Origin of the sequence: Serratia sp. JSRIV006, assembly GCF_019968685.1 — a bacterium.
GTDB lineage: Bacteria > Pseudomonadota > Gammaproteobacteria > Enterobacterales > Enterobacteriaceae > Chania > Chania fonticola_B.
Genome location: NZ_CP074137.1, coordinates 749,382 through 806,569, shown reverse-complemented (window position 1 = coordinate 806,569; position 57,188 = coordinate 749,382). Strand labels below are relative to the sequence as shown.

57 protein-coding genes, 3 tRNA genes and 1 pseudogene (1 of these 61 only partly in view) are annotated in these 57,188 nt (G+C 55.4%); 19 read left to right on the top strand and 42 right to left on the bottom strand.

The annotated features are described in order from the left end of the window. Positions 1-98: 98 nt before the first annotated feature. Positions 99-236, bottom strand: a pseudogene (locus tag KGP16_RS27640) (hypothetical protein); the annotation flags it as partial. Between the two features lie 108 nt (positions 237-344). On the opposite strand from KGP16_RS27640, the gene arcA reads away from it, so the two are divergent. Continuing rightward, entirely contained in the window at positions 345-1,061 is a 717-nt protein-coding gene (gene arcA / locus KGP16_RS03715) for a two-component system response regulator ArcA (RefSeq protein ID WP_024483588.1), read from the top strand. A 123-nt stretch (positions 1,062-1,184) separates the two neighbouring features. Here arcA and creA read toward each other — a convergent pair whose 3' ends face one another. Beyond that, on the bottom strand, positions 1,185-1,664 hold the full coding sequence (creA, locus tag KGP16_RS03710; RefSeq protein WP_094982171.1) for a protein CreA: 480 nt from the start codon (positions 1,662-1,664) through the stop codon (positions 1,185-1,187). Positions 1,665-2,006: 342 nt separating this feature from the next. Between creA and robA the strand changes: the two genes are divergently transcribed. Beyond that, on the top strand, positions 2,007-2,876 hold the full coding sequence (robA, locus tag KGP16_RS03705; RefSeq protein WP_223500839.1) for an MDR efflux pump AcrAB transcriptional activator RobA: 870 nt from the start codon (positions 2,007-2,009) through the stop codon (positions 2,874-2,876). Here robA and gpmB read toward each other — a convergent pair. Then, positions 2,873-3,520, bottom strand: a complete 648-nt coding sequence (gpmB, locus tag KGP16_RS03700; protein ID WP_021179239.1) for a 2,3-diphosphoglycerate-dependent phosphoglycerate mutase GpmB — start codon at positions 3,518-3,520, stop codon at positions 2,873-2,875. The two genes, robA and gpmB, sit on opposite strands and share 4 nt — an antisense overlap. 127 nt (positions 3,521-3,647) lie before the next feature. On the opposite strand from gpmB, the gene yjjX reads away from it, so the two are divergent. Further along, a complete protein-coding gene (gene yjjX / locus KGP16_RS03695; protein ID WP_021179238.1) occupies positions 3,648-4,193 on the top strand; it encodes an inosine/xanthosine triphosphatase in 546 nt (181 codons plus the stop codon). Between the two features lie 18 nt (positions 4,194-4,211). On the opposite strand, the gene trpR is transcribed toward yjjX, so the two are convergent. The 3 genes from trpR to KGP16_RS03680 form a co-directional block, all read right to left on the bottom strand. Further along, a complete protein-coding gene (gene trpR, locus KGP16_RS03690) occupies positions 4,212-4,532 on the bottom strand; it encodes a trp operon repressor (RefSeq protein ID WP_021179237.1) in 321 nt (106 codons plus the stop codon). A 101-nt stretch (positions 4,533-4,633) separates the two neighbouring features. Beyond that, entirely contained in the window at positions 4,634-6,553 is a 1,920-nt protein-coding gene (gene sltY / locus KGP16_RS03685; RefSeq protein WP_223501490.1) for a murein transglycosylase, read from the bottom strand. Positions 6,554-6,564: 11 nt separating this feature from the next. Further along, positions 6,565-6,726: a hypothetical protein gene (locus KGP16_RS03680; protein ID WP_218519895.1), complete on the bottom strand. Its 162-nt coding sequence runs from the start codon at positions 6,724-6,726 to the stop codon at positions 6,565-6,567. Positions 6,727-7,203: 477 nt separating this feature from the next. On the opposite strand from KGP16_RS03680, the gene KGP16_RS03675 reads away from it, so the two are divergent. From KGP16_RS03675 to ettA, 5 genes are all read left to right on the top strand, one after another. Further along, complete coding sequence (locus KGP16_RS03675; RefSeq protein WP_094982174.1) at positions 7,204-9,933, top strand: cation-transporting P-type ATPase; 2,730 nt, start codon at positions 7,204-7,206, stop codon at positions 9,931-9,933. Positions 9,934-10,207: 274 nt separating this feature from the next. Continuing rightward, positions 10,208-10,810, top strand: coding sequence for a YfiR family protein (locus tag KGP16_RS03670; protein WP_059199699.1), 603 nt, complete (start codon positions 10,208-10,210; stop codon positions 10,808-10,810). Beyond that, positions 10,807-12,054 (top strand): diguanylate cyclase domain-containing protein, encoded by a 1,248-nt coding sequence (locus KGP16_RS03665; protein ID WP_209528876.1) that lies wholly within the window; start codon positions 10,807-10,809, stop codon positions 12,052-12,054. The genes KGP16_RS03670 and KGP16_RS03665 overlap by 4 nt, the downstream gene beginning before the upstream one ends. 41 nt (positions 12,055-12,095) lie before the next feature. Next, the gene (locus KGP16_RS03660; RefSeq protein ID WP_059199697.1) at positions 12,096-12,593 is read left to right on the top strand and encodes an OmpA family protein; all 498 of its coding nucleotides are present in this window, start codon (positions 12,096-12,098) and stop codon (positions 12,591-12,593) included. Between the two features lie 142 nt (positions 12,594-12,735). Beyond that, positions 12,736-14,403 carry an energy-dependent translational throttle protein EttA gene (ettA, locus tag KGP16_RS03655; RefSeq protein ID WP_021179229.1) on the top strand — a complete coding sequence of 556 codons (1,668 nt, stop codon included), beginning with the start codon at positions 12,736-12,738 and terminating at the stop codon, positions 14,401-14,403. Between the two features lie 50 nt (positions 14,404-14,453). Here ettA and KGP16_RS03650 read toward each other — a convergent pair whose 3' ends face one another. After that, a complete protein-coding gene (locus KGP16_RS03650) occupies positions 14,454-15,362 on the bottom strand; it encodes a LysR family transcriptional regulator (protein ID WP_059199652.1) in 909 nt (302 codons plus the stop codon). Between the two features lie 100 nt (positions 15,363-15,462). Between KGP16_RS03650 and KGP16_RS03645 the strand changes: the two genes are divergently transcribed. Further along, a complete protein-coding gene (locus KGP16_RS03645) occupies positions 15,463-16,464 on the top strand; it encodes a zinc-binding alcohol dehydrogenase family protein (RefSeq protein ID WP_094982175.1) in 1,002 nt (333 codons plus the stop codon). 117 nt (positions 16,465-16,581) lie between these two features. Here KGP16_RS03645 and KGP16_RS03640 read toward each other — a convergent pair whose 3' ends face one another. From KGP16_RS03640 to serB, 5 genes are all read right to left on the bottom strand, one after another. Next, a complete protein-coding gene (locus KGP16_RS03640) occupies positions 16,582-17,172 on the bottom strand; it encodes a GNAT family N-acetyltransferase (protein WP_059199650.1) in 591 nt (196 codons plus the stop codon). Next, entirely contained in the window at positions 17,159-17,479 is a 321-nt protein-coding gene (locus KGP16_RS03635) for a DUF1778 domain-containing protein (protein WP_059199649.1), read from the bottom strand. Before KGP16_RS03635 ends, KGP16_RS03640 begins: the two co-directional genes overlap by 14 nt. A 199-nt stretch (positions 17,480-17,678) precedes the next feature. Continuing rightward, positions 17,679-18,923, bottom strand: a complete 1,245-nt coding sequence (gene nadR, locus KGP16_RS03630; protein ID WP_059199648.1) for a multifunctional transcriptional regulator/nicotinamide-nucleotide adenylyltransferase/ribosylnicotinamide kinase NadR — start codon at positions 18,921-18,923, stop codon at positions 17,679-17,681. Between the two features lie 57 nt (positions 18,924-18,980). Beyond that, a complete protein-coding gene (radA, locus tag KGP16_RS03625; protein WP_021808023.1) occupies positions 18,981-20,369 on the bottom strand; it encodes a DNA repair protein RadA in 1,389 nt (462 codons plus the stop codon). A 3-nt stretch (positions 20,370-20,372) separates the two neighbouring features. Beyond that, the gene (gene serB, locus KGP16_RS03620) at positions 20,373-21,350 is read right to left on the bottom strand and encodes a phosphoserine phosphatase (RefSeq protein WP_021808022.1); all 978 of its coding nucleotides are present in this window, start codon (positions 21,348-21,350) and stop codon (positions 20,373-20,375) included. A 200-nt stretch (positions 21,351-21,550) separates the two neighbouring features. Between serB and KGP16_RS03615 the strand changes: the two genes are divergently transcribed. Beyond that, positions 21,551-22,237 (top strand): YtjB family periplasmic protein, encoded by a 687-nt coding sequence (locus KGP16_RS03615; RefSeq protein ID WP_021179224.1) that lies wholly within the window; start codon positions 21,551-21,553, stop codon positions 22,235-22,237. Here the strand turns inward: KGP16_RS03615 and yjjJ are convergent. From yjjJ to KGP16_RS03545, 14 genes are all read right to left on the bottom strand, one after another. Beyond that, on the bottom strand, positions 22,234-23,577 hold the full coding sequence (gene yjjJ / locus KGP16_RS03610) for a type II toxin-antitoxin system HipA family toxin YjjJ (RefSeq protein ID WP_223498864.1): 1,344 nt from the start codon (positions 23,575-23,577) through the stop codon (positions 22,234-22,236). The two genes, KGP16_RS03615 and yjjJ, sit on opposite strands and share 4 nt — an antisense overlap. Before the next feature lie 136 nt (positions 23,578-23,713). Next, positions 23,714-24,445, bottom strand: a complete 732-nt coding sequence (deoD, locus tag KGP16_RS03605) for a purine-nucleoside phosphorylase (RefSeq protein ID WP_021179222.1) — start codon at positions 24,443-24,445, stop codon at positions 23,714-23,716. Positions 24,446-24,510: 65 nt separating this feature from the next. After that, positions 24,511-25,734 (bottom strand): phosphopentomutase, encoded by a 1,224-nt coding sequence (gene deoB / locus KGP16_RS03600; RefSeq protein ID WP_021179221.1) that lies wholly within the window; start codon positions 25,732-25,734, stop codon positions 24,511-24,513. 74 nt (positions 25,735-25,808) lie between these two features. Then, a complete protein-coding gene (gene deoA, locus KGP16_RS03595; RefSeq protein WP_223500838.1) occupies positions 25,809-27,131 on the bottom strand; it encodes a thymidine phosphorylase in 1,323 nt (440 codons plus the stop codon). A 101-nt stretch (positions 27,132-27,232) separates the two neighbouring features. Then, positions 27,233-28,012, bottom strand: a complete 780-nt coding sequence (gene deoC, locus KGP16_RS03590) for a deoxyribose-phosphate aldolase (protein ID WP_037376682.1) — start codon at positions 28,010-28,012, stop codon at positions 27,233-27,235. Positions 28,013-28,365: 353 nt separating this feature from the next. Then, the gene (locus tag KGP16_RS03585; protein ID WP_059199644.1) at positions 28,366-29,643 is read right to left on the bottom strand and encodes a NupC/NupG family nucleoside CNT transporter; all 1,278 of its coding nucleotides are present in this window, start codon (positions 29,641-29,643) and stop codon (positions 28,366-28,368) included. A 177-nt stretch (positions 29,644-29,820) separates the two neighbouring features. Then, the gene (locus tag KGP16_RS03580) at positions 29,821-30,615 is read right to left on the bottom strand and encodes a TatD family hydrolase (protein ID WP_021808018.1); all 795 of its coding nucleotides are present in this window, start codon (positions 30,613-30,615) and stop codon (positions 29,821-29,823) included. Beyond that, complete coding sequence (locus KGP16_RS03575; protein ID WP_037376677.1) at positions 30,612-31,709, bottom strand: patatin family protein; 1,098 nt, start codon at positions 31,707-31,709, stop codon at positions 30,612-30,614. Before KGP16_RS03575 ends, KGP16_RS03580 begins: the two co-directional genes overlap by 4 nt. A gap of 10 nt (positions 31,710-31,719) precedes the next feature. Beyond that, on the bottom strand, positions 31,720-31,905 hold the full coding sequence (locus KGP16_RS03570) for a CsbD family protein (protein ID WP_021179216.1): 186 nt from the start codon (positions 31,903-31,905) through the stop codon (positions 31,720-31,722). A gap of 57 nt (positions 31,906-31,962) precedes the next feature. Then, on the bottom strand, positions 31,963-32,124 hold the full coding sequence (locus KGP16_RS03565; protein WP_004933089.1) for a DUF1328 domain-containing protein: 162 nt from the start codon (positions 32,122-32,124) through the stop codon (positions 31,963-31,965). Between the two features lie 140 nt (positions 32,125-32,264). Beyond that, on the bottom strand, positions 32,265-32,879 hold the full coding sequence (gene osmY, locus KGP16_RS03560) for a molecular chaperone OsmY (RefSeq protein ID WP_021808016.1): 615 nt from the start codon (positions 32,877-32,879) through the stop codon (positions 32,265-32,267). Between the two features lie 536 nt (positions 32,880-33,415). Continuing rightward, complete coding sequence (prfC, locus tag KGP16_RS03555; protein WP_021808015.1) at positions 33,416-35,005, bottom strand: peptide chain release factor 3; 1,590 nt, start codon at positions 35,003-35,005, stop codon at positions 33,416-33,418. A gap of 192 nt (positions 35,006-35,197) precedes the next feature. Next, the gene (rimI, locus tag KGP16_RS03550) at positions 35,198-35,641 is read right to left on the bottom strand and encodes a ribosomal protein S18-alanine N-acetyltransferase (protein ID WP_223500837.1); all 444 of its coding nucleotides are present in this window, start codon (positions 35,639-35,641) and stop codon (positions 35,198-35,200) included. Beyond that, positions 35,586-36,023 (bottom strand): DNA polymerase III subunit psi, encoded by a 438-nt coding sequence (locus tag KGP16_RS03545; protein ID WP_021179210.1) that lies wholly within the window; start codon positions 36,021-36,023, stop codon positions 35,586-35,588. Before KGP16_RS03545 ends, rimI begins: the two co-directional genes overlap by 56 nt. Positions 36,024-36,166: 143 nt before the next feature. Here KGP16_RS03545 and rsmC point away from each other — a divergent pair, with 143 nt between their 5' ends. Beyond that, positions 36,167-37,210: a 16S rRNA (guanine(1207)-N(2))-methyltransferase RsmC gene (rsmC, locus tag KGP16_RS03540; RefSeq protein WP_024527242.1), complete on the top strand. Its 1,044-nt coding sequence runs from the start codon at positions 36,167-36,169 to the stop codon at positions 37,208-37,210. A gap of 64 nt (positions 37,211-37,274) precedes the next feature. Here rsmC and KGP16_RS03535 read toward each other — a convergent pair whose 3' ends face one another. Next, positions 37,275-38,267, bottom strand: coding sequence for an aldo/keto reductase (locus tag KGP16_RS03535; protein WP_209528884.1), 993 nt, complete (start codon positions 38,265-38,267; stop codon positions 37,275-37,277). Between the two features lie 117 nt (positions 38,268-38,384). Between KGP16_RS03535 and KGP16_RS03530 the strand changes: the two genes are divergently transcribed. From KGP16_RS03530 to KGP16_RS03515, 4 genes are all read left to right on the top strand, one after another. Then, entirely contained in the window at positions 38,385-39,335 is a 951-nt protein-coding gene (locus tag KGP16_RS03530; protein WP_223500836.1) for a LysR family transcriptional regulator, read from the top strand. A 65-nt stretch (positions 39,336-39,400) separates the two neighbouring features. Next, positions 39,401-39,487, top strand: a tRNA-Leu gene (locus tag KGP16_RS03525). A gap of 35 nt (positions 39,488-39,522) precedes the next feature. Then, positions 39,523-39,609: transfer RNA gene (locus KGP16_RS03520), tRNA-Leu, on the top strand. A 43-nt stretch (positions 39,610-39,652) separates the two neighbouring features. Further along, positions 39,653-39,739: transfer RNA gene (locus KGP16_RS03515), tRNA-Leu, on the top strand. Between the two features lie 79 nt (positions 39,740-39,818). Here KGP16_RS03515 and KGP16_RS03510 read toward each other — a convergent pair. Continuing rightward, entirely contained in the window at positions 39,819-40,103 is a 285-nt protein-coding gene (locus tag KGP16_RS03510; protein WP_021808011.1) for a DUF1435 domain-containing protein, read from the bottom strand. A 238-nt stretch (positions 40,104-40,341) separates the two neighbouring features. Between KGP16_RS03510 and KGP16_RS03505 the strand changes: the two genes are divergently transcribed. After that, positions 40,342-41,412, top strand: coding sequence for a GGDEF domain-containing protein (locus KGP16_RS03505; RefSeq protein ID WP_021808010.1), 1,071 nt, complete (start codon positions 40,342-40,344; stop codon positions 41,410-41,412). A 141-nt stretch (positions 41,413-41,553) separates the two neighbouring features. Next, positions 41,554-42,696 (top strand): D-alanyl-D-alanine-carboxypeptidase/endopeptidase AmpH, encoded by a 1,143-nt coding sequence (ampH, locus tag KGP16_RS03500; RefSeq protein ID WP_021808009.1) that lies wholly within the window; start codon positions 41,554-41,556, stop codon positions 42,694-42,696. Positions 42,697-42,707: 11 nt separating this feature from the next. On the opposite strand, the gene hpaA is transcribed toward ampH, so the two are convergent. The 9 genes from hpaA to KGP16_RS03455 all read right to left on the bottom strand — a co-directional run bounded on the left by hpaA (position 42,708) and on the right by KGP16_RS03455 (position 50,941). Continuing rightward, positions 42,708-43,604 (bottom strand): 4-hydroxyphenylacetate catabolism regulatory protein HpaA, encoded by an 897-nt coding sequence (gene hpaA / locus KGP16_RS03495; RefSeq protein ID WP_024485495.1) that lies wholly within the window; start codon positions 43,602-43,604, stop codon positions 42,708-42,710. A 123-nt stretch (positions 43,605-43,727) separates the two neighbouring features. Then, complete coding sequence (gene hpaX / locus KGP16_RS03490) at positions 43,728-45,098, bottom strand: 4-hydroxyphenylacetate permease (protein ID WP_059199638.1); 1,371 nt, start codon at positions 45,096-45,098, stop codon at positions 43,728-43,730. Between the two features lie 11 nt (positions 45,099-45,109). Beyond that, positions 45,110-45,907: a 4-hydroxy-2-oxoheptanedioate aldolase gene (gene hpaI, locus KGP16_RS03485; protein WP_223500835.1), complete on the bottom strand. Its 798-nt coding sequence runs from the start codon at positions 45,905-45,907 to the stop codon at positions 45,110-45,112. Positions 45,908-45,918: 11 nt separating this feature from the next. Next, positions 45,919-46,722 carry a 2-oxo-hept-4-ene-1,7-dioate hydratase gene (gene hpaH, locus KGP16_RS03480; protein ID WP_021808005.1) on the bottom strand — a complete coding sequence of 268 codons (804 nt, stop codon included), beginning with the start codon at positions 46,720-46,722 and terminating at the stop codon, positions 45,919-45,921. Between the two features lie 14 nt (positions 46,723-46,736). Continuing rightward, positions 46,737-47,123 (bottom strand): 5-carboxymethyl-2-hydroxymuconate Delta-isomerase, encoded by a 387-nt coding sequence (locus tag KGP16_RS03475; protein WP_021179191.1) that lies wholly within the window; start codon positions 47,121-47,123, stop codon positions 46,737-46,739. Positions 47,124-47,132: 9 nt separating this feature from the next. Then, a complete protein-coding gene (gene hpaD, locus KGP16_RS03470) occupies positions 47,133-47,990 on the bottom strand; it encodes a 3,4-dihydroxyphenylacetate 2,3-dioxygenase (protein WP_021808004.1) in 858 nt (285 codons plus the stop codon). A gap of 106 nt (positions 47,991-48,096) precedes the next feature. Beyond that, positions 48,097-49,551 (bottom strand): 5-carboxymethyl-2-hydroxymuconate semialdehyde dehydrogenase, encoded by a 1,455-nt coding sequence (gene hpaE / locus KGP16_RS03465; protein WP_115159038.1) that lies wholly within the window; start codon positions 49,549-49,551, stop codon positions 48,097-48,099. Next, positions 49,548-50,312 carry a fumarylacetoacetate hydrolase family protein gene (locus tag KGP16_RS03460; RefSeq protein ID WP_021808002.1) on the bottom strand — a complete coding sequence of 255 codons (765 nt, stop codon included), beginning with the start codon at positions 50,310-50,312 and terminating at the stop codon, positions 49,548-49,550. Before KGP16_RS03460 ends, hpaE begins: the two co-directional genes overlap by 4 nt. 2 nt (positions 50,313-50,314) lie before the next feature. Next, positions 50,315-50,941 carry a fumarylacetoacetate hydrolase family protein gene (locus tag KGP16_RS03455; protein WP_059199635.1) on the bottom strand — a complete coding sequence of 209 codons (627 nt, stop codon included), beginning with the start codon at positions 50,939-50,941 and terminating at the stop codon, positions 50,315-50,317. 260 nt (positions 50,942-51,201) lie between these two features. Between KGP16_RS03455 and hpaR the strand changes: the two genes are divergently transcribed. Continuing rightward, positions 51,202-51,645 carry a homoprotocatechuate degradation operon regulator HpaR gene (gene hpaR, locus KGP16_RS03450; protein ID WP_021808000.1) on the top strand — a complete coding sequence of 148 codons (444 nt, stop codon included), beginning with the start codon at positions 51,202-51,204 and terminating at the stop codon, positions 51,643-51,645. A gap of 40 nt (positions 51,646-51,685) precedes the next feature. Here the strand turns inward: hpaR and KGP16_RS03445 are convergent, their stop codons facing one another. The 5 genes from KGP16_RS03445 to KGP16_RS03425 are packed head-to-tail and all read right to left on the bottom strand — an operon-like array spanning position 51,686 to position 56,114. Next, a complete protein-coding gene (locus KGP16_RS03445; protein ID WP_223500834.1) occupies positions 51,686-52,477 on the bottom strand; it encodes an SDR family oxidoreductase in 792 nt (263 codons plus the stop codon). Between the two features lie 4 nt (positions 52,478-52,481). Next, positions 52,482-53,273, bottom strand: coding sequence for a MoaF C-terminal domain-containing protein (locus KGP16_RS03440; RefSeq protein WP_179248441.1), 792 nt, complete (start codon positions 53,271-53,273; stop codon positions 52,482-52,484). A gap of 10 nt (positions 53,274-53,283) precedes the next feature. Continuing rightward, entirely contained in the window at positions 53,284-54,066 is a 783-nt protein-coding gene (locus tag KGP16_RS03435) for an SDR family NAD(P)-dependent oxidoreductase (RefSeq protein ID WP_218519904.1), read from the bottom strand. Then, positions 54,059-54,646 (bottom strand): DUF3156 family protein, encoded by a 588-nt coding sequence (locus KGP16_RS03430; protein WP_218519905.1) that lies wholly within the window; start codon positions 54,644-54,646, stop codon positions 54,059-54,061. The genes KGP16_RS03435 and KGP16_RS03430 overlap by 8 nt, the downstream gene beginning before the upstream one ends. Then, the gene (locus KGP16_RS03425; RefSeq protein ID WP_021179181.1) at positions 54,621-56,114 is read right to left on the bottom strand and encodes an APC family permease; all 1,494 of its coding nucleotides are present in this window, start codon (positions 56,112-56,114) and stop codon (positions 54,621-54,623) included. The genes KGP16_RS03430 and KGP16_RS03425 overlap by 26 nt, the downstream gene beginning before the upstream one ends. Positions 56,115-56,542: 428 nt before the next feature. Here KGP16_RS03425 and KGP16_RS03420 point away from each other — a divergent pair, with 428 nt between their 5' ends. Continuing rightward, positions 56,543-57,188, top strand: partial view of a LuxR family transcriptional regulator gene (locus KGP16_RS03420; protein ID WP_021179178.1) — the 5' portion only. 14 nt of this gene lie beyond the right edge of the window; the window shows 646 of its 660 coding nt (coding positions 1-646); it begins with the start codon at positions 56,543-56,545; its stop codon lies off the right edge, out of view.

Genomic DNA, 57,188 nt, shown 5'->3' with positions numbered 1-57,188 from the left:
TGTAAGTGTTTTTCACAAAACTGTTAACGTGCTACAATTGAATTTGATATATGTCAACAAAGCGTAGTTTTGTTAGGTGATGAATTCGGCACACACTGTTATATTGCTGTTAATAGGGTTAGGATATGCGCCGTTTTGGCATCATTCGGGGTGGTAAAAAATAGCCCCCCCACCCAGCTAGCGATCTTGTTGACATTGATGGAAAGCGCATCAAGAACGAGTTTACGTACTGTAGTCGTTTGGTAATTGAGGGAACGTGAGCGGTATCTCTGCCCTCCATGGAAGAACACCGAGACTGCTGTACTTCCTATTTTCTATTTTGTTGGCAATTTTAGGTAGCAAATATGCAGACCCCGCACATTCTGATTGTCGAAGACGAGTTAGTCACTCGTAACACCCTGAAGAGCATTTTCGAGGCGGAAGGCTACATTGTTCATGAAGCCAATGACGGTGCAGAAATGCACAACATCCTGTCCGAAAATGATATCAACCTGGTTATCATGGATATCAACCTGCCAGGCAAGAACGGCCTGCTGCTGGCGCGTGAACTACGCGAACAAGCCAGCGTCGCGCTGATGTTCCTGACCGGTCGTGATAATGAAGTCGATAAAATCCTTGGCCTGGAAATCGGCGCCGATGACTATATCACCAAACCGTTCAACCCACGCGAACTGACCATCCGTGCGCGCAACCTGCTGTCACGCACCATGAATCTGGGTAGCGTCGGCGAAGAGCGCAAGCTGGTCGAGAGCTACAAGTTCAACGGTTGGGAGCTGGACATCAACAGCCGCTCTCTGATCGGCCCTGCTGGCGAGCAGTACAAACTGCCACGCAGCGAATTCCGCGCCATGCTGCACTTCTGTGAAAACCCGGGCAAGATCCAGTCCCGTGGTGAATTGCTGAAGAAAATGACTGGCCGTGAGTTGAAACCGCATGACCGTACCGTGGACGTGACCATCCGCCGTATTCGTAAGCACTTCGAATCCACGCCGGACACGCCGGAAATCATTGCTACCATTCATGGTGAAGGTTACCGCTTCTGCGGCGATCTGGAAGAATAAGCCTGTCTTAACGTCACAGGTTAAAAAGGGTTCAGCTTGCTGAACCCTTTTTTGTTGAGGCCAGACGCGATGCCATCTGAACAGGCTACAACGTAGGAGCGCTGCATGCTGCGCCCGTCTGGATTATTTGGCTTCACCCCAAGGGATGATGGGCACCGCGCTCAGGGCATTTTTCGGTGAACCATCTACTACCCGATCGGAATAGCTCAGGTAGATCAGCGCATTGCGATTGGCATCATAAAAACGCACGACCTGCAGCTTTTTGAACACCAAAGAGGTGCGCTTCTGGAACACCACGGTTCCTTCAGCCTTGCCCTTCTTAATCTTGTCGCTCAGCTCAATCGGGCCTACCTGCTGGCAAGAAATGGCAGCATCCGAGGTATCCTCTGCCAGCCCTAACCCACCCTTTATGCCACCGGTTTTAGCCCGGCTGATATAACAAGTTACATTTTTAACATCGGGATCGTCGAACGCTTCCACCACAATTTTATGATCTGGACCAAACAGTTTGAATACCGTATCGACCGATCCTACCTGTTCCGCCTGCGCGCTATTAAACGTTGCGCAAACCAGACCGAACAAAAATATCCATCCTTTTTTCATTCACTTAACTCCAATAGAACAGCGTGTTAAATCACAGGGCTGCTAATAAGAACGCCGATGCTTCAGGTCATAGAAATGGGTTTTCCTCGGCCCAGTCAGCTCTTTTTAGCACAGAGAGCGAAAAAAATCTTTGGGAGTCGTGGAGGAAAAAAGTTGCTATTATGCGGCATCGTCATCGCTTAATGCCTGTTAACACCAGTTTTCCCCCGCTTCCCGCAACGCATATCGCAAAAGCGCCGTATGTAATGCAACTGATTGATCAATAAGTCAGTGGGCATCAGGTATCAGCATGACAAATCAAACAGTTCGGGTTCCGAACCTGAAGCTCTACGAGGAAGATCTATGGATCAAGCCGGTATCATTCGTGATCTGCTTAGCTGGCTGGAAAGCCATTTGGACCAACCTTTGTCACTGGATAACGTGGCGGCAAAAGCGGGTTACTCTAAATGGCATCTGCAACGGATGTTTAAGGATATCACTGGGAACGCCATCGGCGCCTATATTCGGGCAAGAAGGTTGTCCAAAGCCGCCGTCGCATTACGCCTCACCAGTCGGCCTATTCTGGATATTGCTTTGCAGTATCGTTTCGACTCACAGCAGACCTTCACTCGCGCATTCAAAAAACAGTTTGCGCAAACCCCGGCGCTGTATCGCCGTTCAGAAGACTGGAACGCCTTCGGCATGTGCCCGCCAATACGTCTGGGCGCCTTTACGCTGCCACATCCAGAGTTTGTCACGCTACCCGAGCTGGACCTGATCGGCCTGACGCAGAGCTACTCCTGTACGTTGGAGCAAATATCCAGCTTCCGCTCCGAGCTGCGTACCCAATTCTGGCAACAGTACCTGGGGCAGATAGACACCCTGCCACCGGTGCTTTACGGCCTGCACCACTCGCGGCCAAGCCAGGAAAAAGACGACGAGCAGGAAGTGCTGTATACCACTGCCCTGGAGGCGCAACATGTGCCGACCAAGGTGCAGGAAGGCCAGCCGCTCACGCTGCAGGGCGGAGAATATGCCATGTTCAGCTATCAGGGGCCAGCCTCCGGCCTGCAGGACTTTATCCTGATACTGTACGGCACTTGCCTGCCAGCATTGGAACTGACCCGCCGCAAAGGGCACGATATTGAGCGCTTCTATCCGCAAGGTGACCGGCGTCCGCCTCAGCCACCCAGCGAGATCCGTTGCGACTATCTGATCCCGATCCGCCGTTAGCGCTGTAGCTCATCCAACGCGGGCATGTCCAGATGCGAGATATCGCCCGCACTTTCCACAATCCAGCCTGGAGCCAACCAAGGGCTTTGCTGATAGTCGACGCGTGACAACGAGCAGTTGCGCAAACGCAGACGGCGCTCGGCATAGGCCGGTAGCCCTAAAACTGTCCCGATCAGGCACCCCAGCGCGATGCCGTGGCTGACAATCAACGGCTTGCTGCCCTGCGGCAGTTTCAGGCACTCGGTCAGCGCCGCATGCATCCGCGTGGCCAACTCCGTCATAGATTCACCTTGAGGGATACGGCCGTCAGCAGTACCATCGACCATCTGTTTACGCCACAGCTCTTCCTGCGGTGTCAGGCTGTCGATCAAACGTTCTTCCAGAACGCCCATATGCAGCTCACGCAGCCGGGCATCTACCATAACGTCGCAACCGCAAGCGTCCGCAATGATTTGCGCGGTCTGACGGGTGCGGCCCAGATCGCTGGAAATCACGTGCGTCACGCCCTCGCGGCTAACGCGTTTGCCAACCAGATGAGCCTGGTGAACGCCAGTGGCGGTTAATGGGCTGTCGGATTGGCCCTGAATGCGGCGTGCTGCGTTCCATTCCGTTTCGCCGTGGCGAACGAGGTATACCTGTAACATTATGCTTTTCCGTTATACTGCGTGAAACTTGAGTTTATCTGTGGCTCGTGCCTTGCACTACGCATAACTTGCCGCCATCAAAAATCATGGCAAGACACAGCCCCACTTTAAGGAAGCTAAAGCCGTTATGTATCATGTTATCGCTGCAACTACCAACCCGGCAAAGATCAGGGCTATTCAACTGGCTTTTGAAGATACCTTTGGCGCAGACCAATGCCGCATAGAATCGGTTGACGTCGCCAGCGGCGTTTCACTGCAACCCATTGGCAATACCGAAACCCGTACCGGCGCACGCCAGCGCGTGATGGAAGCGCGGCAGGTGCGGCCAGAAGCCGACTTTTGGGTCGGAGTAGAAGCCGGGATCGAAGAAAATATGACGTTCGCCTGGATGACGGTAGAAAATCCGACGACCCGTGGCGAATCGCGTTCTGCCAGCCTGATGCTGCCAGAATCAATTTTACAGGGTATTCGAGCCGGTCGCGAGTTAGGCGATGAAATGACCTTGATCACCGGCAATAGCGAAGTCAAACGTCAGGGGGGAGCGATCGGTATCTTTACCGATGGTCGGCTGAGCCGCACCAGCGTTTACCACCAGGCGTTGCTGCTGGCACTGGTGCCGTTCCACAATCCGATTTACCGCAGCCACAGCAGTAATAATACGCCGCAGCAATAAGCCACCGGGGTGATGGCTTCACCCCAGTAATTGCTGTTCCAGCCACTGTTTCAGCTCTGGCGTCGCCATCTTCAGGCTGTTTGATCCTCTGGTGATGGTTGCGATACCTGCCCCGAGCTCATTCTTCAGCTCGCGCTGGCTCATTTCGCCACGCATCAGTTCCTGAATAATACGCACCCGTGTCCCCAGCGCAGTACGCTCATCCGGCGTCAGTAGCAGTTGCATCAACTGTTGGTGCAAATCCTGATCGAACGAACTCTGCAGCAGTGCGACAAAGCGCAGCCAATCTTCATTGCCTTGTTCTGAAAGAGCGGGATCGTTTAGCGATAATTGCGTCATGCCAGCCACCATACTATTTAACTAGTACAGCAGCATAGCATACCGCGAGTAAGCGTCAAAATACCGGTAACAACGCTACAGCTTGAAAGACGACGGGGATATCAATAGCGTCTTTGCCACTCGGCATCCGTCAGCACCTTCGCTGGCCGATGCATGAAGTGACGATAAAACGCGTCATAGGCCAGCACGTTCTTCACGTAAGAACGGGTTTCCGAGAACGGAATGCTTTCCACAAACGCCACGGCATCTACCCGGCCATCGCTATTGCCTAACCAGGTATTCACCCGTGATGGGCCAGCGTTATAAGCCGCAGACGCAAGAATACGGTTACGACCAAATTGCTGGTACACCGACTCTAGATAGCTGGTGCCAATGGTGATATTGGTTTGCGGATCAAACAGCTGGCTCGGGCTGCTGTAGCCCGGGATACCGAACAGATCCACCGTATGTTTCGCGGTGCGCGGCATAACCTGCATCAAACCTGCGGCCCCGACCGGCGACTGCGCTTTCGGGTTCCAGGCGCTCTCCTGGCGGGCTATCGCCATGGCATAGCTCGGCGTAATGCCTTTATCTTCGGTAGCACGGCGGAATTCCTGTGGCCAGGCCATCGGGAAACGTTCTTCAAGATGATCCCACAGTTTGCCAACGATCGTTGCCTGTACGCTCAGATCGGCCCATTTCTGCTCAAAGGCATAGCGGGCCAGCGCTTCCTGCTCCGGGCGGCTGCGGCTGGCGACGAATGAGCCCCACTCGCTGCGCGCCAGGTTATCCATATTCCAGTACATCAGTTCACGCACCCGGGCAATCTCCGGGCCACTCACCAGATCGGTACGCGGTTTTGCCGCCACGGCGACCATCACCGGATAAGGCACCTGCAGTTTTTGCGCCGCCACCATCGGGTAGAAGCCGCGTTCGTTCATCAGGCTACGCAGTATCGCTTCCCCTTCGCTGCGTTTACCTTCATCGATCATGACACTGGCACGCCAGTAGCGCCATTCATCCTTGTTCCGCGATTCTTCAGGCAGGCGTGCCAGCCAGGTTTTCAGCCCCTGACGATCGCCCACGCCCAGCGCCATACGCACGCGGCGCTCCAGCAAGGCTGGCTGTTGGCTGCGCAGGATCACCTGATCGCGCCATTGGGTCTGCTCAAAGGTGGCATCATTGCCCATCAACCGCCAGGCCACCTCTTCCTCCATTGCCAACTTCTCGCTTTCGCTCATTTTCTGTAGGCGGACCAGCGTTGGGATCATAGCTCGAGCATTTTCTACGTCCTGACGGGCAAGACGGGCGAATACGATGGTGGTAGCCGAACGGGTAAAATCTGTTGGGCCGACGCTACGGGCGAAGGCTTCCAGCGTGGCGGGATCGTTTTGCAACCGTACCAGCGCATCCCCCATGGTCTGATAATCGCTTGGGAGTTGGCGGTACAGGTAGTTCACCAGGCCGCTGTTGCCCTCTTTCAGCGCCAGCTTCATCCGTGCCAGCGTATTCAACGGCGTTTGCTTACCGGCAGCCTGCCAGACGCTGAACAGCTTATCGCAGGAGCCTGGCAAGGTTTTACCGCTCATCCAGATATCATCGGCACCAGCCCAAGCTGCCTGCTGATCGCCGGTGGCCCACTTGGCGTAATAGAAATTACAGCGCGCCGCAACAGGTTTAGGCTCTTGCGGGCTGAAGGCCAGCAGGGTAGTCCAATCTTGACGGCTCGCCAGCTCGTTCACAAAACGGGCAGAGAGCGATTTTGCGGGTGGCAACGTAGGATGCAACCGCAAAAACTGCTGGACCTGAGCCGCACTGGCGGTGCTGAGATCCTGCGTCAACTGGCGATATTCCAGATAAGGATACAGGGGGTAATCCTGCAGCGTTGGCATCAACTGCGCCACCACGTCCATCTGTTTACTGTCCCAGGCCTGCTTGATTTGCAGATAACGCTGGCGTTCGCCGTCCAGGGAGTCTGCCAATGTTGCACCAGAAAATGCCGTCAGGCACAGGCCTACAGCCCACAACCGCCATTTGTCCACCTTGACCATACTTACTCTTTCCTCGCTGGGTTAGCTTGCCAGAACCGATCCACCCCGCTGCCGCGCCGCGTCAGCAGCCAACGGGCCAGTAGATCCTGCTCTGCGAATATCTCACGCCCCACCGTGGGAAGCCACGCCGGGAACAAAACCGTGCCGCCACCATGGGCTGGCATCAGGTATTAATCATAGACAGCAAAAACGCGTATCCATTCATTACTTTATAACAAGTTTATCAACCCAGATGAAAACCACCCTGCCTGGCGCAATCGCCAGGCAGAACAACAAGACGACGTTTTGAAAAATCATGGGATTATGGGCAATTTTTTCATCACACAATAACCCCGGTGTTCTATAGTTTTCTATGCAGACACGAGTTTTCCTATACAAAAAATGACGTTAAAGAGACATTAATAGAGAAACATTTTCTCACTGATTAAAACAATTCCCATTACTTTGTTTTTATTATCTCAGATCAAAAACTCAAGTTTGCGATTATTTACTATCACGCGGCAGATAATTGGCCACCCACTAACTGAAAATGACTACCTTTAACGTCTGTGTGACAGAAAACAATGGAATATCAACCCGGCAAAAGGGCTGCCGACACAGATGGGGACTTAGATTCGAACGACTTTAAGGAGAGGCACTCCATGCCAAAACATTCCCCCACTGAATACCAAGCGCCACCCAAGCCGGAAAAAGCCTGGTATCAATACGATATTGAACAAACGCTTCAGCATTTAAACGTTCAGCAACAAGGCCTAAGCGAACAGGAAGCCGCCGAACGGCTGAAGAAGTTTGGCCCCAACGCCCTGCCGGAGCAGGCAGGCAAAAGCGCCTTTATGCGCTTTATTGCCCACTTTAACGATGTGCTGATTTATATTCTGCTGGCCGCCGCCTTCCTCAAAGGCATTATGGGGCATTGGATCGATACGGTGGTTATTCTTTGCGTTGCCGTGATCAATGCCCTTATCGGATTTGTGCAGGAAAACAGCGCAGAGAAATCGCTGAAAGGCATTAAGAATATGCTTTCCAGCCAGGCTATTGTGGTACGAGACGGAATTAACCACACCGTGAATGCGGAAGATTTGGTCCCGGGAGATATCGTGTTGTTACGCCCTGGCGATAAAATCCCCGCCGACCTGCGGTTACTGGAATCTCACAACCTTCAGGTTGAAGAGGCCATCTTGACCGGCGAATCTACCGTGGTCTCGAAACAAACCGACGCTATCCCTGATGAAGTGATGATTGGCGATCGCACCAACCTGTTGTTCTCCGGTACCACTATCAGCGCCGGGAATGCCAAGGGCGTGGTTATCGCAACTGGCGGCTATACCGAACTCGGCCACATCAGCGAGATGATCTCGACCGTTAAGACCCAGCGCACCCCGTTACTGCAACAGATGGATCGCTTGGGCAAAAACATCTTCATCCTGATCCTGGTGATGATGGTGTTGCTGTTCGCGTTTGCCTTCACGATGCGTGATATGCCGCTCGGTGAGCTGCTGGTGGCGCTGATCAGCCTGGCGGTGGCCTCGGTACCCGAAGGTCTGCCTGCCATCATTTCCATTATCTTGTCCCTGGGCGTGCAGTCGATGGCACGTAACCGCGCGATTATCCGCAAACTGCCTACGGTAGAAACCTTGGGCTCGATGACGGTGATCTGCTCGGACAAGACCGGCACGCTGACCATGAACGAAATGACGGCAAAAAACGTCATCATGGCTGACCATGCCTACCGCGTGGAAGGGGAAAGCTATGAACCGGTTGGCGGCATTTTCTTTGCCGACAGTAACAAACCGGCACAAGTTCAAGATATCCCACCGTTAGCGCAGTTCATTACCGCGATCACCCTGTGTAACGACAGCCAGGTCAAGCAGGATGACAGCGGCCGTTGGCTGGTCACCGGCAGCCCGACGGAAGGCGCATTGAAGGTGCTGGCGATGAAAGCTGGATTAGCGATTGGTGAAGCACGCCAACTGGCTAAAATCCCGTTCGACTCCAGTTACAAATACATGGCGGTACGTAGCCAGGTCGCAGGCAAAAATCAGGTGTTCCTTACCGGTGCGCCAGACGTGTTGTTCTCACTGTGCGAGTTCGAACTGACCGATTCCGGCATCCAGCCCTTCCGCCTCGGCTACTGGGAAGCGGAGATGTCGCGCTTCGCCGAGCAAGGTTTACGCATGGTGGCCGCCGCCAGTAAAACGACGCCAGACGGCGAAGTGGAACTGGATCACGGCGATATCCGCCAGCAGATGGTGTTTATCGGTATCGCTGGTGTGATGGATCCACCACGTCCTGAAGCGGTCGCAGCCATCGCCGAATGTCAGCAAGCGGGGATCCGCGTGAAGATGATCACCGGCGATCACCAGAAAACGGCCATGGCCATCGGTGCCATGCTGGGAATTGGCAACAGCCAGGATTCTATCACCGGCTCCGAGCTGGAACATATGGATGACCAGGCGTTGGCTGAAGCCGCCGTGCACTACGATATCTTTGCCCGTACCAGCCCGGAACATAAGCTACGTCTGGTAAAAGCGCTGCAGGATAAAGGCGGCGTGGTAGGGATGACCGGCGACGGCGTCAACGATGCACCAGCGTTGAAACAGGCCGACGTGGGTATCGCCATGGGGATCAAAGGCACCGAGGTCACTAAAGAAGCCGCCGATATGGTGCTGACCGACGATAACTTCGCCACCATCGCCAGCGCGGTAAAAGAAGGCCGCCGTGTTTACGACAACCTGAAGAAAACCATCCTATTCGTGCTGCCGACCAACCTGGCACAGGGCCTGCTGATCATCATCGCCATTCTGGCTGGTGCCATGCTGCCGCTGACGCCCATCCAGATCCTGTGGATGAACATGGCCACCTCCACTACCCTATCCTTTGGCCTGGCCTATGAGCCCGCCGAAAAAGGGCTGATGCACCGTAAACCAAGGATGCCGGGCAGCAACGTGTTGGATCTGCACGCTATCTGGCGCATCGGCTTCGTCGGCGTGCTGATCGCCATCAGCGCCTTCGCATTGGAAGCCTGGATGGCGCCACGCGGCTACAGCAGCGAGCTGATCCGCACCGTGCTGCTGCAAACCCTGGTCACCGCGCAGTGGGTTTACATGTTCAACTGCCGTACCGCAGACCGCTTCCCGCTCAACCGCCAATTGTTCCTCAATAAGGGCCTGTGGTTGGTCAGTGGCGTGTTGTTACTGCTACAGATGGCCATCATTTATCTGCCGTTTATGAACGCGCTGTTTGGCACCGCGCCGCTGCCGCTGTTCTATTGGGGCGTGACGCTGATGATAGCCATTGCGCTATTCCTGATCGTGGAAGTAGAAAAATGGGTGATTAACCGCATCAAAGCGAGCCGAAAAACGTTATTATAAGCACCTTAGGACTCGCAATTTTCACTAGAACGCCCGGCAAACCCTGCCGGGCGTTTTATAACGTTAAAAATACCTAGGAAAAATCTCATAAAACCGAGCATAAAGCGCACAACAAACTGCTCTTATAATACAATTCGCCCTCAAGACGGTCAGGTTATGCTTTTTTGGTAGTGCGATTGATGGTACGCGGCAAAGTTTTACCCTTTTCGACTAGGCTCAATTATTTAGTATCAGACTGCCGTGCCATCAAGCCGGCCGTAGGCAGGAATGGCAAATGAAGATGTCGATAAAGGCCAGGAAGTTGGCTGTCAGGACACTGGGTTTATGTAGCAACCCGGTCCGATCGCGTCGCATGTTACCGATCCTGCTGCTGGCTCTGTTGACGTTTCCCAGCTTGGCCGGGGCTGATACACAAGATCCCTACCAAAAACGCATTCATACCGTCACCACCGTGGTGGTGGGGATTATCAGCTATGCTCGCTGGCCCGCCAAACCTGATCCGATCCGCTTGTGCGTGACTGCGCCTGTCCAGTATGCCGAAGGTCTGTTCGACCCAGTGTTGCTGACAGCACCGCAGCCAATCAAAACCTTGCGGATCGAGATAGATAATCCGCAGTTGGCAACTAGCTGCGATGTAGTGTATTTGGGCGACGTTAATGACGCCCAGAAACAAGATTTCTTCCACCGGATTTCGGGTCACTCGATCCTCAGCATCAGCGAAAAGGATATGGAATGTGCTGTTGGCAGTGCCTTTTGTTTGCAAATCAGCAACGATCAGGCGGGTTTTAAAGTGAATCTGGACTCACTGGCGCGCAGTGGCGTGCGTGTTCACCCTAACGTGCTGCAGTTGGCGCGTAAAAAGGGGCCGCCGCAATGAAACTGTTAGGTCACAAAGGTTCGGCTACCTCTCGCCCTACGCTGGGCCAAGTGCTGCAACGGATGAACCTGAGTCTGGCGTTGATCGCCGTCGGTGCCGCAGGGATCTTCCTGACGTTGCTTGCGCTGTTTGCCCTTCGAGCCTATGCCAACCATAACCTGCATCTGATTGCCCGCTCGATCAGTTATACCGCTGAAGCCGCCGTGGTGTTTGAAGACCGCCCCGCCGCTCGCGAAGCGTTGATGCTGATCGCTTCCAACGAAGAAGTGTCAGAGGCTAAAATCCTGAATATGCAGGGTGTCGCTTTGGCCAGTTGGAGCCACCCAGCGGATAGCCCATTGCATGGGTTGGAACAGATGGTGGCCCGCTGGATCTTGCCGGAAGCGGTGGTTTTGCCCATTGCCCGTGAAGGCAAACAGATAGGCCTGGTCTGGCTGACCGGCAATGGCAGCAGTCTGCTGAAATTCTTGCTGCGCGGCATGGTAGGCATGATTGCCTGCCTGATGCTCAGTACATTGTGCGCCCTGATACTTTCCCGCAGAATGCTCAGAGGGATCGTGACCTCCTTGGACGATATCACCAATGTTGCCCATACGGTACGTCGCGATCGGACTTTCGAACTGCGGGTGCCTTCAGCACCGATTGCCGAACTGCACGAACTGAGCTGTGATTTTAACGGCCTGCTGGATGAAATCGAAGCCTGGCAACGGCACCTGCAACAAGAAAATGACGCATTAACCCACCAAGCCACCCACGACAGCCTGACCGGGTTGCCAAACCGGGCCTTCTTTGAAGCTCAGTTGGGCCGCGCGCTGTCAGAGCTCGAACCCGATGAAAAGCTGGCGGTACTGTTTATCGACGGCAATCGTTTCAAGGAGGTGAACGATAACCATGGCCATGCTGCCGGTGATACCGTCTTGATCACCATCGCAGAACGCCTGCGCAGCAGGTTGCGCAAGCACGATCTGGTCGCCCGGATGGGGGGCGATGAATTCGCCATCCTGCTGGCACCGCTCAAAGACACCAACGATGTGCTGCCGATTGCCGACATCATCATCGAGTGTATGCAACAACCCATTGTGTTGCCCAACAAGGAAAGAGTGATCGCCGCACTGAGTATCGGCATCGCATTTTACCCTGAACATGCCTCTACCACTCAGGAACTGCTGCACGAAGCGGATGACGCAATGTACCGGGCAAAACACCTGTCCCATGGAGGCTGGCGGTTAGCGATGCGCAAATAGCGTCAGCACCGGGTCTCAAACAACCAAAAAGAGAAAAATCAATGTTACAGCAAAATTTTAAACGGTCTTTTTCCCTACTGGCATTAGTGTTTATCACCTTGCTCACGCTGGCAGGCTGCCAGAGCAAACCACAAGGGCTGACGGCAGAACAGATCGCTTTACTGCAGGCACAGGGGTTCAAACTGACCGAAAACGGTTGGGAGTTTGGTTTTTCCGACAAGGTGCTGTTCGGTAACAACGTCGGTAAATTGAGCCCGCAAAGTACCGAGATTGTCGAGAAGATGGGCAAGGCGCTGAAGAGCGTAGACATCGTGCAATTCCGCCTGGACGGCCACACCGATAACTACGGTGAAGACAGCTACAACGACCAGCTTTCACTGCGCCGCGCCAACGCCGTGGCCGATGTCCTGGCTGGTGTCGGCATCCCGCGTGCCAATATAGAAACTCGCGGCATGGGTAAACGCCAACCGGTAGCCAGTAACGCCACCTCCAGCGGGCGTGCTGAAAACCGTCGCGTGGCGATCGTCGTCACCCCTTAAGAAACAGCAAAGTTCACCTAATGGTGAGCATTAGCGGTTATACTTGGCGATCGTCATAGGGGATCTGGGAACCGGTGCTGAAACGGGCTACACTCAGGCCGCCAGACATCCTATAAAAACTGATAGAGAGGCTCGGAGCAACGTGGCTCAATACGTCTATACCATGCACCGCGTCGGCAAAGTAGTTCCGCCGAAGCGTCATATTCTGAAAAACATTTCCCTGAGTTTCTTCCCTGGGGCCAAAATTGGCGTACTGGGCCTGAACGGTTCCGGTAAGTCTACCCTGCTGCGCATTATGGCCGGCATCGATACCGATATCGAAGGGGAAGCTCGCCCGCAGCCGGGCATCAAGATCGGCTATCTGCCGCAGGAACCGCAGCTCAATATGGAGCACAGCGTCCGCGAGTCGGTTGAAGAAGCGATGGCAGAAGTGGTCGGTGCCCTCAAGCGCCTTGATGAAGTGTACGCCCTGTACGCTGAAGAAGGGGCCGACTTCGACAAGCTGGCCGCTGAGCAGGGCCGCCTGGAAGAGATCATTCAGGCTCACGATGGTCACAACCTCAACACCCAGCTGGAGCGCGCCGCCGATGCACTGCGCCTGCCGGAGTGGGACGCAAAAATCGCCAACCTGTCCGGTGGTGAGCGCCGCCGCGTAGCGCTGTGCCGCCTGCTGCTGGAAAAACCAGACATGCTGCTGCTGGACGAACCGACCAACCACCTGGATGCCGAATCCGTGGCCTGGCTGGAACGCTTCCTGCACGACTTCGAAGGCACCGTAGTGGCGATCACCCACGACCGTTACTTCCTCGATAACGTGGCTGGCTGGATCCTGGAGCTGGACCGTGGCGAAGGTATTCCGTGGGAAGGTAACTACTCTTCCTGGCTGGAGCAGAAAGACGCTCGTCTGGCGCAAGAAGCCTCAACCGAAGCCGCTCGCCGCAAGTCGATCGAGAAAGAGCTGGAGTGGGTGCGTCAAGGTGCCAAAGGCCGTCAGTCCAAGGGCAAGGCCCGCCTGGCACGTTTTGAAGAACTTAACAGCACCGAATATCAGAAACGTAACGAAACCAACGAACTGTTTATCCCACCTGGCACCCGCCTGGGCGATAAAGTGGTTGAAGTTAACAATCTGCGTAAATCCTACGGCGACCGCCTGCTGATCGAAGATCTCACCTTCGCGGTCCCTAAGGGTGCCATCGTTGGCATCATCGGCCCGAACGGCGCGGGTAAATCCACACTGTTCCGTATGATGTCCGGCCAGGAACAACCTGATTCCGGCAGCATCGTGCTGGGCGATACCGTCAAGCTGGCCTCGGTCGATCAGTTCCGCGACAGCATGGATAACTCCAAAACCGTGTGGGAAGAAGTTTCCGGCGGCCAGGACATAATGCGCGTGGGCAACACCGAAATGCCAAGCCGTGCCTACGTTGGCCGCTTTAACTTCAAGGGCGTCGATCAAGGCAAACGCGTGGGCGAACTGTCTGGCGGTGAACGTGGCCGTCTGCATCTGGCCAAGCTGCTGCAGGTTGGCGGCAACGTACTGCTGCTCGACGAACCCACCAACGACCTGGATATCGAAACCCTGCGCGCGCTAGAAAACGCCCTGCTGGAGTTCCCGGGCTGTGCGATGGTGATCTCGCACGACCGTTGGTTCCTCGACCGTATTGCCACCCACATTCTGGACTATCAGGATGAAGGCAAGGTAGAGTTCTTCGAAGGCAACTTTACCGAATACGAAGAGTACAAAAAACGTACTCTGGGTGCCGATGCGCTGGAACCTCGCCGTATCAAGTACAAGAAAGTCACCAAGTAACATCCGGTTGGCTATCTATGCTCTCAAGCCCGCATTTTGCGGGCTTTTTGTTATCCCCAATCCAGCGCCTGCGCATAATCCACAAAGACCGGATGCTGGATCACGACATCGATAAAACAGGCTAGCGCCGGGGAATTAAGCTTACGGCTCGGGTAAACCAGATACAGTTCATTCCCTTCGGCCTGCCACTGCGGCAACACTTCCACCAACTGCTTTTGCGCGACCACTTCGCGGCTGAGAAACGCGGGCAACAGTGTAATGCCCGCCCCCAAAATGGCACATTCGCGCGCATATAACAGATTATCGGTGGTATGCCGCAGCGGCAATTGCCAACGGTAGTACTCCTCACCCCGGCGCAATATCCAGGCGGGCCAGGCGCGGTGAGCGATGCAAAGATGCTGCTGCAACTGCTGCGGATGCAGCAATGGCGGATGTTGGGCCAGATACTCCGGTGCAGCCAACAAATAACGGGGAGCATGCCCCAGACGGCGGCCAATCAACGAGGAATCCTGCGGCCTGCCGGTACGCAATGCCGCATCAAAGCCCTCCTGCACCATATCCACCATGGCATCCGACACTGACACTTCCAACGAGACATCCGGATATTGGCGCTGAAAATCTGCCGCCAGACGCGGAAGCAACGTCGCCCCCAGCCCGGCAGGCGTGGAGATGCGTAGACGGCCACTGGGGTTATCGCGTAAGCGCTGCAAGGCCAGATCGGCCCGTTCGGCAGCAGAGAGCATTTCCTGGCAATGTTCAAGATAGCGCTCACCGGCAAAGGTCAAATTTAACTGCCGGGTGGTGCGGTTGAGCAAGCGCAGACCGAGCTTTTGTTCCAACTGGCTGACACGCTGGCTGACGCTGGATTTAGGCAGCCCGGCCCGTTTGGCTGCCGCAGTAAAACTGCCGCACTCCGCCACCAGCGCAAACAACGCCATATCCTGCAACTGCTTGAACATAATTGTTCACCTCAGACGAACACTTAGTTAGTTATTGTCCATCTTATCACTCTACTCCTCAGGGTCTACACTGGGACTATTCATGCGAAGGAGCACAATTATGTTAATCAAAGCCATTGCCGTCGATCCGAAAAATCCAGCCGGTTTTATCGAGATCGCTCCAGAAAAACCCGCACCGGGTCAATACGATCTGCTGGTGGAAGTGAAAGCCGTTTCCGTTAACCCGGTCGATACCAAGGTTCATGCTGGCCTGCAAAAGAAGGGTTTGCAGCAGCCACGTATTCTCGGCTGGGATGCCAGCGGCGTGGTGCTCGAAGTGGGCAGCAGCGTTAGCGGGTTCAAACCCGGCGATGAGGTGTGGTATGCCGGGGATATTACCCGTCCGGGCAGCAACAGCACCCATCAGCTGATTGACTCACGTATCGTGGCGCATAAACCGGCCAGCCTGGACTGGGCGCAAGCCGCCGCGATGCCGCTGACCGCGCTTACCGCGTGGGAAGCCCTGTTTGAACACCTGAATATTCAGCATGCGGCTGCCGGTAAAACGCTGCTGATCATCGGCGGAGCCGGTGGCGTCGGCTCGCTGGCGATCCCCTTGGCGGCACAGCGTAGCAAGGTGAAAGTCATCGCTACGGCCTCTCGCCCGGAATCGGCCGCCTGGTGCCGCGAACGGGGTGCTGAACTGGTGGTGGATTACCGCGACCTGAAAGGCAACCTGGCCAAGGAAGGGATTGAGAGCGTGGATTATATCCTGTGCTTGAACGATACCGACGGCCACTGGCAAGCCATCAGCGATCTGGTCGCCCCGCTCGGCCATATCTGCACCATCGTCGAGAACAGCCAACCGCTGGATCAAAATGCGCTGAAACTGAAAAGCGCGGCGCTGCATTGGGAATTCATGTTTACCCGCAGCATGTTCACCACGCCGGATATTGCCCAGCAGGGGGAGATCCTCAAGCAGGTGGCGCAGTTGCTGGACGAAGGCAAGTTGACCACCACGCTGAGCGAAACGCTACAGGGGCTGACGGTGGATACGTTGACCGCCGCACACGCCAAGCTGTTGGATGGGCATATGCAGGGCAAGCTGGTGATCGCTTACTAGATTGATGCTGAGTTTGTAGGGACGAACATGTTCGTCCCGATGATGACTGCGTAGCAGGTTAAGGTTTATCAGCAATTCCAGGGATATTTTCATCGAACGTAATAACACATGATGAAATTACGATGCTTCCCGTTGCTCCAGCCGCTTACGCTTGTCTTCCAGAGCCAGCAACTCGCTCATTGGCAGAAACATCAGGCAGGTGCCGTTTTCATCTGGCACCTCTTCTACCAAGGTAAAACGATATCTTTTGTAGAAATCAATCACCTCTGCTTTGGCATCAAGACAAACACCCTTGACGTCATTGGCAACCAGGGCCACTTCAAGAGCATGTTCCAGCGCCACCTTGAGTAACTGCCTTCCCCAGCCGTCTTTTTGATACTGCTTAGTCACGGCGATCATGGAGATTTTCACCACTGCCACCGCTTTGGGAAGTGAGTAAATAAAAGCTTCTGCTGGTAAAGCTTCCTTGCCAAGCATATATAAATGCACGCTAACAAAACCAACAAACTCATCATCCTTTTGAGGGTTCAATAGCACAAATAGCTTTTTGTTATCGCGCTCGCCATCGCGCTTCAAATTGCTTTTGACATAGTCATTGATGACCTTGTCGCCACAATCAAACTGTTTTACACCTCGGTAGGTACGGCCCTTCTCGTATGCTGCAACGGCAAAAGTCGTTTGATGGTTGACCGCATTACTCTTTGTCATAGCGACTTTTCTCCAACATTAGCCGCTCCAAATCATCATGCTGTTCTTTCACCGGTGCATCCAGTAGCGCATTGAGTTTGTTCCAGGCATCATCCGTCAGAGAACGCATACGTTGCTTATCTAGCGTTTTCTGCGCCAATTCCATAGCTGCCAACACAATAAACGCACTCATATCAACCCCCAGTAAAGCTGATGCGCTGCGGACTTTCTCTTTAAACTCGGCGGTGGTTCTCAACTCCAGACGCGTATTTTTGGCTTCTGGAATAGCCAGAGCTTCAGCACCACCACGTAAATGGTTGCTTTTCATTTCAACACCTCTTCATCACGTACGTACAAAGTACGGGCCCACACTATAACTGACGAAAAAATAGCCGTCAATTTTCCGTACAATGTACGGATAAAATCAATTTTTGATACCCCACCAAGCAGCCATAAGAAAGCCGCCTCAGGGGGCGGCTCACATCTCACAACGGGGGCTGCGAGTCAGTCATCTTACATAGCTACAGTTACGCCAAGCGGCTCGCGTCCGCCGCCAGCAGTTGCTGCACCAGCTCGACACAGCGCAAGAAGCGCTCCTCGTAATCGCTCGACTCTACGTGAGCATATTCGATGTTATTGGCGTGCAGCATCTCTTCCAACAAATACTGAAACGCCTTGCGATCGACCGGGCTACCCAGGCTGCGCAAGCCGTCGGCCACCCAAGGGGTATTGTTCTCCAGCAGGATCACCAGATCGAAACGGTATTCGTCGATCAACGCCTGAACGAACGGGTGCTCCCGCCCTTCATACTTTTTACAGAACGCCTGCGTGGTGACAAAGTCGGTGTCGATAAACGCCACTTTATTGGCGTATTTCACCGCAAAATCCACGTACTGGGCCTGCCCAAGCGCGATCTTGTCATAGTCGGAATACTGCAACGCCATCTCGTCACCCCCGAGGTGGGAGAAGACGTAGTCACGGCCATATTCCCAGGCGCTGGTGGTGTTGAAGATGTTCGCCAGTTTATTGACCAGCGTTGACTTACCGCTGGATTCGCCGCCCAGGATCGCCACCGTGCGCACAAAGAACGGCTTCACTTCGGTCGGGATATAGTCCCAATAGCGGAATGGATCCTGTCGGATCTGGCTACCGCTGATGTTCATAAAGGACCGTTCCGGATCCACCAGGATGGTTTCAATCCCAAGATGTTCGCGGTAACGAGGGGCATCCAGCTCTTCGCTGGAATAGATAAAGCTCGGGACGATGCCCTTTTGCTCCATAAAGCTCTTCACGCCGTTGCTCCACACGTCCCAGCCGTGCGGGTAAGGTTCGATGCCCTTTTCGTCGAAAGAGTGAATATGGATATTTTTCTGGTATTTAAAGGTCTGCAACAGCCAGCGCAGACGATCGCTGACCGTCGGCTGCTGTGACATGGAGCTGTTCTCGAACAGCAATAGATCGCGCGGTTCATCGTGGCACAGGATCACATGCAGCTCGTCAACCTGGCTACAGGCGCGCTGGATCAGATAGATATGGCCGGTATGCAGCGGGTAAAATTTACCAAACACCACGCCGACTTTCTTCTCCCGACGCGGGAATTCCAGCCCCAGGAAACGGTGCAGGGCCTCCAGCTTCTGCGCGCTCGGGCTTTTGATTTTGTCATTCAACAGCTGGCTGAGGTAGCCTTTAGTCATGCTACTGGCATCAGCTACCTGCTGTAAGGTACATCCCTGTTGCTTAATCGCTGCCTTGAGGTAATCGAACTGCCGCATAAACCCTCCCGTTTATTATGCTAAACAAAATAGCATATTCCGCGCAGCGGGCGGCAATTAATAAAACTGTTCCAGCACGTCCAGCGCATCCGCCAGCTTCTTGACGCCGAATACCTGCATATTGGCCGGTGGTTTCTTCGGCACGTTGGCATGTGGCACGATCGCCCGCTTGAAACCGTGTTTGGCCGCTTCGGAAATACGCTCCTGGCCGCTAGGCACCGGGCGGATTTCCCCTGCCAGCCCCACTTCGCCAAACACCACCAGATCGTTAGGCAATGGGCGGTCGCGCAGGCTGGAGACCAACGCCAACAGCAATGCCAGATCGGCACTGGTTTCGCTAACCTTGACGCCGCCCACCACGTTGACAAAAACGTCTTGGTCGGACATCTGCAAGCCACCGTGACGATGCAACACTGCCAGCAAGATTGCCAAACGATTCTGTTCCAGGCCCACGGCAACGCGGCGCGGGTTAGACATCATCGAGTGATCGACCAGCGCCTGGATCTCAACCAGCAGTGGCCTGGTACCTTCCCAGACCACCATCACCGAACTGCCAGAGGTCACTTCATCACCCCGGCTGAGGAAGATCGCGGAAGGGTTACTCACCTCACGCAGCCCCTGCTCGGTCATGGCGAACACGCCCAGCTCGTTGACCGCACCAAAACGGTTTTTATGGCTGCGCAGCGTACGGAAACGGGAATCGGCATCGCCATCCAGCAACACGGAACAGTCGATACAGTGTTCGAGGACTTTCGGCCCGGCCAGCGAGCCATCTTTGGTGACGTGGCCAACCATCACGATTGCCACGCCACGAGTTTTGGCAAAGCGGGTGAGATAGGCCGCCGTTTCGCGCACCTGAGCCACGCTGCCTGGCGATGACTGGATATCAGCCATATGCATAACCTGGATCGAGTCGATCACCATCAGCCGTGGTTGCTCCTGCTCGGCGATCAGGCAGATCTGCTCGATGCTGGTTTCTGACAGCATGTTAAGGCCGCCGGTGGGCAACCCAAGACGATGGGCACGCATCGCGACCTGTTGCAGCGACTCTTCACCGGTGACGTACAGGGTTTTCATCTGCTCGGCGAGTTTGCACAGCACCTGCAACAGCAGCGTACTTTTCCCCGCGCCGGGGTTACCGCCGATCAGGATCGCACTGCCCGGCACCACGCCGCCGCCCAGTACGCGGTCAAATTCCAGAAAGCCGGTAGAGAAACGCGGCAGCTCTTGCAGACTGATGTCCGAAAGCTTCTGCACCTTGCTGATACCGGCATCGCCCGCATAGCCGCTTAAACGCTCGCTACGAGCAGCGGAAGAGGAGACTGAAGCCAGGCGCACTTCTGTAATGGTGTTCCAGGCCTGACAGGCACTGCATTGCCCCTGCCAGCGCGGATAATCAGCGCCGCATTCATTACAGACAAATGCCCGCTTTACTGCTTTTGCCACAGCTTACCTCACATCGTGTTTCAAACTGCCGCAGAGCACACAGAGCACTCCCAGCAGATCGGCATGGCGGATCGAGACCTGCGCCTTCTCATAGACCTTAGGCTTCGCGTGATAGGCAATACCCAGCCCGGCCACCTGCATCATTTTCAAATCGTTGGCACCGTCGCCGATCGCTACGGTTTGCTGCGGTGGGATCCCCAGCTTCTCTGCCAGCGCCACCAAAGTATCGGCCTTGAACTGCGCATCCACGATCGGCCCCAGCACCTCGCCGGTCAGCTTACCGTCGCGGATCTCCAGTTCATTGGCGGCCACGGCCACCAACTTGAGCTTGTCACGCAGGTACTCGGCATAATAGGTAAAGCCGCCGGAGGCAATGGCGACGTGCCAGTCGAGCGCCTGCAGCTTGCGCACCAGGCTGGTCAACCCAGGCATCAACGGCAATTCATCACGCACCTGCTTGAGGATATTGGCATCAGCCCCTTTCAACGTACCCACGCGTTGGCGCAGGCTAGCGGTGAAATCGAGTTCGCCACGCATCGCGCGTTCGGTCACTTCACTGACCTGCTCACCCACCCCGGCCAACTTGGCGATTTCGTCGATGCACTCAATCTGGATCGCCGTCGAGTCCATATCCATCACCAACAGGCCCGGCTTGCGCAGGTTAGGGATTTTTCCCAGTGGAGCAACGTCTAACCCGCTTTCGTTCGCCAACAGTTTGGCGCGCGCAGTTAGCGTGCCCGCCAGGCGAACCACCTGATAATCTTCCACCGCCCAGGCCGTCACGATCACCATCGCGGCACCCAGCTTGCGCTGGAACTGAGTAATACGCTCTTTATCCAGTTCTCTGCCATATAGTAGCCAACCGGTGTGGCCCGCCCGATAGTCCAGCGGCATGACTTCGTCACCGCTCAACGAAAGAGGCAACCCCGGCCATTGAGAGATCTCAGCGGGGAGATCGCAATAGGTCAGACTATTTGGCATCCTTAACTCCTGAATAACACTGCATGATAAAACGACGCATCAAGCTATCCTATCGCCATTGCTTCTGGCAACATATTACCCTATGAATCTCTAGTTGGCCGCTCTAGCGCATCGCTGCGCTCGCGGTATTGGTACATCCCGGTACCGCACAGCCAGGTGGTCAATCGTGACTCCCGGATGACCGCCCTAAAGGAAGCCTAATGGCTAAAGCTAAACTGAAATTCCGCCTGCATCGCACCGCGATTATCCTGATTTGCCTGGCGTTGCTGGTGCTGTTGATGCAAGGTGCCTCCTATTTTAGCCTGAGCCACCAAATGGCGCGATCGGAACAGGTCGAAGAATTGGCACAAACCTTGACCAAGCAGGTGGCTTTTAGCCTGACTCCGCTGATGGATGGCGACAGCGACATAGACAATCAGCAGGTTGAGCGCATTCTCACGCAGTTGACCGATCACAGCCGTATTCTGGACGCCAGCGTCTATCAGTTGGACGGCACCCTGATCGCCCATTCCGGCGAGCAGATTAGCGTGCGCGATCGCCTGGCGCTGGATGGCAAACGCGCGGGTAGCTACTTCAACCACCAGCTTGTCGAGTCAATCCAGGGCAAAGATGGCCCGCTGGGCTTTATCCGCGTAACGCTGGATACCCACGTACTGGCCACCGAATCCAAACAGGTGGATAACACCACCAACCTGCTGCGCCTGATGATCCTGTTGGCACTGGCCATCGGCATTATTTTGGCCCGTACCCTGTTGCAAGGCCGCCGCAGCCGCTGGCAGCAGTCACCATACCTGCTAACCGCCAACACGCCGCTGGCAGAAGGTAACACGGTAGATGATGGTGATGACGAGAAACCGGCAGAGCAGGAAGAGACAAAGAAAGATTAAGCCAAGCGCTGAATACGATCGTTCAGCGTCTGAAGCTGTACCCGCATTTGAGCAGCAATGGCCCGGAACGATTCGCTGATCTGCGGATGTTGTGCCGTACGCTGCCAGAATTCAACCGCCATCAACTCGGCCTGCCGCCAAATGGGGCCGTTGACCTCATTGCCCAATCTGATTTCCACCGCTGTTTTTCGCATATTACCGCTATTGGCAGGGGCAAACGCCATCGGCAACATGTCATACAACGGAGCCAATACCATCGGCCACTGCTCCGTACGCAGGAACGATAGATTCCCCTGGTGCATATCGCTATTGGCGATCAGCCTGCCAAATGCCCAATATAGACCGATTGTTTTCCAGGTTTGATGATCGATGATCCCCTGCTGCAATAGCTTTTCCGCTGCGGTGACCCAGTTAGCCCCGCCGCTGCCGCTAAACTCGGCATCCAACGCTTCCAGTGAAACCAGAGCGACTCTCCCATGTTCACCAATACGATCAAATCGTTCGATCTCCAAAAAACACTGTTGGTTATCGCCAAACAGCACCGTTGTCGGTGCGGAACACAACCCGGCCTCTGCAACCACTTGTAATGCCAATGACTCTGCGATTAGCAAATCGCTCCAGCGTTGCGCAATGGCGTTGTCCGGTACCGTACTGAACTTCACCAACACATGACTTCGGCGACCTCCCGACAGTTCGGCATAGGCACTAAACTTGGGCTGCTCGCCACCGGCAGAAGAACCAATCAGTTCCCCCGCTAATGCGCGTGCAGACAGCGTAGCGTAATACTTGGCCTTGCCCGCCATCGGTACCGGGATTTCAGCCGCACGCGTTAACCAACGCTGATAACTCTCTGCGCCCGGCAACAGATCGCCACTCATATCCTCACCATAATGACAAAGCGCTACCAGGCGCTGTTCTTCATTCCATTGCAGAACGTCTTCCGGCAACTTTAGCTGCCGTGCAACGGCTTTCCCCCAGGCGCGGCCAAGAAAACCTACCGGGCGCAGATCGTTCAGATACCAAGGCAAACCATCATACAACTGCCACTTACCGCTTTGTTCATCGAACACCGCGCAGCTGTCTGCCGGATAGAGGGAATAGAGCGTGGCAAACAGATGCGCCTTACCCAGCTTATCGATTTGATACAGTGGGAAATGCGACTCACCAGCCACCTCCCGCCTGAGCGCATAACGCGTGGATCTGCCTTTGTCGATGACCAGAACCGATCTTGCCAAATCGCGGATACGGCGCGACAGCGTGGGTTGGCTGATCCCCAATGCGGCAGTCAGTTCCCGGGAAGAAGCGGGTCCATTACGCAGAATTTTTTCGACTGTGCTCATCGCTGAATAGATTAGTGAATAGATAGATGAATAGAGTAATAGCGCTAATTAGCGGAAAGGTAAAGAATTAGCTAGAAAGGTTGGTATAAGGGTGAATAGATAAAATGGGGCGCAGCGTGCTGCGCCCGCGAGGTCATTACGCTTTGTCGCCCAGCAGGACAGATTCCAGCGCGATAACGATCATCTCGTTAAAGGTGGTCTGACGCTCAGCAGCAGTGGTCTGCTCGTGACGCAGGATATGGTCGGAAACGGTGCAGATGGTCAACGCCGTGCTACCAAACTCTTCATACAGCTCTGCGGCCACGCCGTAGATGCCTGCCGCTTCCATCTCTACGCCCAGGATGCCGTACTTCTTCATCACCTGGAACATATCCGGATCTGGCGTGTAGAACAGATCGGCGGAGAAGATATTACCCACGCGTGCAGGGATGCCCTGAGCAGCCGCAGCGTCTACCGCATTACGCACCATGTCGAAATCCGCAATGGCCGCATAGTCGTGGCCTTTGAAGCGCATACGGTTAACCTGGGAATCGGTACAAGCCCCCATGCCGATCACCACATCACGCAGTTTGACGTCATCACGCACGGCGCCACAAGAGCCGACACGGATGATTTTCTTCACGCCAAACTCGGCAATCAGTTCACGCGCATAGATAGAGCAGGATGGGATGCCCATGCCGTGGCCCATTACCGAGATTTTACGACCTTTGTAGGTGCCGGTGAAACCCAACATGCCACGCACGTTGTTCACTTCCACTGCGCCTTCCAGGAAGGTTTCTGCGATATATTTTGCCCGCAGCGGATCCCCCGGCATCAGCACTACATCAGCGAAATCACCCATCTCAGCATTAATATGTGGCGTTGCCATAATCACTTCCCTCAATTCATTGAAATAAAGACGCTGGCATCAAGGCCAGCGTCATTAAAGCGATATTAAAACATGGATTTGCCGTAATCCATCGGCGATACGCCAAAATAGCTGGCGACGGTCTGGCCGATATCGGCGAAGGTTTCGCGATGCCCCAGCGAACCTGGTTTGACTTTCGGGCCATAGACCAGAACCGGGATGTGCTCACGGGTGTGGTCGGTGCCTGGCCAGGTCGGGTCGCAGCCGTGGTCAGCGGTGAAGATGATGATGTCATCCCCTTTCACCAGCTTCAGCAGCTCTGGCAGACGGCGGTCGAACAGCTCCAGCGCGGCAGCATAGCCAGCCACGTCACGGCGGTGGCCGTAGGAGGAGTCGAAATCAACAAAGTTGGTGAACACGATGGTGTTGTCACCGGCTTTTTCCATCTCGATCAAGGTGGCGTCGAACAGGGCGTCGATCCCGGTAGCTTTCACCTTCTTGGTGATCCCTACGTTGGCATAGATATCGGCAATCTTACCGATGGAAACCACTTCGCCACCCTTCTCATCTACCAGCTTTTTCAGCACGGTTGGAGCCGGGGGTTCCACGGCCAGATCGTGACGGTTACCGGTACGCTGGAACTCACCTGGCTTATTCCCCAGGAACGGACGGGCAATCACACGGCCGATGTTGTAGCCACCTTCGGTCAACTCTTCACGAGCGATCTCACACAGCTCGTACAGGCGATCCAGGCCGAAAGTCTCTTCATGGCAGGCAATCTGGAACACCGAGTCCGCAGAGGTGTAGAAAATCGGCTTGCCGGTTTTCATATGCTCTTCGCCCAGTTGATCCAGGATCACGGTACCGGATGAATGGCAGTTACCGAGGTAGCCTGGCAGGTTGGCACGCGCCACCAGCTTGTCCAGCAGTTCCTGCGGGAAGCTGTTGTGCTCGTCCGAGAAATAGCCCCAGTCGAACAAGACTGGCACACCGGCAATTTCCCAGTGACCTGATGGCGTATCTTTACCGGAGGAAAGCTCGCTGGCATGGCCGTAAGCACCGATGATTTCAGCGTCTTTATCCAACCCTTCCGGGAACTTGCCGGTCGATTCTTCCGCCGCTTTGCCCAAGCCCAAACGGCTCAGGTTTGGCAGGGTCAGCGGGCCGCTACGGCCCACGTTGGCTTCGCCGCGCGCACAGGCAGCAGCGATATGGCCAAGGGTATCGGAACCTTCATCACCAAAGCTTTTGGCATCTTCACTCGCGCCAATGCCGAATGAGTCTAATACCATAATAAATGTACGTTTCATCATACTCTCCTGCGTATTCACGCTGAGGGCGACAGCGAAAAGGCCGCTGCCACTCCTGATTCTTTAGACAGAGGTTATTCGGTGATGCGTTTGTAAACCACCGGCGTGACTTCTGGCGCTTTGTCGCCCAGAACCATCGCGCTGCGTACCGCATCTGCCGCCTGCTGCCAGCTTTCTTCGTCGTTGGCATGGATAACCGCCAATGGACGCTGCGTATCGACAGTGTCGCCAAGGCGGGCCACATCGGTCAGGCCCACGCTGTAGTCGATGCTGTCGGTCGCACGACGACGGCCACCGCCCAGTGACACCACCGCCATACCCAGAGCACGGGTATCCATCGCGGTAATGATACCTGGTTTCTCGGCATAAACCGGCTTGGTTAACGTCGCGGCTGGCAGATAGCTGTCGTAACGCTCGATAAAATCGCTTGGGCCTTTCTGTGCCGCCACCATGCGGCCAAAGATTTCCGCCGCTTTGCCGTTATCCAGCACCGCCTGCAGTTTGGCACGAGCGTCAGCATCGTCGGTAGCCAGGCCGCCAGACAGCAGCATTTCCACGCTCAACGACATGGTCACTTCCAGCAGACGCGGATTGCGATACTCCCCGGTCAGGAAGCGTACCGCTTCACGCACTTCGACCGCATTACCGGCGCTGGAAGCCAGCACCTGGTTCATATCGGTCAACAGCGCGGTCGTCTTGCAACCGGCACCGTTCGCAACGCCCACGATCGCCTGGGCCAAATCGTCAGAAAGCTGGTAGGTCGGCATAAAGGCTCCGCTGCCAACCTTCACGTCCATCACCAACGCATCCAGCCCTTCGGCCAGTTTCTTTGCCAGAATAGAGCCGGTGATCAGCGGAATGGAGTCGACGGTAGCGGTGATATCGCGCGTCGCGTAGAAACGCTTGTCTGCCGGAGCCAGTGAACTGGTCTGGCCGATAATCGCCACGCCAACGTCTTTGATGATCTTACGGAACGCGTTGTCATCCGGGAAAATATCAAAACCTGGGATCGCTTCCAGTTTGTCCAGCGTACCGCCAGTGTGGCCCAGACCACGGCCTGAAATCATCGGTACGTAGCCGCCACAGGCTGCCACCATCGGGCCAAGCATCAGCGAAGTCACGTCGCCCACGCCGCCGGTAGAGTGTTTATCCACAATCGGGCCGTTCAGCGACAGGCTTTTCCAGTCCAGCACCGTGCCGGAATCACGCATTGCCATGGTCAGCGCCACACGCTCTGGCATGGTCATGTCGTGGAAATAGATGGTCATCGCCAGCGCAGCAATCTGCCCTTCTGACACCACGTTATCGCGAATGCCGTTAATGAAGAAGCGGATCTCAGCTTCGCTCAACGGTTGCCCGTCACGTTTTTTACGGATTATTTCTTGTGCCAAGAACAAAGTAGCCCCCTGTTTTAGCTAAATAGAGTCATTCGATACGCCTGCGCGCTGCGTTAACGGGGCCGCTTGGCAGCCCCAACACAACAAGACGTGAGAGAAAATCAGTAACCGTTACCAGCGGCTTGGGTGCTATGCCCCAGCGTGGTCAGCAGGCTGGCTAACAGGCTCGAAGCACCAAAGCGGAAGTGGCGCGCGTCGGCCCAGTCTTCTCCCAGCAGACGCCCGGCAAGTTGCAGATACTGTTGAGCATCTTCAGCGGTACGCACGCCACCGGCTGGCTTGAAGCCAACGGTTTTGCCTACGCCCATATCACGGATCACGGTCATCATCAGCTCAGCGCTTTCCAGCGTGGCGTTGACCGGCACCTTACCGGTAGAAGTCTTGATAAAATCAGCACCAGCCTTGATAGAGATCTCGGAGGCTTTACGGATCAGTTCCGCCTGCTTCAGCTCACCGGTTTCGATGATCACTTTCAGCAGCACGTTGGCAGCGGCGCAGGCCTGCTTGCACTGTTTGACCAGCTCAAACCCGACTTCCTCGTTACCGGCCATCAGGGCACGGTAAGGGAATACCACGTCAACTTCATCGGCACCGTAGGCGATGGCCGCACGGGTTTCTGCCACGGCGATGTCGATATCATCATTGCCATGGGGGAAGTTGGTGACGGTGGCGATACGGATATCTGGCGTCCCCTGCTCACGCAGCGTTTTGCGGGCAATCGGGATAAAACGCGGATAGATGCAGATGGCGGCAGTATGGCCTGCCGGGCTGTTCGCCTGACGACACAACGCGATCACTTTCTCGTCGGTGTCATCTTCGTTCAGCGTGGTTAAATCCATCAGGTTCAGCGCGCGTTGCGCTGCTGCGGTTAATTCGGTCATAAAACTCTCCAACTGAGCATTCTGATGTTGGCGAGCGGACTTGGTTCCTTGAAGATAGCGCGCGGGATAGTCTTCCCACGCCAGCAACTGAGATCCTTCTCACCGCACATAGCCCTTCGATTTTCGCATAGCCAGCAATCGCCATTTGAACACGATCACTCTGGCATATTTGTGCTCTGATTCACACTACACAGGATAGCACTGTAACAGGACTGAATTATATGTGAAGATCATCACAAAATAACGCGATATTGTTCACAAATTCACTAAAGAGACGGCGGTCATCAGGCGAATGCCCTTTTGGCAGGCAACCAGGCCCCTTCAGGAGCCTGATTGTTGATACCAAGTATAGCTTACAACGCCAGGAAGAATCCGGCGATGGTGGCACTCATCAGGTTGGATAAGGTACCGGCTGCCACCGCTTTCAACCCGAAACGAGCAATGTCGTGACGACGGCCTGGTGCCATGCTGCCTAGACCACCCAGCAGGATCGCTACGGAAGACAGGTTGGCAAACCCACACAGCGCGAAGGAGATAATCGCCTTGGTGTGCTGTGACAACACCTGTAGACCCTCAGCAGCCACCACGTCATCTGGACGCAGGTAGGCACCAAAGTTCATGTAGGCCACGAATTCGTTAACGATCACCTTCTGCCCGATAAACGAACCGGCCACCATCGCTTCACTCCAAGGCACACCAATCAGGAACGCGATTGGCGAGAACACCCAGCCCAGGATCAGCTCCAGCGACAGCTGTGGGAAATCGAACCAGCCACCAATACCGCCAAGAATACCGTTAAGCAACGCGATCAGAGCGATAAATGCCAACAGCATCGCCCCCACGTTCAGCGCCAACTGCATACCGGATGCCGCACCCGAGGCAGCAGCGTCGATGACGTTGGCCGGGCGGTCATCTTCGGCGATCAGCTTCATCGCATCGGCTCGGTCTTGGGTATTTTCGGTTTCCGGCACCATCAGTTTGGCAAACAACAGCCCACCCGGCGCGGCCATAAAGGAAGCGGCGATCAGGTATTCCAACGGTACGCCCATCTGGGCATAGCCCGCCAGCACGGAACCGGCTACCGAAGCCAGGCCGCCGCACATGACGGCAAACAGTTCCGACTGGGTCATGGTGGCGATATAAGGGCGCACCACCAGCGGCGCTTCGGTCTGCCCCACAAAAATATTGGCCGTGGCTGACAGCGATTCCGTCCGCGAAGTACCCAACAGCTTATGTAAACCACCGCCGAGGAGCTTGATCACCACCTGCATGATGCCCAGGTAATAGAGCACCGCAATCAGCGAGGAGAAGAACACAATCACCGGTAACACGCGCAGGGCGAACACGAAGCCGCCACCGCCGAACACTTCAAACATTTTGTCGGAAACCAGGCCACCAAAGATAAAAGAGATGCCCTCGTTACCGTAAGCGATGACGTTTGCCACCCCTTCCGACATGCCACCAAGAATACGTCGCCCGATCGGGACATAGAGCACTAGCGCGCCAATGCCAACCTGGATGATAAACGCGCCGAGTACGGTACGCAGTTTAATAGCGCGCCGGTTGCTGGAAAGCAGCACCGCAATGGCGATCAAGACCACCATACCGACCAGGCTCATGAAGAGTTGCATACGAATATGTCCCTGTTGCGAAGAAGAAATGCCCCCGACCCGCAGGATAAAACGGGTTGCCCAAGGGCGATAATGGGACGCAATTATACTGAGCGAGGCGGGATGAGACTCGTTTTATGTCACAAATATATACAAGTGGAAGTAACTGAAAATCACACAACGTGATTCAAATCACATTTAAAGTGAGAGGTACGGATCTAATGCAAACAGGGATTGGCTATTTTGTTGTAGCTGTTCGGCAATGTCGTCGGCAGATTCAGGCCGCAGTTGGCAGAGTACCTGAAAGACCTCCGCAGCCCGTTCAGGTCGGTTCGGCTGCCCTTGATAACCCGCCAACGGCATGTCCGGCGCATCGGTTTCCAGCAACAGCGAGGTCAACGGCAACTGCGCCATCACCTGGCGGGTTTTCTGCGCCCGCTCGTAGCTGATCGTGCCGCCTACACCAATGTAATAACCGAGGCGAATAAAGGCCTGCGCCTGAGCCAGACTGCCAGCAAAGCCATGCACCACACCACGGCGCGGCACCTCGGTACGACGCAATGCGGCAGCTAACTGATCGTGGCTACGGCGAGAGTGCAGGATCACCGGCAGATCATACTGCTTTGCCAGCTTCAGCTGTGCCTTGAGCAACGCCTGTTGGCGTTCAAACTGCGGCTCGGCCATATACAGATCCAGCCCAATCTCCCCCACCGCCACCAGTTTATGCGGCTTACTGGCCAGGAAACCTGCCAGTTGTTCAAGCTGCTCATCATGGTGCTGGGCGATATACAGCGGGTGTAACCCCAGCGCGGCAAACAACGGAGTATGTTCGCGCGCCAGTTTGAGAATACGCACAAAGCGATCGGCCGTTACCGCTGGCACAATAATTTGCTGCACCCCAGCTTGCGCGGACAGTGCCAGGCTCGCTTGCTCATCCCCGCTAAAAGGCGGGAAATCAAAGTGGCAATGGGTATCCGTAAAGGCGTAACTCACAGCACATCTCCGTCACCTGGCAGGATGATTTTTGGTGGCAGTTCAGGTTGCACGGCATGGCCCTGCGGGTTGAGCACATCGGTAATAATCGGCGAAGGCATCCGCACGGTTTCCGGCTGGATCAGACGACGCGAGAGCGACTTTTTCACCTTCATACCATCCATCTTTTCCTGCTCCAGCAGCCAGTGGCCAACCGTAGCCAGGAAATAGCGCCCACAACGGCGGCCCAGATGGTAATCGCGATTAAGCGCGGGCAAACGGCTGCCGAGCGCATTGCTCGCCAGCGGCTTAGGCGGGAATATTTCGAAGATGCGCAGTTTACCGGGAGGTTTTTCAATAAATTGCTGGATGCGCAAATAGCTCTGCTCATGATGCTGCAACACCCGCACCATTTGCTGCAGGCTGCTTTCACCCAGCCATTGCTCCATGCGTTTCATCCACTTCGGCGTATAAACCATCTGTGAAGGTACGGTGCGGATCACCACGATGGTATCCGCCCCACGGCGATAGGCCTCTTCCACGGGGATAGCATCGCTGATGCCGCCATCCTGATAGCTGATGCCATCCAGCTCTACGCCCATACGATAAAAACCGGGAATGGCGCTGGAGGCCTTGATTGCCGGTAACCAGCTATCCCGTGCCGCAGGGAGATAAACCGGCGTAAAGTCATCGCTGCGGCAGGCACACATCAAAAATTCACGGCCATCGCCCAACTGTTGCTCCGCCACGTCAAAGGCCAGTGGCAACTGTTGCGAGGTGATGTCCAACAACCAATCGAGATCGATAAGATGCCCACCACGCACAAAGCGCAGCGGGTTGAAGAAATTGGCAGAGGTGGTGTAGCGGGTGATCACCCGCCGTGCGTAGCCCATCTGGCCACAAATAAATGCCGACAGGTTCTGCGCGCCGGCAGAGGTGCCAATCATCAGATCAAAAGGGTTGAAGCGGGCGCGCTGGAATTCATCCAGTACACCGGCGGTAAAGATACCGCGCTGTCCGCCGCCCTCACACACCAGCGCCATTTTACCGGGCCGGTATGGTTTATACGCCAGGGGTTCAATATTCCCGAGCGTGATGGGTATTCTGTATCCCAACCCTATATCCTCAATGTGGCCGTTTTCTCGAGGATACCTCTTCTTGCTCTCTTCCGTAATCTTCTTGTAATACGCCAGAGAGGCAGTCATTGCTCCCTGCCAGCCACAGGCCGTCATTGCCGGAAAACTCCGCCCATGCCTGCCAAACCTGGCCTTTCAGCTGTTTCCAACGGCCAACAATGATGTCGCTATTCATGACCTGCCTCCTGGCGCCGAGAAAAAGAATCAAGCTTTGTTACAGTTTAGAGAGACGCTAAGGGCGCCGACGGCCGGTAAACAGGCTGACCAGGAACAGAATGATCCCTACCACGAACACGACTTTGGCGGCCCAGGCAGCAGTACCTGCCAACGAACCAAAACCCAGTGCTGCGGCGATCAATGCAATAACTAAAAATATAATGCCCCATCGAAACATAAGCCTCTCCTTACCATGGTGATAAAAATTTCGCGTTTGGCTCGCCCCTGCGGGGTGCGGCTTAAAACTGCGGATTATTCTATTTCTGGTAGTACATCCCAGGCGTTAGCCTGGGAGTTGTTGCTTACTGTTACTGACGATTAAGGTTTTACCGCCAGATCGTTCTTGACGCTTTTCACGCCATCAATGGCTTTGGCAATACTTTCTGCACGGTCAGACTGCGCCTGGGTTTTCACCTCACCGGAAAGCTGCACCACACCATCGGTGGTTTCTACTTTCACGTTGCGTGAAGGCACGATGTCGTCGGCCAGCAGTTTGGCTTTCAGTTCGCTGGTAGTCGCAGTGTCACCGGCATAGGATTTCACCGACTGGGTCGCTTGATCTTTCACGTGCAGCTTATCGCTGACGGATTTGACCCCTTCTACCCGACCTGCAACGTCTACCGCTTTCTCAGCCTGAGCCTGAGTGGCGACAAAACCGCTTAACGTCACCACACCTTTTTCGGTTTCCACCGAGATGTCGGTGCTTTTGATGGCTTTATCGTCAACCAGCGCAGTTTTAACTTTAGCCGTTATGCCGCTGTCATCCATATAGTTGTCGACTTTTTTCATGGAGCTATCGATTTTGGCACCAGTACTATCAACTACGCCTGATGCTTTGTTCATCATGGTCTCTTCAGCCAGGGCTGAACCACTAACCAGTACCGAACCCAAAACGACTGCCATCAGCGAATGTGCAAACTTGGTATTTTTCATCGATCTCTTCCTTCTTGTTGTAGAACCCCAAACTGCTGTGGGCTCTGGTGCCGCCAGAGTGCGGCTAACTCAAATGAATACTTCACGATCTCTATACAATCAAACGTTCACGACCGGACTATTGCTCTACGGTAAGTATACCTGCAATGCCCGTGCCAAGTTAAAAACGCCGTTAAAAATCAACAACAACAAAACAAATGAGCAACAATTAAGCGCAAAACTGTCGTCTATTGGAGACATATGACAGTTGATTTGGGATCCACATCACTATCTTATTGATATTACTAAGATAGGACTGTCTCCAATCGGCAACACTACCGAATAACTCTCTAAAATATGTGGATACGATAGTATTTTACGCTCAGATGTCGCTACGCACCCTGATAAATATAGACCATAAGTGAAAATTTGCCGCCAGATCGCGGAAAATCTTGTTCGGTCTAGACGAAAGGATTAGTGAGAAGGGTTTAATAATTAGCAGGATGGGGGGTGAAGAAGGAAAACACAGGGCGCTTAGAAGCGCCCTGTTGACGAGATTAATGCTCGCGGGTTTTGCGGAACACCACTTCTGGGTAGCGTTCCTGAGTCAGGTTGAGGTTCACCATGGTTGGTGCGATATACGACAGGTTGTTGCCGCCGTCCAGCGCCAGGTTCAGCTCGCTCTTACGCTTGAACTCTTCGAATTTCTTCACGTCGTCGCACTCGACCCAACGAGCTGTGGAGACGTTCACCGATTCATACAGCGCTTCCACGTTGTATTCGCTTTTCAGACGGGCAACCACCACGTCAAACTGCAGCACGCCGACCGCACCAACGATCAGATCGTTGTTGGCGATTGGGCGGAATACCTGCACCGCACCCTCTTCCGACAGTTGGACCAGCCCCTTCAACAACTGTTTCTGCTTGAGCGGATCGCGCAGGCGGATACGGCGGAACAGTTCTGGCGCAAAGTTCGGAATACCGGTGAACTTCATATCCTCACCCTGGGTGAAGGTATCACCGATCTGAATGGTGCCGTGGTTATGCAAGCCAATGATGTCGCCTGGATAGGCTTCTTCAACGTGCGAGCGGTCACCGGCCATAAAGGTCAGCGCATCGGAGATCACCACGTCTTTGCCGGTACGAACCTGGCGCAACTTCATGCCTTTCTCATAGCGGCCAGACACCACGCGCATAAACGCCACACGGTCGCGGTGTTTAGGATCCATGTTTGCCTGGATCTTGAACACGAAGCCGGTGAATTTCTCTTCAGCGGCGACCACTTCACGGGTATCGGTTTTACGCGGCATTGGCGCAGGCGCCCAGGCCACCAGCCCATCAAGCATATGATCGACACCGAAGTTGCCCAAAGCGGTACCGAAGAACACCGGGGTCAGTTCGCCTGCCAGGAAGGCTTCCTGCTCAAACTCATGGGAGGCCCCTTGCACCAGTTCCAGCTCATCACGCAGCTGGGCGGCCAGATCTTCGCCTACGGCAGCATCGAGCTCCGGGTTGTTCAACCCTTTAACGATGCGCACTTCCTGAATGGTGTGGCCTTTACCGGTCTGGTACAGATAGGTTTCATCTTTATAGAGATGATAAACCCCTTTGAACAACTTGCCGCAGCCGATCGGCCAGGTGATCGGCGAGCAGGCGATTTTCAGTTCGCGCTCAACTTCGTCCATCACTTCCATCGGATCGCGGATGTCACGGTCAAGTTTGTTCATGAAGGTCAGGATCGGCGTATCACGCAGGCGGGTAACTTCCATCAGCTTGCGGGTACGATCTTCAACGCCTTTTGCGGCGTCGATGACCATCAGGCAGCAGTCCACCGCCGTCAAGGTACGGTAGGTATCTTCGGAGAAGTCTTCGTGCCCAGGGGTATCGAGCAGGTTGACCAAGCAGTCGCGGTACGGGAACTGCATCACCGAGGTGGTGATTGAAATACCACGTTGTTTTTCCATCTCCATCCAGTCGGATTTGGCATGCTGGCTGGAGCCACGGCCCTTTACCGTACCGGCGGTCTGGATAGCGTGTCCGAATAACAGCACCTTCTCGGTGATGGTGGTTTTACCCGCATCGGGGTGCGAGATAATGGCGAAAGTTCTTCTTTTCGCAACTTCGCGGGCGAATTCACTAGGAGACATGTTTTTCACGTTTCTATGGTTAGTCCGCCCTGCTCATCATCACAACGCGCCAATCGCGGCGCCAGGCAAAGCGGTAATAAAAAGATAGTAGCCGAGTATTTTCGCTGATTTACCAACCGGTGACAATCAATGGTTTCTTCGGTACAAGATAATGGCAGGCCAAACTGGCTGCACAAGGGGAACTATAAGTCGCTACCCCAGCGGCAGCGCCATAACGATCGCGTCTTCGCGGCCACTGGCTGCGGGGTAATAGTTGCGGCGCATCGTCACTTCATTGAAGCCAAGGTCTTCGTAGAGTGCTATCGCTCCGCGGTTGGAGGCTCGAACCTCCAGCCATAGAGTGACCACACCGCGCGCTGCCAATTGCTCGATCACGGCAGTCAGCAAAGTGCGGCCAAAGCCCCGGCGCTGCCAGCTTGGATGGATGGCAATATTAAACAGCGTGGCTTCGTCCAGCACGATTTGGGTAATGGCAAAACCCGCCATTTGCCCTTCAGCTTCCAGTTTCAGGTTAAGGTAACGTTCACCCTGATTACTGGCTAGCGTCGCCTCGGTCCAGGGAAACGCATGGCTGGCTTGTTCAATCTTGAAGGCTGTGGCCAGATCGGCCGCTGTCAGGGTAGAAATGCTGTTCATGATGACAAATCTGCTGCCAGAGCGCGCGTTTCGCACTCGCATCTTGAGAAAGCTCGGCCAGCGCCGGGCTATGTAGTTGCGCGCCGGCCACCGCTAACGGCTCCGTGACGCCCAACCGCCAACTGTTGCACTCGGTATCTTGTGGCAGCATCGCTACCTGATCCGGTGTCAGGCCATAGGTTTGTGCCGCCGTCAGCCCCAGGCTGCGCAGCACGTCACAAAACAGCGGGTCGTGCTGGTCTGGCAATGTCTGCGCCACCACCAGCAGGCGCACGTGTGGGGGCACGCTTACCGCCACCTCCCCCTGCAACACTCCAGGGCGGCGTAATGTCCACTGCGTAATCCCCAGCTGTTGTAACAACCAGTCGCGTTTTGATGCCATACCGATCCCCGTGTGTGACGCACCCTACCTGCCCTATGCCGCGCTATGCTAACAAACCCGCGCAGCCTGCGCCAACAAACCCGTCGAACATCTGGCCACAAAGCTCTATAATCTCCGGCTAAATCTTGAGGAGCCGAAAACTGATGTCTGCATTAACCCCCGCCAGTGAAGTCATGCTGCGCCACAGTGATGAATTTATGGAACGCCGCGTGCTGTTTGCCGGCGATCTGCAGGATACCCTGCCGGCCCAATTCGAGGCCGCGGATGTGCGTGTCCACACCCAGCAATACCATCACTGGCAGTTACTGAACCGGACGATGGGAGAGCATGCACAGTTCGGCCTGACGATCGATCCTGCCTTCGTCGCCGAGTGCGATACGCTGGTGTATTACTGGCCAAAGAGCAAGCAGGAAGCGCAGTTCCAACTGTGCAATATCCTGGCCCTGCTGCCGGTTGGCGCAGAAATTTTTGTCGTCGGTGAAAACCGCAGCGGCGTGCGCAGTGCGGAACAAACCCTGGAAGGCCATGCCACGCTTGCCAAGATCGACAGCGCTCGCCGCTGTGGGTTGTATCATGGCCGCATCGATGTGCAGACCCAGTTTGATCTGGCCGACTGGTGGGAAAGCTATCAGCTGCACGATCTGGAAGTGAAGACGCTGCCTGGCGTGTTCAGCCGTGACGGCCTGGACGTTGGCAGTTCACTGCTGCTCTCCACGCTGGAAAAACACATGAAAGGCAAAGTGCTGGACGTGGGTTGTGGCGCTGGCGTAATGGCTTCGGTGCTGTCTAAACTGTCACCGAAAATGAAGCTGACCCTCAGCGACGTCAACGCCGCAGCCGTAGAATCCAGCCGGGCGACACTGGCTGCCAACGGTATTGAAGGGGAAGTGATCGTCAGTAACGTCTACTCCGACATTACCGGCCGCTTTGACCTGATCATCTCCAACCCACCGTTCCATGACGGCCTGGCCACCAGCCTGACCGCCGCAGAAACGCTGATCCGCGGGGCGTTAAAACACCTGCCAATCGGTGGCCAACTGCGTATCGTCGCCAACGCCTTCCTGCCTTACCCGGATATTCTGGATGCCACCTTCGGCAGCCATGAAGTGTTGGCGCAGAATGGCCGCTTCAAGGTGTACAAAGCCACCGTGGCCCGCCAGCCACGCGATGCGAAGAAGAAAAGGTAGTAGGTCAGGATCCCCCCTTACCACTCTGGTTAGGGGGAAATATCCTCACTGTAGCCCCCTGCCATCAACCGTTAACCAACTCCATACCTACCGTTGTATAGCGTGCACCTGCCACGCCTGCCAGTGGGAATACAGCCTCGATCGCTGCCAGTTCATGCTCACTTAGCGAGATCTCCGCTGCCACCACGTTCTCTTCCAGATAGCGCCGACGTTTGGTGCCAGGGATTGGGACAATATTTTCCCCCTGCGCCATCACCCAGGCCAACGCCAGTTGCGACGGGGTCACGCCTTTCTGCCTGGCCAGTTCACTGACCTTGGTGACCAGCTCCAGATTGCGAGCAAAGTTTTCCCCTTGAAAACGTGGATTGTCGCGGCGGAAATCGTCTGCAGCCAAGTCTTCAATACTCTGGATCGCCCCGGTCAGGAAGCCACGCCCAAGCGGGCTATAGGCGACAAAGCCAATGCCCAAACGTTGGCAAGCGGCCAGTTGCCCCTGCTCGGCATCCCTGCTCCACAAGGAATATTCAGTCTGCAACGCGGTGATCGGATGCACCTGGTGAGCGCGTTCCAACGTGGCAACCGAGGCTTCACTCAGGCCAATATGACGGATCTTGCCTTCTTTGATCAGATCCGCCAGGGTGCCAACCACCTCTTCGATCGGTACCGTAGGGTCGACCCGATGCTGGTAGTAAAGATCGATGGTTTCTACCCCCAGCCGCTGCAAGCTGCCTTCTACCGAGCGACGGATATAGTCCGGTTTACTGCTCACGCCCCGCGCTGTGGGATCTGCCGGATCGCGCACAATACCGAACTTGGTGGCCAGAAATACCTGGTCGCGTTTGCCTTTGATCGCCTTGCCGATCAGTTGTTCATTGGTGTGCGGGCCGTACATATCTGCGGTGTCCAGCAGCGTCACCCCCAGTTCCAGAGCCCGATGTAGCGTGGCGATCGCTTCCTGCTCGTCATAGCCGGTGAAGTAAAAATCGCTCATCCCCATGCAACCTAAACCCAGGGCAGAGACGAGGGGGCCGTTAGTACCTAATTTGCGCTGTTGCATTGTGTGGTCCTTGTTGAACATGGATGTCGAAACAAAGTCTGGTTGTTTATGCCACAAAGATAAATAATGCAGATTGCACATCACTGTTCATAAATCACCAACAATGCGGGCGGAAAAATGGATCAGGTTCAGGCTATGCGCATCTTTATCCGGATCGTGGAACTAGGCAGCTTCAGCCGCGCGGCCGAACGGTTGCAACTGCCGCGAGCCACGGTAAGCAACGTGCTCAAACGCCTGGAGCAACGGCTTGGCGTCAGATTATTGGTGCGCACCACGCGCCAGGTTCAGGTCACCGCCGAGGGGACGCTGTACTACCAACGTTGTCTGCACCTGCTGGACGCCCTGGAAGAAGCAGATACCCTGTTCAGCCACCACAAGCTGCAACCTACCGGCAAGGTGCGGATCGATATGCCCCATTCGCTGGCGCGGGAAATCGTTATCCCGGCGCTCGATGAGTTCTATCAACGCTATCCAGAAATAGAAATTGCGCTGGGAGCCAACGACACCCACGTTGATCTGCTGCGCGAAGGTGTGGACTGCGTGCTGCGGGCTTGGGAAACCGCAGACGATACGCTGGTTGCCCGGCGGATTGCCCAACTGCCGCAGCTCACCTGCGCCTCCCCCGATTATCTAAAAGCGTTTGGTACCCCACAATCGATCGACGAGCTGCAACATCATCGGGCGGTGGGCTATTTCTCTTTGGTGAATAACCGCAACTACCCGCTGGAATTTTGTCGTGATGGTCACCTTGAGCTTCGCGAATTGCCAAGCAGATTGAGCGTTAGCGGAGCCGATGCCTACACCAGTGCCTGCCGTGCCGGATTGGGCCTCATCCAGGGGGCGCGTTATACGCTCTCTCCCTGGTTGCAAAGTGGTGAAATGGTGGAAGTGCTGGCCGATACGCCACCACCGCCGATGCCGATCTACATCATGTATCCGCCTGGCCGTTTCCTTGCCCCTCGTGTCAGGGTATTGATTGATTGGCTGATTACGTTGTTCGAGGGCCATAAAAGCGCTGATATGCCGTTTTTTACAGCAAACGCCGCTAATCCAGGAAATAACTATTGACGTCCCCGCCAAAATCTCTAGAATTCGCCTCCGTGGTAGCGTTACTCCGGTAACGTATCTGGTATGCGAAGGTGGCGGAATTGGTAGACGCGCTAGCTTCAGGTGTTAGTGTCCTTACGGACGTGAGGGTTCAAGTCCCTCTCTTCGCACCAAATAACCACATGATTTATATTGCACAGCATCGTATGCGAAGGTGGCGGAATTGGTAGACGCGCTAGCTTCAGGTGTTAGTGTTCTTACGGACGTGAGGGTTCAAGTCCCTCTCTTCGCACCAAGCTGGTGATATAAATCGACATCAAAGCAACACATCAAACTGTGCGAAGGTGGCGGAATTGGTAGACGCGCTAGCTTCAGGTGTTAGTGTTCTTACGGACGTGAGGGTTCAAGTCCCTCTCTTCGCACCACTTGATGGGTTCTCTTCTAGCTGTTTCTGCATTAAAACTCACTGAAAAAACCAACACGCTCAGGCGTGGTTTTGTCGTTTCAGTTAAAGCTGAAATGCAGGCTGATTGCGGCCAGTCCTCCGGCTAGAGCCATGCAGGAAGGGAGCAGCAGGTAATGACGCCAGCGGCTGTTAAACAGCATCACCAGCGTGGCCAGCATAGCAACCACGATCAGAGTACGTAGTTGCATCATATCCAGGTCGATCAACGCCAGAAACGGCATCAGAGCACAGGGCAGCAACACGCCCCAGGCGCTGGCAAGCCGATTCCCCAGGCACCAACTGATGCCCCACAATCCACAAGCGGTAACCATGGCTGCTAACATGATAACCCCACCCTTTAAGTGATAATGATAACCAATATCATATAACACTTTTTTTGGGCCCGCACTCTTTTCAAGATCCGGCTGAACGCGGATGACAGCCTGCGCGAAAAATGTTAGTTTCATATAAGAAAATTCTTAACATTTATAGTCTGTTAATAATAACCAATTGGAATTATTCAGCAGGCATTGTCCAACATTTTTCCTTCGACCGGCCCCATTGGTAAAGAGTGATCCCCGTATGAACTCGCGTTCTTATCAGCAACTGCAAACCAGCAAACAGCGCTTATCCCTGTTTCTTTTCTTGTTGATGAATGCAGCCTCTGCCATTTTTACTTTATTCGTGCCCTTTAAAGAAATCCCGGCATTCACGCTGCCGCTATTGTGCATTCCAGCAATTTGCCTGGCGGCCATGCTATTTACGCTGTATTCACCGCGCCACTATGTCCAAAGGCTCAACCTGCTCGCCATCACCCTTGGGTTGCTATGGGCAGCGCACATCTATAGCAAGAGCCAACTTATCGCCAGTGACAACCACAGCTTTTTGCTGATCAGCCTGTTCAGTATTTTCTTTATCAGCGCGATCTCGCTGACGGATAACCTGCTGGCCTTCTGTCTGCATGCCGTTCCCTCGGCGCTGATAATCCTGTGGCTGGACGGCATGCATAACACCATGCGTATTCTGTTCACCACCCTGCTGCCAATCGTCGCCTTCTCGGTGCATCATTTGCTGTTGAAGCGCAGCGAAATGTTTACCCAACATCTGGTGGCCAACCTGTATCACGAACGGGATAAATTCAGCGATCTGAGCATGATCGATCCGCTAACCGGCCTGTATAACCGCCGTGGGCTGGAGAGTAAACTGGATCAGTTGCTCTCGCCGACCTCGGGCAACCACTTTGTGCTGCTACTCGATATCGACCACTTCAAGGTCTACAACGATCGCTACGGTCACACCCTGGGCGATCAAGCTTTAGTCCAGGTGGCAACGACCATCCGCGATGCGGTGCGCTCACGGGATATCGTGGTGCGTTACGGCGGAGAAGAGTTTTTGGTTCTGCTGACCAACGTCGGTGAAGATTACGCGGCCTATCTGGCGGAAAAGGTGCGCCAATGCGTGCAGGAATTGACCATCACCCATCGTTTCCACGCGCAGGAGACAACCAGGGTGACGTTAAGCGCCGGGATTTCTGCGCTGGATAAGCTGGACATCGACTCTGCGATCTGTGCCGCCGACGCCGCGCTGTACCGGGCCAAAAACAGTGGCCGCAACAATATTCAGCTAGCCCCCCACCCACAGCCAGTCGCCTGATCTTTTCCCCTTCGCCGGAAGGGGAAAGGTGAAAAACTTTTACCTGTCGCCACTTTTACCACATGCCAATCGCGCCGTAGCGCATTACACTAGCTGACAACTTACGCCTTCCCTGCCACATTTTTATATGGAACACGACCGTTGAAGACCTCACTCTCCACGTTATTGCTGGCGCTTGGCCTGTGTGCCACCCCCTTGGCCAGTCAGGCGACCGACGCGCAGCTCACCTCACAGATTGTCGATCGGTATGCTGAACATATCTTCTATAACAGCGGCGCAACCGGTATGGCGCTGGTGGTGATCGATAACAATCAGGTGGTTAACCGCAGTTTTGGCGATACCAAACCGGGCAACGATCTGCGTCCACGGCCAGATTCCCTGATCCGCATCGCCTCCATCACCAAACTGATGACCAGCGAAGTGATGGTCAAAATGGCGGCGGAAGGTAAGGTTAAACTCACCGATCCACTGCGCAAATATGCTCCCAAAGGGGCCGTCGTTCCTGCCTACAATTCTCGCCAGCCGATTACCTTGCTGAACCTGGCAACGCACACCAGCGCCCTGCCGCGTGAGCAACCCGGCAAGAAACCGCCAAAAACGCCGGTGTTTACCTGGCCCACCAAGTCACAGCGCTGGCAGTGGTTGTCTCATGCCACCATTACCGTGCCACCGGGCGTGCGGGCGGCCTACTCCAACCTGGCCTACGACCTATTGGCCGATGCGTTGTCACGTGCCGCTGGCAAGCCTTATAACGTCTTGTTGCGCGAGAAAGTCACTGGTCCACTGGGAATGGTTGATACCACGCTGACGCCAAGTGCAGAGCAGTGCTCACGCCTGATGGTGGCTGCCTCTGGGCCAAGCGCCTGCCGCGATACCACAGCCGCCAGTGGCAGCGGTGGCGTTTACTCGACGCCGCGCGATATGCAGCGCTGGATGCAGCAGTTCCTCTCCTCCAACGTAAGCGGCTCGCGCAAGCCAACGGCTTTAACCGAACAAACCATGTATTTCCAGCGCAAAGATCTGACGTCACTGAAAGGCATGGACGTACCGGGTGAAGCCTCTGCTTTAGGGCTGGGCTGGGTCTATATGGCGCCGAAAGACGGTCTGCCAGGGATCATCCAGAAAACCGGCGGCGGCGGCGGCTTCATCACCTATATGGCGATGGTGCCGCAGCAAAATATCGGTGTGTTTGTGGTTGTTACCCGCTCGGAGTTGACCAAGTTCACCAATATGAGCGATCCGGTCAACCGGCTAGTCGCGGATTTGGTGGCCAACAAAGGCTGACCCGCTCCTGGTTATGACAGCACGTGTTGCGTAGCGCGATAGGCGGAAGGCGAACAGCCTTCCAGCCGATTGAAGAAGCGTGCGAAGTAGGCGGGATCTTTGAACCCCAGGCTGTAAGCCGTTTCATGCACCGTGCAGGCGCTGAACAGCAGCAGCCGTTTGGCTTCACGCAGCAGGCGATCGAAGATCAGCCGCTTGGGTGGCCGATTGGCAAAACGGCGGCATAGATCGTTGAGGCGTGATTCCGTCACTCCCAGCGACTGGGCATATTCCGGCACCGACAGGTGATCGCGAAAACGCTCGTCCACCATCTTGTTAAAACGCTGGAACAGCTTCAGTTCGCCGCGCACACCGCTGGCGGCCTTGTCATCCAATGAGGTATTGCGCAGCATCAACGTGAAGACCGCTTGGGCCAGCAATGCCAGCGTCTGCTCGCGCCCGGCCATCTTTTGGCTGAACTCGCGGGCGATCAGTTCCCAATAATGCCCAAGCGCCGCCAACTCTTGCGGTACTGCGGCCAGCGAAAGGCAAATTCCCGGCATATCCAGCGCCAGATTACTGCCCGGATACAGGCGTTCCAGCAACGGCCAGATCAGTTCCTGCCGCACCGTTAACACGTGGCCGTCGCTGTCTGGTTCGGTGAAAAAGGCGTGTGGTACTGAGGGTGGGGTGAGGATAAACAGCGGAGCCTGCACCGAATAGTGCTGATCGTCAAGCTGTAGCTCTATCCTGCCAGTGGCCAGATAATGCAACTGGAAGAAGCGGTCGTGCCAGTGCACCTGCATATCCCGGCCAAAAAATGCCGCCAGCCCGGCAAAAGTTTCGTAGTGCACCTCATCAGCGGCGTAACGCGCGTCATACTCTTTGCCAATATCGATATTGGCGATAAAGCCGGTACTTTTCTGCACGTTATCCTCCGGTGAAAATAAGAGAAGGAATGGGTGAAAAGGAAAATATTACCGATTCAATTTCCCCTCACCCCGACCCTCTCCCAAAGGGAGAGGGGGCGTATCCTCAAGCACTATCAAAGTTTATGGTGTGGCCCGCGGTCGTGAATCCTTCATTGGGATTCGCCATACCAGCACGGCTCCGATTATCAGCAACGCCGAGACAAAATAGAGCCCGGAGTTAAAGCTGCCGGTCACATCTTTGAACCAGCCGATCAACAGCGGGCTGACCGCCGAGCCGATGTTACCGGTGGCGTTGATCACCGCGATCCCCACCGCTCGGGCTTCAAAGCTGATTGACTGATCCGGCGTGGTCCAGAAGATCGCCATCGCGGTAAACGAGCCGACCGACGCCATCACGATCCCTAATAGCTGAACCATGCTGTGGTTGGTCGCCGAAGCCAACAGCCAACCTGCCGCCGCAAACAGATATGGCAGCGCGGTGTGGAACTTGCGCTCCTGCAAGCGATCCGAACGTTTACTCCACCAGATCATACCGGCGATGGTACAGATTTGCGGGATCGCCGCCAGAAAACCGATCATGATGTTACTGCTGCTCTGGTTGAAGCTCTGCAGGATCTGCGGCGTCCAGATATTGATGGCGCTCAGGGTATTGGTGAGGCAGAAATAGGCCAGCGTATACATCAGCACCACCGGCGTCAGCACCTCACGCCACAGGCTGCGCTGTTGCAACGCCCGGTGGCTGCTTGGCCCTTCCGGCTGCACCAGTTGCAATTTGTCGGCTTCCATCATCGCTTTTAGGCTGGCCTTCTCTTCGCTGGTCAGCCACTTGGCCTTGGCCGGCGTATCGTCCAGGTAGAACCACACCACCACGCCAAGGATCACCGAAGGGATCCCTTCCAGCAGGAACAGCCATTGCCAGCCTTTCAGGTTCATCATGCCATCCAGCGCCAGAATATAACCGGACACCAGCGACCCCAATGCCATCGTGACCGGCATGGCAATCATAAACAGCGCGTTAGCCCGAGCACGGTAAAACGCCGGGAACCAGTAGGTGAGATACACCAGGATCCCTGGCAGGAAGCCCGCCTCGGTAATACCGACGATCATCCGCAGCACGTACAGACTGGTTGGCCCAGTGGCAAACATGGTGCAGGTAGAAGCAATGCCCCACAGCACCATGATGGTGGCGATCCAACGCCGTGCCCCCACCCTGCTCAGCATCATGTTGCTGGGGATGCCGAAGATCACGTAGGTGACGTAAAACAGCGTTGCGGCCAGGCCGAACATGGTGGAGCTAAGACCGAGGTCCTGCTTCATGGTCAAACCGGCAAACCCGATGTTGATACGGTCAAGGAACGAGAAAACAAACAACACAAATAAGAAAATAATCAGGCGCCGAAATAACTTTTTAATCACCGACTGCTCGGTGGCGGTTAACGCTTTATGTTGCTCTGCCGGGTTCAGTGGCTTGAGCGAATCGACGTTGCTCATGATGACTCCGATTAGTAAACGCCCTGGGATGATTGCTCCGCCGGTTTATCCTGTTTGAAACTGCTGAGCAGGGAGTCTGCCGCCCGTACCAGCAGAGTGGTATCCACGCCAACGGCAACAAACAACGCGCCAGATGCCAGATAGTGCTGTGCCAGTTCCTGCTGTGCCATCAGGATGCCCGGTGCCTTGCCTGCGGCACGGATGCGGGCAATGGCATCGTCGATAGTGCGTTGCACTTCGGGATGCTGTGGATTACCGGCAAAGCCCATGTCGGCACTCAGATCCGCCGGGCCGATAAAGACGCCGTCCACCCCTTCTACTTCCAGGATGGCATCCAGATTTTTTACCGCCTCTCGGGTTTCTATCTGCACCAGCACGCACATCTGGCTGTCGGCTAGATGCAGGTAATTCGGCACCCGGTTCCAGCGCGAGGCCCGAGCCAGCGCACTGCCAACCCCGCGAATACCGTTTGGTGGATAACGGGTAGCCCGCACCGCTTCCCGCGCCTGCTCGGCGTTTTGGATCATCGGGATCAACAGGGTTTGCGCACCGACGTCCAGCAGCTGTTTGATCAGCACCGGATCGTTCCAGGCCGGGCGCACCACCGGATGGCTGGCATAAGGCGCAATCGCCTGCAACTGGCCCAATATCGTTTGCACATTGTTGGGCGCATGCTCGCCGTCGATCAGTAGCCAGTCGAACCCGGCTCCGGCCAGCAGTTCAGCGCTGTAGCTGCTGCACAGCCCCAGCCACAGACCGATCTGCGGGCGTTTTTCCTGCAGGGCCTGTTTGAAATGGTTAGTTAGCATGGTGTTTCTCCTTAGACAAACCGGCAACTGATGCAGCCCATAGGGCCATAGTCGGCATGGAAGGTATCGCCGCGCCGCGCCGCCACCGGGCGGGTGAAAGAACCGCCAAGAATGATCTGCCCGGCTTCCAGTTCCACGTCATACGGGGACAGCTTATTGGCCAACCAGGCCACGCCATTGGCTGGGTGATTGAGCACCGCCGCCGCCACGCCAGACTCTTCAATCACGCCATTGCGATACAGCAAGGCACTGATCCAGCGTAGGTCCAGCGCGTCCGGCTTGATCGGCCTGCCCCCCATCACCACACCGGCGTTGGCAGCATTGTCGGAAATGGTGTCGAACACCTTACGTGGACGCTGGGTTTGCGGATCGACGTTATGACTGCGAGCATCGATGATCTCCAACGCCGGGATCACATAATCGGTAGCGTTATAGACATCAAACAGCGTGCAGTTCGGCCCGCGCAGCGGCTTCGCCAGCACAAACGCCAGCTCCACTTCGACACGTGGCACGATAAAGCGATCGATCGGAATGTCGCTGCCATCGTTAAAGAACATGTCGTCCAGCAGCGCGCCGTAGTCCGGCTCGGTGATCTGCGAGCTGACCTGCATGGCGCGCGAGGTCAGCCCGATCTTATGCCCCTTCAGAGTGCGCCCTTCGGCGATCTTCAGCTCAACCCACTGGCGCTGGATAGCATAGGCATCTTCAATAGTGATCTCCGGGTGATCCAGCGATAGCGCGCGGATCTGTTCCCGGCTCTGCTCGGCCTGATGCAGGCGCTGCACGGCTCGGCTCAGTACGTCTTTATCCAGCATTTACCACTCCTTGTTCAGTCCTTGCTAAACAGCGCATGGACGTTGTTCTGCTTATAGTTGAGCACCGGATCCAGCTCTTCGATGGTGAAGGAGAGCGCCAGATAACGGTTAGCCATCAGCGCGGCGAAGTGATCCTTGATCAGGATGAACAGCATTTCGCCCACCTGCTGGCGGCTCTCCAGGCTGCGGCCGTGGCCAATCTTCAGCGTCATATGCACAAAGGCATAGTTCTGCTTGCCGTCGGCCATCTGCCAGGTATCCAGCCAGATGGCGCGGCTACGGATGCCCGCCAGCGGGAAGATGCCGGTTTCCGCCAGCGCGTGATTAACCTTGTCGAACAGCGCGGGTAAATCCGCCTCCCGGCGGATGTTGTCGGTACATTCAGCGTAAAAATGGGGCATTGGGTATCCTCAGGCTTCAGCAGGAAGAGGGAATATGCCGTTGACCTGGCCGGTTCCGGAACTGGCAAACAGCGGGGTAACAAACTCCACCTTGCCCTGATACTTGTCCCAGCCCAACAGGCCCAGCAACATCACGGTGTCGTGCATATTGCCTTCGCCATAGCAGTAGTCAGCGTACTCCGGCAGCATTTCGCAGAACTCGCGGAAGCGCCCTTCTTCCCACAGTTTCACTACCCTTTCGTCCATCTGCTGGTCGAACTGGCGGGTGTAGCTGTTCATGCCCTGCTCGGCACGTTGATCGTCGATAAAGCGATGCGACAGCGAGCCGCTGGCCAATACCGCCACGGTGCCGTCGTATTTCTCAATCGCGGTTTTAATCGCTTCACCCAGGCGGCGGCTATCGGCAAAATCATGCACGGTGCAGAAGGCAGAAATGGAGATCACCTTGAAGTGGCGGTCGCTGTTCATGTAGCGCATTGGCACCAGCGTGCCGTATTCCAGCTCCAGGCTTGGGATCTCGTGCGCCTTGGCACGTACGCCAAGCTTGCGAGCTTCCTCGGCAATCATCTGGCCCAGCTCCGGGTTGCCGTCATATTCGTAAGTCATGTCACGAATGAAGTGCGGCAGCTCGTTGCTGGTGTAAAGCCCTTTGAAATGCGAGTTGCAGTTGATGTGGTAGGCGCTGTTCACCAGCCAGTGGGTATCAAACACGATAATGGTGTCGACGCCCATTTCGCGACAGCGGGCACTGATTTCTTTGTGACCATCAATGGCGGCTTGACGGCAGCCATGGTGTTCTCCTGGCAATTCAGACAGGTACATCGAAGGAACGTGTGTAATCTTTGCGGCTAATGCTAATTTACCCATATGTCCTCCTATTCCCTTTATCTTTCAGCCTGCGGCACGGCTGGCCGCAGGCTGATGTCTATCGGGTCTAGTCCTTGGTTGTTGTTTTAAAGGGCACGGAGCTATCTCACACTCCCCAACGTGGGATCGGGTGATCCCCCATGGAGATACAAACGTTTTTCATCTCGGCAAATACTTCGAAGCTGTACTCACCACCTTCCCGGCCGGTGCCAGAGGATTTCACCCCGCCAAACGGCTGGCGCAGATCGCGTACGTTCTGGGTGTTGACGAAAACCATACCCGCTTCAATATTGCGGGCCAGACGCAGTACTTTGCTCACATCCTGCGTCCAGATGTACGACGCCAGGCCGTACTCCACATCGTTGGCCATGCGCAGGCCGTCTTCTTCTGATTTGAACGGCAGGAGGCAGGCCACCGGCCCGAAGATCTCTTCCTGCGCGACACGCATATTGTTGTTAACATCGGCCAGCACCGTTGGGCGCAGGAAGTTGCCGTGGGTCAAACCGGCCGGTTTATCCGGGCCGCCAGCCAGCAAAGTGGCCCCCTCTTCGATACCCAGGCGGATATAACCGGAGACTTTTTCCCAATGCTGCTGGCTGATCAACGCCCCAACCTGAGTATTTGGATCGGTTGGATCCCCCACGCGCAGGCGGTTGGCACGCTCGGCAAAGCGTTTGACGAATTCCGGATAAATGCTTTCTTGAATGAAAATGCGTGAACCCGCAGTGCAACGTTCACCGTTGATCGAGAAGATGGTGAACAGCGCCGCATCCAGCGCCCGCTCGATATCAGCATCCTCAAAGATCAGCACCGGTGATTTGCCGCCCAGTTCCATCGAGAATTTCTTCAGCCCGGCGCTTTCAATAATGCGGCGGCCAGTTGAAGTACCGCCGGTGAAGGACACCGCACGCACGTCTTTATGGCGCACCAAAGCATCGCCCGCCGTCGCGCCATAACCTTGCACTACGTTCAGCACCCCGGCAGGAATACCGGCTTCCAGCGCCAGTTCGCCCAGGCGATCCGCCGTCAGTGGCGAAAGCTCGGACATTTTCAGCACCGCCGTGTTACCCAGTGCCAGGCAAGGCGCGGTTTTCCAGGTGGCGGTCATAAACGGCACGTTCCACGGCGACACCAGCGCACACACGCCCACCGGCTGGATCAGCGTATAGTTGAGCATCTTGTCGTCCACCGGGTAGGTGCGGCCATTCATCTGCTGGCAGATCTCGGCAAAGAACTCAAAGTTGTGCGAGGCGCGTGGGATCAGCACGTTTTTGGTCTGGTGGATCGGCAACCCGGTGTCCGCGGTCTCCATCTCGGCAATCTGCGGCACGTTCTGGTCGATCAGCTCACCCAGGCGACGCATCAGGCGCGCACGCTCTTTCATCGGCGTATTGGCCCATTTCGGGAAGGCCTCTTTGGCTGCGGCTACTGCCTGGTCGATTTCGAGCTGGCCACCGGACGCCACTTCCGCCAGCACCTCGCCGTTAGCCGGGTTGGTGGTGGTGAAATACTCTTTGCTGGCGACGTTCTTGCCGTTGATCCAATGGTTGATGGTTTTCATCCCTTGCTCTCCTCGTAATCTTTTTCACTGATGATGTGGTTAACCAAGCGGCCAATGCCTTCGATCTCCACCACAATTTCATCCCCAGGCTGCACGTCGGCCAGCCCTTTCGGCGTGCCGGTGGCGATCATGTCGCCAGGCTGCAACGTCATAAATTCACTCAGGTATTCGATCAGGAACGGGATGTCGAAAATCATGTCGGCAGTGGTGCCGCGCTGGCGCAGTTCACCGTTAACATAGGTGCTGAGCGTCAGGTTATGCGGATCCGCGACATCGTCACGATCGACAATGTAGGGGCCGATAGGCGTCAAGGTGTCGCGGCTTTTCACCCGCAGGTTGGGGCGGTAGTAGTTTTCCAGGTAGTCGCGGATGGCGTAGTCGTTACACAGGGTGTAACCGGCCACGTAATCCATCGCCTGCTCGCGGCTGACGTTGCGCGCGGTTTTACCGATCACCGCCACCAGCTCGGCTTCGTAGTGCATGTATTCCACCTGCGCCGGTCGCACGGAAACCTGGCGGTGGCCGGTCAGGCTGTTTGGCCCTTTGAGGAACACCAAAGGCTCTTCCGGCGCTTTAAACTCCAGCTCACTGGCGTGATCGGCATAGTTCAGGCCGAGGGCAAATATCGTGCCCTGCGCCGGTGGCAGCCATTCCACATCGTACTCATCGAGCTTACTGCCATCGGGTAGGGTAACGCTTAGCTGGTCGTCTACGGTGACGTTAACAATCTGGCCATGATGGCGGATACGAGCATGTCTCATGGTTATTCTCCTGCCTGCGTCACTGGGTTGGTAAGGGTTGGCAAACCTGCGGCCCGCACCGTCACTTGGTCACCCGGCTTGATCTCAACCCGCTGGTGTGGCGTGCCAATCAGCACCGCATCCCCCGGTTGCAGGGTAATAAAATCGCTGATGGCGGCGATCAGTTCCGGCACCGAACGCACCAGATCGGCCGTTGACCAGCGATCCTGCTCCACGCCATTGATTTCGGTGATGATTTCCAGGCCGCTGGTACTAGCCAGTGGAGCAACCTCTCCCAACGGGCAGAAACCGTCACGGCATTTGGCTTTGATTGCCGGGCGATAGAAGCTGGTTTCCGGCAGGCTGACGTCGTTTGCCAAGGCGTAACCGGCCACATAATCGGCCACCTTATCCGCTGGCACCTTGCGGGCGGTGCGACCAATCACTACTGCCAGCGTTGCGCCACTTTGTACGGTTTCACCAGCCGGGAACGGGATGCTGCCACCGTTGGCAAGATGGGTATTGCGCGGTTTGATGAACCACACCGGCGTCTTGGGCGGCGTTTGGTAAGGGGCGGCGCGAAACGCCTGATCCCAGGCATCAAGCTGGCTGCGGTGGTTAAGTGCTACGGAAAATACGGTGCCTTTCATGCAGACTCCTTCTACGGAACGCCAATCATTAATATGTTAATGAATACTTTTATACGCTGTTCAGCATTTACGCAACGTTGTTAATTTAATTTGTGATCGTGATAACGAAATATTCACAAATTATGCACATTAGCGTTATTAATCAGCAAATTAACCTTTTTTGCAGGATTTTTACGTGACGGATCGCGTTTTACCGTTCTCCGCCGGTCAAAAATTGGCTACTATTAAGTTGTTAATAAAATTAAGCCAAGGCCATCGACATGCATGAATCGTTAACCATCGCCCTGTTGCAGGCGCGTGAAACCGCCATGGGGTTCTTCCGCCCGATCCTGAAAAGCCACAACCTGACAGAGCAGCAATGGCGCATCATTCGCGTATTGGCCGATAACCGTTCCATTGAGTTTCACGAATTGGCCGCAGAGACCTGCATCCTGCGCCCCAGCCTGACCGGCATCCTGTCGCGCATGGAGCGGGATAAGCTGATCTTTCGCCTCAAGCCGGTTAACGATCAGCGCAAGCTGTACGTGTCCTTGACCCAGCAAGGCCAGGAGCTGTATGAACTGGCACGCCACCAGGTGGAACAGGGATATGGGGAAATAGAAGCAGCATTCTCGAAGCAGAAGATGGATCAGTTGATGACGTTGCTCGATGAGCTGATCCGCTTAGGGGATCAACAGGCTAACAACGTGGTTGCTCACAAATAGGGGTGCTGCTCGCAGCCCCCATCAGCACCTAGAGGGTTCCTCAATTAATGACAGGTTGGGTTTCCGGCAATAGCGCACCGCCATCCACCACCAGCGTCTGGCCGGTGATATAACTCGCAGCCGGCGAGGCCAAAAAGACCATCGCTGCCGCAATATCCTCCGGCTCCCCCAACCTGCCCAGCGGCACCGCAGCGGCTATCGCCTGATTCAGCGCTTCCCCGCCCAGATTTGCCATCGCGGGCGTGCGGATCATCCCCGGCTCCACGCCATTTACCGTGATCCCTTCACATGCCAGTTCCAACGCGGCAGCGCGAATAAAACCATTTACCCCCGCCTTGGAAGCCGCATAGTGCGCCAGCCCTGGGTAGGCTACCCTTGGCCCAGTGACCGACGAGGTCACCAGAATACGTCCGCCCCCCTGGCGCTTCATCCACGGCAACGCCGCCTGCGCCAGAAAGAACGGGGCCATCAAATTGACGCTCAAGGTGCGTTGCAACAGTTCGGCATCAATCTGGTTAAACGGCCTCAGCGGAAAATAAGCGGCGTTGTGGATCACCACGTCCAGCCGTTGATGCCGCTGCGCTGTCTGTGTGACCAGCTCGGCAATCTGCCCTGCATCGTCCATATCACAGGCGGTCGCCTCCACGTTACAACCCCGTTGGCACAGGCTTTCAGCCGCCTCCAGTGCCTTTTGCAGTTGTAAGTCCGCCATCACCACCTTGGCCCCCAAACGTGCAAAGGCGCTGACGATCGCCAGCCCAATGCCCTGTGCACCGCCGGTCACCAGCACCACCTGCCCGGCAAACGCATCACTGGCATAAATCGCCGTCATCGGCTCAGGCCTTAGGGTAATGCGTGGTGTTAAGGATCTGCGCGTGAGCGCCTACGGCAAAGTTGCTCAGGCTGCTGAAATCACTGCCCTGATAACCGAGGATCTTGCCATCGGTGCGCATCTCTTGCAGGTCGATCATCACTACGCCCAGCGTCGGAATGATCTTCTCGCGCCAGACGAACAGATACAGCTTCTCCGCCACTTTGACGTAATGGCAGCGATCGACATCCGCCAGCCCTTTCTCGACCCCGTCCAAGCACTGCCAAGCGTAGAAATTATTGTTCAGATAAATATGCTCATAGCGCTCCGTCGGGCTGTAGGTATACAGATTACGCATCCCGATCAATTCGTCGGTAAACTGCGGCAATGCTGCATCGCTGCTATCCAGTCGGCCAAAGCGGAATTCGGCATTCACCGCCGTGAGCGGCAACCCCTGCTCTACCCGGCTAAAAGCATCCAGCCGCGCCTGTGATTCCTCCGGCAACTGACCATAGACGGCGGTAAAGTTACCCTGCTGACGATCGCACACCAGCGTAACGCTGCCGTTGGGCCGCTGCGGATCGAGGAAATCGATAAACAGGATCCCCGGGCGAATGCCGGTTGCCCGGTAATCAACCCGTTGCTCTCCCCACTGCAGGGTTTGATCGTCGTTAAAGCTGCACTGCACCGTTTCCCCTTCGGCAAAATGGAACGCCAACGAAGTACCGGCCAAATCCTGCTGCTCCAGCGTATGGCTGTGAGGGGCGAAACCTTCCGCCAGTGCGCCAACCTGAATAAATACCGCTTCTGAACTCATGACAATCTCCTTACAGGGAAGTGAAAGCTAAGGTCGGCACATCGACAATGGTGGAACCGCCATCGGCCACCAGCGTTGCGCCAGTAATAATTGACGCCTGCGTTGAGCAGAGAAAACGACACACCTGGGCGATCTCTTGCGCACTGGCCGGGCGGCGCAGCGGCACATCGCGACAGACATGTTGATAGGCCTGCTCGAGCGTTAAGTTATGTGCCGCCATCAACGGCTGCATCTCTTCATCGGCCATCGGCGTGGTCACCCAGCCGGGGCAAACCGCGTTGGCACGCACGCCCTTTGGGCCATAGTCACGGGCGATGGAACGCATCAGGCCGATTAGCGCGTGTTTGGCGGTGACATACCCACACACCTCCGGCCCGGCGGCCAACGAGGCGATAGAAGCGACAAACAGCAGATTGCCGCCGTGCTTCACCAGCTCCGGCAAACAGGCCCGGGCGCTGGCAAACGCACTATTGAGATTGCTGTCCAACGCCTGTTGCCATTGGACATCGGTGACGTCGGTGATACGACCCAACCCCATCCCGCCAGCGCTGGCAATCAGGCAGTCGATACGTCCGGCCCGCTGTAAAATGGCTGGCAGGATGTCGGTTTGCCAACTGGCTCCGCTGGCGGCGTCTCCAACTACGGCATACGCCCCAATCTCCGCAGCCAAGGCGTTCAGCGGTTCTTGGCGGCGGCCAACAATAAATACCTGGTCGCCTTCCTTCGTAAGCAACCGGGCACAGGCGGCACCAATGCCAGTCCCGCCGCCGGTAATGACCACCACTCTACTCATTACTTTTCTCCATCAACTGGCCGATCATCAGGAAACTGCTCAGCAGCAAGCGCCGCTGCTCGGCTTCCAACCGCAGATAGCGACGGCTGGCGGGAAGGCGGCTGACCACTTCGGAAGCGGCAAAATGCTCAATATCCAACTGCCAGTTGCCCTCTGTTATCGTGAGCGTGGCGCGGCGGAAATCGAGCTTGGCTAACGTGTCGCCGATTTGTGGGTATTGCCGCAACGCGGCAATCAACTGCTGGGCACCATCATGTTTGGCCTTGGTGCGATAAACCACGCCATTACGACGCAGCCAACCACCAGTGATGATGTTGAGCACCAGCGGCTCGGTAAAACGTGCGTTGCCCTGCAAGCGGAAACGGTGAGTGACGATGTGCGCCAAAAACAGCGACTGCACCTGCTCTGCCACCTCTATTACCGGCCCCTGTGGCAGCGTGAGCCGTAACTGATTAACGGCAACGCGCTCACAGGCGTAAGGCTGCAGGTTCGCCGTCAACCGGGTGAGCGTGGTCCCTGCCTGATAACCAGGAGGGTCACGCCGCCAATAACGATTAAGTGAGGGAAGTAAGCCGATCAAATTCCACCTCCGCAGCTTCTGCCTTGTTGAAGGCACTCTCCAGCACCTCTTCCACCGGCACCGGTTTAAACGGATTCACCTTCTGTACGCACAGGGTCCAGAACAGCGCATAGGCGGAGGTCAGGCCGATCATGATGCCAAAGGGAATGTAGACATCGCGTGGGTTCATGCCCGGCGGCGTGATGTAAAAAATCGCCAGCACGATCCCGATGCTGGAGACAATCTGCGGCAGCGGGAACCAAGGCGATTTATAGGCGCGTGGCAGATCTGGACGGCGGATACGCAGGATCACCACCGAGCAGGTCACCAGCAGGTAAGCCACGCCCCAGGCGCAGACCGCTGCCAGCACCATCGGCATGATGCGGTCCAGATTGCCCTGAATGGCGAAAGCGTGAACGCAGGGGATCAGCACCGCAGCGGCAATCGCAACTACCGGTGTTTTAAAGCGTGGATGCAGATAAGCGAAGATGCGCGGCATAGCGCCGTCCAACACCATGCCGTAGATAATGCGTGGCACCGCCGCCATCAGGGTGTTAATGGTGGCCGCCCCGGCTAACAGCAGCCCAACACCCAGCCAGTATTTACCGAAGTTGCCCATGATCTGGCCAGCAAATGCCGGGATAGCCATCGGCGTATCCAACAGATGTACGTTATTGGCAGCATCTACTACCACGTTCTCCACTTGATGGCTAAGTGCTGCTCCGTATAACGCCATACACAACGCTACACCGCATAGTCCCAAGGACATGGCACGCGGGATCACGCGGTGAGAACGTTTGATCTCCGGCGCCATCGGCGTCACCAACTCGCAGCCGACGAACATAAACATCGCCATACCCACCAGGCTGAACACCGCCAGGGGATCGCCGACATCCAGCGTGGTGCCAAACCAACCTTCTAGCGGTACAGCATGCGGTAAAAGCAACCCGGCGATCGAAAAGATCATCAAGGTGCTCCACATGCAGAACGTCAGCACGACCTCAGCCTTACCGAAGGCTTCAATGCCAAACGCATTCAGAATACCGAAAATGATCACCAAACCCACGCCGATCATCCACGAGCTGTTGTTGCTTTCCATCAGGGTATTGAGGTGCTCAAAGTTCACCAGCGCCATGATGCCGGAAAGAATGGTTTCGGCGGTACCGGCAAAGATATGCACGATCAGATAGGCAGACAGGGTGCCGGTAATGGCAAAAAATCGCCCCATGCCGCAGGAGATATAGTCATACACCGAGCCGGTGGTGGGCAGGATCGCCGCCGCTTCCGAGAAGGTGGTGAGCTGGGCTTGCATCATGATAAAGGCGATCAGCATCGCCAGCGCGAAGGTGTCACCACCGATACCAAAACCGCTGGTAACGGTGAGGATCACCGGGCTGGCCATGATCACCCCAACCGAACTGGCTAACGTGGTGGGGAACCCGACCTTGCCCCGTTCTAGCTGGGCACTGAGCCGCGACGACAGGTTCATGGTTACTTCCTCTTATAGTAGTTTTACCCGGTGTTGTAGCCGCCAAGGGCGGTAATCTCACTATAGGAAGGAAAGCGAAAGGCTGGCTATCGTCCTTAAGGACGAGAGACGTAAAGGGAGTAAGGGGGAGTTGAGCTACTGGGCAAAAAGCACCATTAGCGAGAAATTACTTTAAATTCAATAGTAACCGCTCGGCAATTTTTATTAATGTGTTAATGAAAAAGCCACTTTCTGTCAGAAAGACACCCCGTCAATCAGCATGGGGATGTTGTTATTAATGTATTTTATTGCAATCCGGCTCACGTTGTTAATATGTTTTCGTTGTGTTGCATAATTGCTACACCTATGCTGATATCGTTCACATATTGTCCAGATACCTTTGCAGGTGTCCTTCAGGGTACTGAGCGATCAACGGAGGAAAATGCATTATGACAACCACATCATCCTTCATGCGTAACGATGCTTTTATCTCGAGCTGTCTGAATACCATTGCGCATCTGATCCCAGTTTCTGCCGGGGTTTTTTATCTGGTGGACCCGGACCTGCGGCCAGATCACTATATTCTTCATGGTATTAGCGCTGATACTCATCAGCAATATCTCGACCATTTTCAACAGTTGGACCCGTTAAAACCGGCCAACTTCCACCAGCAAGACATCCAGATGGTGAACATGACGCCAGCGGCGATCGCCAATAACCGCCACTATTATCACGACTTTATGCTACCCAATCGCATGCGTGACATGACGGAGATTTTTATCCGCCAGCGTAAGCGGATCATTGCCGGGGTTTCTCTGATCCGCGATACGCCGTTCACCGAATTGGAGCGCAGCCGCTTACGTGCGGTGCTGCCGTTGATCGAGTTGGCCACCCGCGATCTACTGCCAGATAGTGAAGCCCAGTTGCTCACCGCCAAAGAGCAGGAGATCGTCAATATGGTGCGTGAAGGGGCCAGCAATAAGCGCATTGCCTTGCAGCTCGGTATCTCTCTATCGACGGTGAAAACCCATATGCGCAACATCTTTGCCAAAACCGCCGTGGTTAATCGTACCGAACTGGTCTCCAGCGGTTTTA

Coding starts and splice junctions, on each gene's coding strand:
- rsmC (WP_024527242.1), top strand. CDS start 36,167: ATGTCTGCATTAACCCCCGCCAGTGAAGTCATGCTGCGCCACAGTGAT.
- hpaX (WP_059199638.1), bottom strand. CDS start 45,098: ATGAGCAACGTCGATTCGCTCAAGCCACTGAACCCGGCAGAGCAACAT.
- nadR (WP_059199648.1), bottom strand. CDS start 18,923: ATGCGGCAGTTCGATTACCTCAAGGCAGCGATTAAGCAACAGGGATGT.
- KGP16_RS03505 (WP_021808010.1), top strand. CDS start 40,342: ATGAACTCGCGTTCTTATCAGCAACTGCAAACCAGCAAACAGCGCTTA.
- serB (WP_021808022.1), bottom strand. CDS start 21,350: ATGCCAAATAGTCTGACCTATTGCGATCTCCCCGCTGAGATCTCTCAA.
- KGP16_RS03585 (WP_059199644.1), bottom strand. CDS start 29,643: ATGCAACTCTTCATGAGCCTGGTCGGTATGGTGGTCTTGATCGCCATT.
- KGP16_RS03650 (WP_059199652.1), bottom strand. CDS start 15,362: ATGTTCAAGCAGTTGCAGGATATGGCGTTGTTTGCGCTGGTGGCGGAG.
- arcA (WP_024483588.1), top strand. CDS start 345: ATGCAGACCCCGCACATTCTGATTGTCGAAGACGAGTTAGTCACTCGT.
- hpaE (WP_115159038.1), bottom strand. CDS start 49,551: ATGAAAACCATCAACCATTGGATCAACGGCAAGAACGTCGCCAGCAAA.
- yjjJ (WP_223498864.1), bottom strand. CDS start 23,577: ATGAGCACAGTCGAAAAAATTCTGCGTAATGGACCCGCTTCTTCCCGG.
- KGP16_RS03635 (WP_059199649.1), bottom strand. CDS start 17,479: ATGAAAAGCAACCATTTACGTGGTGGTGCTGAAGCTCTGGCTATTCCA.
- prfC (WP_021808015.1), bottom strand. CDS start 35,005: ATGTCTCCTAGTGAATTCGCCCGCGAAGTTGCGAAAAGAAGAACTTTC.
- KGP16_RS03640 (WP_059199650.1), bottom strand. CDS start 17,172: ATGACAAAGAGTAATGCGGTCAACCATCAAACGACTTTTGCCGTTGCA.
- KGP16_RS03570 (WP_021179216.1), bottom strand. CDS start 31,905: ATGAATAGCGACATCATTGTTGGCCGTTGGAAACAGCTGAAAGGCCAG.
- KGP16_RS03565 (WP_004933089.1), bottom strand. CDS start 32,124: ATGTTTCGATGGGGCATTATATTTTTAGTTATTGCATTGATCGCCGCA.
- deoD (WP_021179222.1), bottom strand. CDS start 24,445: ATGGCAACGCCACATATTAATGCTGAGATGGGTGATTTCGCTGATGTA.
- trpR (WP_021179237.1), bottom strand. CDS start 4,532: ATGACGCAATTATCGCTAAACGATCCCGCTCTTTCAGAACAAGGCAAT.
- yjjX (WP_021179238.1), top strand. CDS start 3,648: ATGTATCATGTTATCGCTGCAACTACCAACCCGGCAAAGATCAGGGCT.
- hpaR (WP_021808000.1), top strand. CDS start 51,202: ATGCATGAATCGTTAACCATCGCCCTGTTGCAGGCGCGTGAAACCGCC.
- gpmB (WP_021179239.1), bottom strand. CDS start 3,520: ATGTTACAGGTATACCTCGTTCGCCACGGCGAAACGGAATGGAACGCA.
- robA (WP_223500839.1), top strand. CDS start 2,007: ATGGATCAAGCCGGTATCATTCGTGATCTGCTTAGCTGGCTGGAAAGC.
- deoC (WP_037376682.1), bottom strand. CDS start 28,012: ATGACCGAATTAACCGCAGCAGCGCAACGCGCGCTGAACCTGATGGAT.
- KGP16_RS03435 (WP_218519904.1), bottom strand. CDS start 54,066: ATGAGTAGAGTGGTGGTCATTACCGGCGGCGGGACTGGCATTGGTGCC.
- KGP16_RS03425 (WP_021179181.1), bottom strand. CDS start 56,114: ATGAACCTGTCGTCGCGGCTCAGTGCCCAGCTAGAACGGGGCAAGGTC.
- hpaH (WP_021808005.1), bottom strand. CDS start 46,722: ATGCTGGATAAAGACGTACTGAGCCGAGCCGTGCAGCGCCTGCATCAG.
- osmY (WP_021808016.1), bottom strand. CDS start 32,879: ATGAAAAATACCAAGTTTGCACATTCGCTGATGGCAGTCGTTTTGGGT.
- KGP16_RS03510 (WP_021808011.1), bottom strand. CDS start 40,103: ATGTTAGCAGCCATGGTTACCGCTTGTGGATTGTGGGGCATCAGTTGG.
- hpaI (WP_223500835.1), bottom strand. CDS start 45,907: ATGCTAACTAACCATTTCAAACAGGCCCTGCAGGAAAAACGCCCGCAG.
- KGP16_RS03670 (WP_059199699.1), top strand. CDS start 10,208: ATGAAGATGTCGATAAAGGCCAGGAAGTTGGCTGTCAGGACACTGGGT.
- KGP16_RS03660 (WP_059199697.1), top strand. CDS start 12,096: ATGTTACAGCAAAATTTTAAACGGTCTTTTTCCCTACTGGCATTAGTG.
- KGP16_RS03645 (WP_094982175.1), top strand. CDS start 15,463: ATGTTAATCAAAGCCATTGCCGTCGATCCGAAAAATCCAGCCGGTTTT.
- hpaD (WP_021808004.1), bottom strand. CDS start 47,990: ATGGGTAAATTAGCATTAGCCGCAAAGATTACACACGTTCCTTCGATG.
- KGP16_RS03475 (WP_021179191.1), bottom strand. CDS start 47,123: ATGCCCCATTTTTACGCTGAATGTACCGACAACATCCGCCGGGAGGCG.
- creA (WP_094982171.1), bottom strand. CDS start 1,664: ATGAAAAAAGGATGGATATTTTTGTTCGGTCTGGTTTGCGCAACGTTT.
- KGP16_RS03445 (WP_223500834.1), bottom strand. CDS start 52,477: ATGACGGCGATTTATGCCAGTGATGCGTTTGCCGGGCAGGTGGTGCTG.
- KGP16_RS03530 (WP_223500836.1), top strand. CDS start 38,385: ATGGATCAGGTTCAGGCTATGCGCATCTTTATCCGGATCGTGGAACTA.
- KGP16_RS03440 (WP_179248441.1), bottom strand. CDS start 53,273: ATGAGTTCAGAAGCGGTATTTATTCAGGTTGGCGCACTGGCGGAAGGT.
- KGP16_RS03680 (WP_218519895.1), bottom strand. CDS start 6,726: ATGCCAGCCCATGGTGGCGGCACGGTTTTGTTCCCGGCGTGGCTTCCC.
- deoB (WP_021179221.1), bottom strand. CDS start 25,734: ATGAAACGTACATTTATTATGGTATTAGACTCATTCGGCATTGGCGCG.
- KGP16_RS03665 (WP_209528876.1), top strand. CDS start 10,807: ATGAAACTGTTAGGTCACAAAGGTTCGGCTACCTCTCGCCCTACGCTG.
- KGP16_RS03675 (WP_094982174.1), top strand. CDS start 7,204: ATGCCAAAACATTCCCCCACTGAATACCAAGCGCCACCCAAGCCGGAA.
- KGP16_RS03535 (WP_209528884.1), bottom strand. CDS start 38,267: ATGCAACAGCGCAAATTAGGTACTAACGGCCCCCTCGTCTCTGCCCTG.
- KGP16_RS03615 (WP_021179224.1), top strand. CDS start 21,551: ATGGCTAAAGCTAAACTGAAATTCCGCCTGCATCGCACCGCGATTATC.
- rimI (WP_223500837.1), bottom strand. CDS start 35,641: ATGAACAGCATTTCTACCCTGACAGCGGCCGATCTGGCCACAGCCTTC.
- KGP16_RS03455 (WP_059199635.1), bottom strand. CDS start 50,941: ATGAAAGGCACCGTATTTTCCGTAGCACTTAACCACCGCAGCCAGCTT.
- KGP16_RS03545 (WP_021179210.1), bottom strand. CDS start 36,023: ATGGCATCAAAACGCGACTGGTTGTTACAACAGCTGGGGATTACGCAG.
- KGP16_RS03460 (WP_021808002.1), bottom strand. CDS start 50,312: ATGAGACATGCTCGTATCCGCCATCATGGCCAGATTGTTAACGTCACC.